The organism is Rathayibacter sp. AY1B8, from assembly GCF_002932775.1.
In the GTDB taxonomy this organism is placed as follows: Bacteria; Actinomycetota; Actinomycetes; order Actinomycetales; family Microbacteriaceae; genus Rathayibacter.
On sequence record NZ_PSWJ01000026.1, the window covers coordinates 1 to 51964 of the forward strand.

Below are 51964 nucleotides of genomic sequence, written 5' to 3' on the forward strand. Positions count from 1 at the left end.
GAGCTGATCCGCCGGCGCCTGGCCGAGGCGCGTCCGGACGACGGCTTCCTCGGCGAGGAGTCGGGGTCGGGGGGCGGGACGAGCGGGCCTCCAGGGAGAGGCACCGCTCGGTTACGTGAGCGCAGCCTGTGCGAACATCACGAATTCATAAAGGATAACCACGGCCGGCGGGATCCGGCCAGAGGCCGCCGCGCACAGGCGCGATCGGGGCACGACGCGCGGCGAGCCCCGGCGGGATCCTGCGCCGATCCGCCTCTCGGCGCACGGAATCCTTGTCGGCCCGGCCTGGGAGAGCGGTTACACCTCGTCCGCGCGCAGGCGGCGCAGCAGATCCTCCAGCTCGGCGAAGAGAGGATCCGGTGCCGCGATGAGCAGGCCGGAGCCGAAGGGCGCGCCGTCGAGTCCCGCGACCCGCGCACCCGCCTCCTCGGCGATGAGGGCGCCCGCAGCGAGGTCCCACGGATTCAAGCCCCGCTCGTAGTACGCGTTCAGCTGCCCGGTGGCCACCGAGCACAGGTCGAGCGCCGCCGAGCCGATGCGGCGGATGTCGCGGACCGAGCCCAGGAGCTCCTGCACCACGGCGCCCTGGCGCATCCGGCGGCCCGCGTCGTAGCCGAAGCCGGTGCCCACCAGCGCGAGCGAGAGGGAGGAGGGAGCCGAGACCTGCAGCGCGACTCCGTCCCGCTCGGCTCCCCCGCCTCGGCTGGCCGTGGTCACCTCGCCCGTCGCTCCGTTCACGACCGCGCCGGCGAGCGCGGTCCAGGTCGCGGGATCCGGCTCCCCCTCCACCACAGCGATGCTGACCGCGTAGGAGGGGATGCCGTAGAGGTAGTTGACGGTCCCGTCGATCGGATCGACGACCCAGGTCAGCCCGCTCGTGCCGCCCCCCGACCCCGACTCCTCGCCGAGGAAGCCGTCGTCCGGACGCGCCTCGGCCAGGCGCCGGCGGATCAGCTCCTCGACCTCCCGGTCCGCGGCCGTCACCACGTCCTCCGGAGACGACTTCGACGCGGCGATCTCGACACCGTCCTCCCGCCGCTGGCGGGCGAGGTGCGCCGCCTCGACGGCGATCGAGCGGGCGATGGCGAGGAGGGGGGCGTTGTCGCTCATGGCCCCAGCCTAGGGATCGGGCCCATCATGAGGGGATGAGCACCCCTATCGCCCTCACCGGAGCCACCGGAGCCGTCGGCGGCCGCGTCGCGCGCGAGCTCGCCGACGCCGGTCACGCCCTCCGCCTGCTGGTCCGCGACCCGTTCCGCGCGCCCGAGCTCCCCGGGGCCGAGGTGGTGCGCTCCTCCTTCGCCGACGCGGGCGACTCGCTCGAGGGCGTGCGCCTCCTCCTGATGGTCTCCGCCTCCGAGAACGAGGAGCGCCGCGCCGAGCACCTCGCATTCGTCGACGCAGCCGCCGCCGCGGGTGTCGAGCACGTCGTCTACACCTCCTTCGCCGGAGCCGCACCCGACGCGGTCTTCACCCTCGCCCGAGACCACGCGGCCACCGAGGACGCGATCCGCCGCTCCGGCATGGGCTGGACGTTCCTCCGCGACAACCTCTACCTCGACTTCCTGCCCGCGATGCTCGGCGAGGACGGCGCGATCCGCGGACCCGCGGGAACGGGCCGGGCCGCCGTCGTCGCGCGCGAGGACGTGGCCCGCGCCGCCGCCGCGGTCCTCCGTTCCCCCTCCGAGCACCGCGGAGCCGCCTACGAGCTGACCGGGCCCGAGGCCCTCACCCTCGACGAGGTCGCCGCGACACTGACGGCGGCCGGCCGCCCCGCCGTGTTCGTCGACGAGACCCTCGAGGAGGCGTACGCGTCACGCCGCCGCTGGAACGCACAGGACTGGCAGCTGGACGCCTGGGTCAGCACCTACTCCGCGATCGCCGCCGGACAGCTGGAGCACGTCTCGTCCGACGTCGAGCGGCTCACCGGACGGCCGCCGCTCTCCCTCGCGGGGTTCCTGGAGCAGGAGGCGCGGGGCTGAGGCGACGGCGCGGGCCGGGCCGACAGCGCGGGCCGGGCGACCGCGGAGGCCGGGCCGACGGCGTGCGGGGTGCGACGGGACGAAGACGCCGGGCCCGGCGATCCGCCGGACCTGTGCTCCCCCGGAAAGGCACTCCGCCGGAACGGCGATATCCCGACATGCGGAACGCCCCGCGCATCTCATGATGCCGGGGCGTCTGCTGGGTGTTCCTGCTCGGTGGCGAGTGAGGGATTCGAACCCCCGAAGGCTACGCCGTCTGATTTACAGTCAGATCCCTTTGGCCGCTAGGGTAACTCGCCGTGACGCACCCGACCGCGTGTTCACAACCGGAGGCGCTCAGCAAGGATACCCACGCGACCGGCGGATCGGAAATCGGTGCCGCGAGGCCTCAGTCCGCCTCCGCCGCGTAGCGGGACGCCGCCTCCGCGACCTTCCCCGCGTAGCTCCCGGCCGGGTTGTAGGCCGCGATCGCCGCCCGCCATCCCGACTCCGTCGAGAGGTCGCCGCCGGCGTCGCAGAGGTACCGGGCGGCGGTCACCGCCTGCTGGTCCACGTTCTGCGGATCCCATCCGCTCGACGCCCACGCCATCCACGTCGCCGGGATGATCTGCAGCGGACCCATCGCCCGGTCGACCTCGGCGTCGCCGTCCAGAGCCCCGCCGTCGTTGTCGGGGACCCGGTCGAAGCGCGTTCCGTCCAGGCGCGGACCGTAGATCGGCTCCGTCGGCCGCCCGTCCTCGCCCAGCTCGCCGCCGTCGATCGTGCCGTGCCTGCTCTCGACGTAGCCGATGCCGGCCAGGGTCGCCCAGTCCAACCGGCAGTCGGGGTCGACCGACGCCGTGAGGAGGGCCGTGCCCGCGTAGGCGGTGAGCGCACGCAGCGGGATGCCGCTCCCCTCGGACGCCGTGCCCAGCCACGCCTCGTCGGCGAGCAGTCGCACCGGCGTCGCCGCGGCCTGCTCGGGATCCTCCAGCACGACGAGGTCGGCCGCGACGGGAGCGGTCGCCGCGGGAGGGACGGTGGACAGGCCCTCCTCGACCGTCAGCGCGGGCGGCCGCTGGCCGCAGCCGGCCAGGAGGAGCCCGGCGAGCGGGACGAGGACGAGAACGGGGACGCGGCGCACTCCTCAGAAGTACCAGCCGCGCCTGGGGCCGGGCTCCGCCACGCCTGAAAGCTAAACTCGGAGCCATGGCAGATTCAACGTTCGACGTCGTCAGCAAGATCGACAAGATGGAGGCGGACAACGCCCTGAACCAGGCCCACAAGGAGGTCGAGCAGCGCTACGACTTCAAGAACGTCGGCGCCTCGATCGCCTGGAGCGGCGAGAAGATCCTGATCAAGGCCAACACCGAGGAGCGGGCGAACGCCATCCTCGACGTCTTCCAGTCGAAGCTGATCAAGCGCGGCATCAGCCTCAAGAGCCTCGACGCGGGCGAGCCCTTCGCGTCCGGCAAGGAGTACCGGATCGAGGCCACCCTCAAGGAGGGCATCGACCAGGAGCACGCGAAGAAGATCAACAAGCTCATCCGCGACGAGGCGCCGAAGTCGGTCAAGTCGCAGATCCAGGGCGACGAGCTCCGCGTCTCCTCGAAGAGCCGCGACGACCTCCAGGCGACCATGGCGCTCCTGCGCGGAGCCGACCTCGAGCTCGACCTCCAGTTCGTCAACTTCCGCTGAGGAATGACGCACACGGGAGCACGCGCGTGACCGCCGGAATCGACGACCCCGACCGGCGGGGCCGCACCGGACTCGACAGGGACGGGCTCGACCTCGTCGGGAACCCCGACGTGGTCGTGAAGGAGGTCACCCTCCTCTCGAGCGACTGGTACGTCCTCCGCACCACCCGCTTCGACTACCGGCACCGCGACGGCAGCTGGACGAGCGAGCAGCGCGAGACCTACGACCGGGGGAACGGCGCGGCGGTCCTGCTCTACGACGCCGACGCGCGCACCGTCGTCCTGATCCGGCAGTTCCGCTACCCCGCGTACGTGAACGGCGACCTCGACGGGATGCTCCTCGAAGTGCCCGCCGGTCTCCTGGACGAGGACGGGCCCGAGGAGGGCGCCCGCCGCGAGGCGTCCGAGGAGACCGGACTCGAGGTCGGCCGGCTCGAGCACGTGTTCGACGCGTTCATGAGCCCCGGCTCGGTCACCGAGAAGCTGCACTTCTACGCCGGGCGCTACCGCGCGGGGACCCGCAACGGAGCGTTCGCGGGACTCGCCGACGAGGGCGAGGACATCGAGGTCCTCGAGCTCTCGTTCGACGAGGCGCTGACCCAGATCGGCGTGCAGATCGTCGACGCGAAGACGATCATGCTCCTGCAGTGGGCGGCCCTGTCCGGCCCGTTCTCGCGCTGACCCGCGGACGTCGCGGCTCCGTGCGCCTCAGCGCGCGTACTCGGCGAGGGCGCGTCCGGTCAGCGTGTCCGCCGCCGCGAGCCCGACCGGAGTCCCCTCGAAGACGATCGTCCCTCCGTCGTGCCCGGCTCCGGGCCCCACGTCGATGATCCAGTCCGCGTGCGCCATCAGGGCGCGGTGGTGCTCGATCACCACGACCGAGTTCCCGGAGTCGACCAGCCGGTCGAGCAGTCCGAGCAGTGTGTCGACGTCCGCGAGGTGCAGGCCCGTGGTCGGCTCGTCGAGCAGGTAGACGGATCCGGACGAGGCCATGTTGATCGCGAGCTTGAGGCGCTGGCGCTCGCCCCCGGACAGCGTGTTCAACGGCTGTCCGAGCGTGAGGTAGCCGAGACCGACGTCGACGAGACGGGCGAGCACCGTGTGCGCCGGTCCGCTCGCGAAGAACTCCGCGGCGTCGACGATCGGCATCGAGAGCACCTCGTGGATGTTCCTCCCGCGCAGGCGGTACTCGAGCACCTCAGCGGTGAACCGCTTGCCGTCGCACTCCTCGCAGACCGACGAGACCGTCGCGGCGGGGCCCAGCTCGGTGAAGATCATCCCGGCCCCCTTGCAGACGGGGCAGGCGCCTGCCGAGTTCGCGCTGAAGAGCGCCGGTCTCACACCGTTCGCCTTCGCGAAGGCCGCCCGGATCGCGTCGAGGACCCCGGTGTAGGTCGCCGGATTGCTGCGCCGCGAGCCGCGGATCGGCGACTGGTCGGCCACCACCACGCCCGGCCGACCCGCGAGCGAGCCGTGCAGAAGCGACGACTTGCCCGAGCCGGCGACTCCGGTGACGACGGTCAGCACGCCCAGCGGGACGTCCACGTCGACGCCGCGGAGGTTGTGCGTGGAGGCCCCGCGGATCTCCACCGCCCCGGTCGGACGGCGCACGGCCTCCTTCAGCGGGACGCGGTGACCGAGATGACGGCCCGTCAGGGTGTCCGACGTGCGCAGCTGCGCCACCGTCCCCTCGAACCGCAGCTCGCCGCCGTGCGCGCCGGCCCTCGGACCGAGGTCGACCACGTGATCGGCGATCTCGATGATCTCCGGCTTGTGCTCGACCACCAGGACGGTGTTGCCCTTGTCCCGCAGGCGGCGCAACAGCTCGATCATCCGCGAGACGTCGTGCGGATGCAGACCCGCCGTCGGCTCGTCGAAGACGTAGGTGACGTCCGTGAGGCTCGACCCCAGATGCCGCACCATCTTGACCCGCTGCGCCTCACCGCCCGAGAGCGTGCCCGACTCCCGATCGAGCGACAGGTAGCCGAGGCCGACCTGGACGAGGGCGTCGAGCGTCCCGAGGAGGGTCTCGACGATCGGAGCGACGGACGGCGCCTGCAGTCCGCGGAGCCACGCGGCGAGGTCGGTCGCCTGCAGCGCGGCGCACTCGGCGATGTTCCGGCCCCCGATGCGCGACTCCAGCGCCGCCCGGGTGAGCCGGCCGCCTCCGCACTCGGGACAGGCGGCGAAGGTGGCCACCCGCTCGGCGAAGGCGCGGATGTGCGGCTGCGCCGCCTCCTTGGCCAGGTAGAGGCGGGTGACCTTCACCAGGAGGCCCTCGTAGGTCATCGTCATCCCGGCGATGGCCATCTTCGTGGCCGGACGGTGGAGGAACGCGTCCATCTGCTCGGGCGTGAAATCGGCGATCGGCACATCGGCCGGATAGAGGCCCGACTCGGCGAGGCCCTTCCAGTACCAGCCGCCGACGACGAAGTTCGGGATCGCGTCGAGAGCGCCGCCCTCGAGCGACTTCGAGCGGTCGATCAGCGCGTCGAGGTCGATGCTCGACACCCGGCCCGTCCCCTCGCACCGCGGGCACATCCCCTCCGGCAGGTTGAAGGAGAACGCACCGCTCGTGCCCGCGTGCGGATCGCCGATCCGGCTGAAGAGGATCCGCAGCATCGTGTACGCGTCGGTCGCCGTGCCGACCGTGGACCGGCCGTTCGACCCCATCCGCTCCTGATCGACGACGATCGTGGCCGACAGTCCGTCGAGCGACTCCACGTCCGGGCGAGCCGGCGACCCCATGAACTGCTGCACGAAGGCGGAGTAGGTCTCGTTGATGAGGCGCTGGGACTCGGCCGCGATGGTGCCGAAGACCAGCGACGACTTGCCGGAGCCCGAGACCCCGGTGAACACGGTGATCCTCCGCTTCGGGATATCGACGTCGATCCCCCGGAGGTTGTTCTGGCGCGCACCGCGCACCCGGATGACGTCGTGGGGCGCGGCCGTGGTCATGCTGTCTCCGTCCAGAGCGGTGCCCGAATCCTAGAGGAGGCGCAAGGCGTCCACGCCGGAACGACGAACGGCCCTCCGGACTGCACCGGAGGGCCGTTCGGAGACCACGCGTCAGAGCGCTACCGGCTCCGCCCGCGAGATCGCGATCATGTCCTCGCGGGGAACGACCTTCACCCGCGCACGGCCCTCGGGCTCGCCGAGCGCCATCTCGTGCTCGTCCAGCCGGTGCCAGCCGTCGAGATCCGTGTAGGCGATCTCCCGCTCCTCGAGCAGGGCGACCACGGCTGCCTCCTCGGGGTGCTCGGGCGTCCACCAGGACGCCTGGTCGTTGAGCACGTGCGCGACGGTCTCCATGGCGTCGGACTTGGTGTGCCCGATGAGGCCCACCGGTCCGCGCTTGATCCAGCCGGTCGCGTAGACGCCGTGGACCTGCTGGTCCTCGTCGTCCAGGACCTGGCCCTCGCGGTTCGGGATCACGCCGCGCATCTCGTCGAACGGGAGGCCGTCGAGCGGCGAGCCGAAGTAGCCGACCGCGCGGTACACGGCCTGCACGGGGACCTCGCGGATCTCACCCGTGCCGCGCACTCCGCCCTCGCCGTCCGGCTCGGTGCGCTCGTACCGGATCGCGCCGACCCGACCCGATCCGTCGTCCACGAACTCGAGCGGCTTCGCCCAGAAGTGCAGGTGGAGACGACGCGAGGCGCTCCCGACCTCGCGGGTGCGCCACTGGTTGAGCACCCGGTTGATGACCATGACCTGCTTGTTGGTCGCGATGGCGGCCTCCGAAGCGGGATCGAGGTCGAAGTCCTCGTCGGCGACGATCATGTCGACGTCGCGCAGCTCGCCCAGCTCGCGCAGCTCCAGCGGCGTGAACTTCACCTGAGCGGGACCGCGGCGCCCGAAGACGTGCACGTCGGTGACGGGAGAAGCCTTCAGCCCCTCGTAGACGTTCGGCGGGACCTCGGTGGGCAGGAGGTCCTCGGCGTGCTTCGCCAGCATCCGCGAGACGTCGAGCGCCACGTTGCCGTTGCCGATGACGGCGACGGAGGACGCCTCCAGCGGCCAGGTGCGCGACACGTCGGGGTGGCCGTCGAACCAGCTGACGAAGTCGGCCGCACCGTAGGAGCCCTCGAGCTCGACACCCGGGACGTCGAGCGGAGCGTCCCGGACGGCGCCGGTCGCGAAGATCACGGCGTGGTAGTGCCGCTTGAGATCCTCGAGCGTGATGTCGGTCCCGAAGTGCACGTTGCCGAAGATGCGGATGTCGCCCCGGTCGAGCACCTCCCGCAGCGCGGTGATGATCCCCTTGATGCGCGGGTGATCGGGCGCCACGCCGTAGCGGACCAGGCCGTAGGGCGCGGGCAGGTGCTCGAACAGATCGATCGAGACGTCGTACTTCTTCTCGGCCTTGATCATGAGGTCGGCGGCGTAGATGCCCGCGGGACCCGCGCCGACGATGGCCAGCCTGAGCTTGGTCATTGCGTTCCTCCTGCCGGGGCGCCGCAGCGCACAACCGGTCTCATTCCTGCGGCGCAGGGCGCGCCGCGACGATCGGGGTCAGCCGTTGCGCTCGACGACGGTGTCGGCGAAGCGCGTCAGCGCCTTGCGGACGGAGCCGTCGGGCAGCGGAGCGAGGGCGGCGACGGCCTCGTCGGCCCACCGGTGGGCCTCGGCGAGGGTCTGCGCGGTGACGTCGTGATCGCGCAGCTGAGCGATGGCGTCCGAGATGTCGGCGCTCTGCTCCTCCGTGTGCGCGATGGCGTCGTTCGAGCGGCTCACATAGCTCTCGATGCGGGCGAGGAGAGCCGCGGCCTCCCTATCGGAGGAGGCGCGCTCGCGCAGGCGCAGGATCGGCAGCGTCGACACGCCGGCGCGGATGTCCGTGCCGGGGTTCTTCCCGGTCTCCTCCGGCTGGGGAGAGAGGTCGATGACGTCGTCGACGATCTGGAAGGCGACGCCGATCTTCTCGCCGAAGACGCGCATGGCCTCCTCGTACTCCTCCGGAGCCTCCGAGAACGCGACTCCCGTGCGGCCCGCCGCGGCGATCAGGGACCCGGTCTTGTCGGCCAGGACGGACAGGTAGTGCTCGACCGGGTCCTCGCCGTCGGTCGGGCCGACCGTCTCGTGCAGCTGCCCGAGGACGAGCCGCTCGAACGTGTCGGCCTGGAGCCGGATCGCCTTGTCTCCGAGCTCGACCATCAGCTGGTTCGCGCGGGCGAAGAGCAGATCGCCCGTCAGGATGGCCACGTTGTTGCCCCACACGGTCTGCGCCGACGGGACTCCGCGGCGCTTCTCCGCCTCGTCCATGACGTCGTCGTGGTAGAGCGATGCGAGATGCGTGATCTCGATCGCCTGCGCACCGAGCAGGACCTGCGGCGTGTTGCCGCGGCCCAGCGACGCGGCCAGAAGGGTGAGCATCGGGCGCACACGCTTGCCGCCCGCCTCGAGGAGGTACCGGGTGGAGACGTCGGCCACAGCGTCCGCGAAGGACAGCTGCCGGACGAGACCCTCCTCGACCTGCTCCAGACCCGCGTCGATCGTGCGGGCGAGAGCCCGGTCCGACGAGGAGGAGAAGATGCGCTCGGAGAGGCCGAGCTGCGCCGTCAGAGACGGGCTGCGACGGGCGACGGGCGCAGTGGCGTTCACAGGGAAACCCTAACGTCTCGGCCTGTGCGGACCCCGGTCGTCATCGGGTCGCCGCGATCGGCTTGACGCCGCGGTGCAGCGCCACGATGCCAGCGGTCAGATCGCGGTAGGCCACGCGCTCGAAGCCCGCCGCGCGGAGCCAGGCGGCGACGACGCTCTGCTCCGGCCAGGCCCGGATGGAATCGCCGAGATAGTCGTACGCAGGATTGTTCGACGACGCGAGGCGCACGACGGCGGGCATGACCCTCGACAGGTAGAAGTCGTACGCGGCGGCCAGCGGAGCGATCGGCGGAGTCGAGAACTCGCAGATCACGACCCGGCCACCGGGCTTCAGCACACGCAGGAACTCGGCGAGCGCCGTCCTCGGCTCGGCCACGTTGCGCAGACCGAACGAGATGGTCACGGCGTCGAACGACTCGTCCTCGAACGGGAGATCCATCGCGTCGGCCTGGACGAACTCGATCCGGTCGTTGCCCGCCTGACGGCGACGGCCGACGGCGATCATCCCCGGGGAGAAGTCGGCTGCGACGACCTGGGCGCCCGACCGCGCCAGCGACGCGCTCGACGTTCCGGTGCCGGCCGCGATGTCGAGGATGCGCTCACCGGGAGCAGGGTTGACGGCGCGAGTTGTCGCGATCCGCCAGAGCCGGTCGTTCCCCACCGAGAGGAGTCCGTTCACCAGGTCGTAGGCGGGAGCCACGGTGTCGAACATCGAGGCGACCTCGTCGGGCCGTTTGGTGAGGTCTGCCTTCGTCACGATCCGCAAGTCTACGGCGAGACGAGGGACGGCGGCTGTGCATCCGCCGTCCCGCGCCCGGTCGGCGCGCTCCCCCCTGGGGAAGCGCCGGGACCGCCCCGCTCCGCCTCGCGCGGCGGCCCCGGACCGGATCACGGTAGCAACGGAGCCCTGCGCCCCGAGCCCCGCGGCATGGGACGTCCCATCCTCTGGCGCGGGCGTACCCTGCTGAGGTGACGCTCATCGGCGCTGGAACCCCCCTGCTGCGTGCGGAGACGACTCCACTGGACTCTCCGCCGTCGCTCCTCTCCCACTCCGACCCGAGGCGGCCCCTCCTCTGGCAGCGCGACGGCGCCGGGCTCAGCGGACGCGGCGAGGCTCTGCGCCTCGAGTTCTCGGGCCCGGAACGGCTGCGGAAGGCGGCGGCAACCTGGCGTCGGCTCTGCGACGCGGCGACGGTGGAGGACCGGGTCGGACTGCCCGGGACGGGGCTGGTCGCGTTCGGGACCTTCGCTTTCTCGAGCCGATCCGAGGCGACGAGCGTGCTGATCGTGCCGCGCACCGTGATCGGGACGCGCGACGGCCGGTCATGGCTGACGCGGATCACGATCGGCGAGGCGGAGGGACCGGATACGCCGGGCGAGGAGCCGCTGGGGGCGGAGTACCACGTGCCGCTCTCGCCGGGTGCGCTGCCGCCGGACGGGTACCGCGCGGCGGTCGCTGCCGCGGTGGAGACGATCCGGTCGGGCGAGCTGTCCAAGGTCGTGATCGCGCGCGATCTGCAGGGGCGGCTCCCGCCGGGGGCGGACCTGCGTCGGATGCTGGGTGCGCTCACCGAGCGTTACCCGGACTGCTGGGGCTTCGCCGTGGACGGATTCCTCGGCGCCAGTCCGGAGACGCTGGTCGCGGTCGATCGGGGCGAGATCTCGGCGAGGGTGTTGGCCGGCACGGCTGCACGCGGAGCGGACCCCCTCGCCGACGCGGACGTGGAAGCCGCTCTGCTCGAGAGTCCGAAGGACCGCTCAGAGCACGCTTTCGCTCTCGCCAGTCTGGTCCGGGAGCTCGAGCCCCACACACGGGAGCTGACGGCCGGCGCCGCCCCGTTCACGCTCCGCCTGCCGAACCTCTGGCACCTCGCGACGGACGTGCGAGGAATTCTGGACGACTCCTCCAGCGCGCTCGATCTCGTCGATGCTCTTCACCCGACCGCCGCAGTGGCCGGCACTCCGACCGCCGACGCCCTTGCGCTCATCGAGCACCTGGAGCCCTTCGACCGCGGTCGGTACGCAGGACCCGTCGGCTGGATCGACGGCAACGGCGACGGCGAGTGGGCTGTCGGACTCCGCAGCGCCGAGGTCACGGCCGAGGGCGCGGTCACGGCCTGGGCGGGCGCCGGCATCGTGGCCGACAGCGTTCCCGAGTCCGAGCTCGCCGAGACCCGCATGAAGTTCCGCCCGATCACCGACGCGCTGGCCTGACGCACGTCGGGAGTCGTTGAAGCCGTCGGCTACCCGGCGCCTACCCCGCCGGGTCCCCGTCGAGCCGGGGAGCACCCGGCCGTCGTCCTGCGCCCACCGGCGGACGCCCGGGCAGTGCCGGCGGCCGGGTCGTCACGCGACGGCCGGTCGGTGTGGTCCAGTCCGCTGTGCCGTCCGGATGGAGCAGATACGTCCACCGGTCGCCGTGGCGCACGTGGTGGTGGGCGACGCACAGGGAGGCGAGGTTGTCGGGAGTCGTCTCTCCCCCGTTCCGCCATTCGACGCTGTGGTCGGTCTCCGTCGAGGACGCCGGCCGGGTGCAGCCCGGGAAGCGGCAGGTCTGGTCGCGGAGGCGGACCAGCAGCCTCATCCTCGGCGGCGGGAGGCGGTGGCGGCGCCCGACGGAGACGACCGCGCCGGTCTCCTCGTCGGTCAGCACGGGAGTGAAGGCGGCGGCGTCGTCGATGAGCGCTCGCACCGCCTCGGCAGGGATCGGCCCGTAGCCGTCGAGCTCGGCGGCCGCCTCGTCGTCACCCGCGGCGGTGCTCGCCGCCACGGTGACTCTCACCTCGGCCCGCAGCCCGGTCGAGGGCGCCGCGGCTCCCTCCGGAGTGGTCCCCGCCACGTCCCCGTGGCAGAGCAGGTCGGCCCACGCATCGGCGCGGAGCTGCGCCAGCGTCCGCAGATCGCGGTCCCCTTCGGCGCCGTCCCGCAGATCCCTCGCGATGCGATCGAGCCGGGCGAGCGCTCCGACGGCCTCGGGCGCGGGGACGTGCGCGCACACCGTCGCCATGCCGTCGATCCCGGCTGTCATCCACACCCGGCGGTCCTCACGGGCGCGAGCGTGCCGCTCGGCGAGGGGCTCGTCGTGCAGCTCCTCCCGCACCCGCGCGAGGGCGTGGCGCAGCTGCCCCGGGGTCAGCGTCTCCGCGAGGTCGACGGCCCGGTCGTCGTAGGCCGCGCGCGCCGCTGCCGGGAGGGTCGCCGCGACGGAGCAGACGAGCTGGCCGGCCTCCCAGCGCATCCTGGCGTCGGCGAGCGCGGAACGGGTCCGCGGCAGCTCCTCCATCAGGAGCGAGGCGTGCAGCAGCTCCCTGGCGGCGGTGCGCTCGGAGACCCCGAGGGCGACGGCGAACTCCGCTCGGATCGACCGTTCGACGAGGTCCGTCGCATCCTTGCTGTCCGCCGAGGAGCCTCGGGCGAACGCGTCGGGACAGGTCAGCGCCGCGCAGTGTCCCGCGTGCAGCGCCTCCGCCGCGGACAGGAGCACCGGGGAGGCGCTCCTCGCGAGCGCCGCCGCCCGGTCGCCGAGGGCGAGGACCTCTCCTCGCACGGTCTCCGCATCAGCCATTCCTCCAGCGAAGCAGCAGCTGACGAGCTGCGGAGCTCGAACGAGGCGTCCCCGGGAGAACAGCGTCCGACGACGACCTGTGGAGGACCGTCCGACCGGACCCGCGCGGACTCAGCGCTCGAGCCGGATCTCCACGATGCCCGGCCCGTCACCCGGCGAGGTCAGCGCCTGCTCCAGCTCGCCGCGCGTCGCCGCACGACGGTGGCCCCACCCGTAGGCGCGCGCGAGAGCCTCCAGATCGGCGCTCTGCGGGGTGAACTGCACGCGGTCGAACGCACCGGGATGCGAGCTCGACGCGACCTCGAGTCCGTCGAAGATCGTGCCGCCCCCGTCGTTCACGACGACGAGCTGCACGCGCGGGCGTCGCTCTCCGGGCGGGAGGAGGAGGCCGCCGGCCTCGTGGAGCAGAGTGAGATCGCCGAGGACCGCCCGGGTGACTCCGCCGGCTCCCTGCTCGGTCGCCTGCGAAGCCACCGCGATCCCGAGAGCCGTCGAGATCGTGCCGTCGATGCCGGCGAGGCCGCGGTTCGCCAGGACGGATATCCGCTTGCCAGGCAGGGTCCCGTCGGCGACGCGGATCAGCCGCGACGCTCCGAACAGCAGCCGGTCGTGCGGCCAGGTGACCTTCCAGACCGCGGCGACGACGAAGTCGCGGGTGAGCGGTGCCCTGATCGCGGCGAGGGCGTTGCGCGCGTAGCCGCGGCGGTCCTCGACCGACATCGACCCGGCGTCGGGGACCTCGTCCAGCTCGTCGGGGTCGACCGTCAGGGCGCGGCTCGCGGACACCCAGGATCCGGCCCAGGCGCGCTCGCCGCGCTCGGGACGCGGCGACCCCTCGGGTCGGACCACGTCGACGCCTCCGACGCGGCGGGCGCGCCGGCCGGGGTTGTAGAACTGCTCGCGCACGGCGTCCACGACGATGACCTCGACGTCCTCGCGCCGCAGCAGCTCGGGGACCTCGCGGGAGAGCGTCGGGTGTCCGAGCACGATCGCCCGGCGGATGCGTCCGCCGAAGTCGGGCTCGCCGAGCAGGCCCCGCCAGGCGACGACGAGCTGCGGTCCGAAGCGGGCGCCGGAGGAGACCTCGGCCAGCAGCGGCCAGTCGCCGGCGCGAGCGATCTCCTCGGCCGCGGCGCCCGCCTTGTCCCCGGCGATGACGACCGTGAGCGGCTCACCGGGACCGGCGGTCACGACGGCACGCGGGATCCCGGATCCGACGGCGGGCGACGAGACCGGTTCGATCCGCTCCATGTGGGGCAGAGCGGAGGAGAGCGGATCGCGGAAGGAGAGGTTCAAGTGGACCGGCCCGCGTCGCGCCGCGGTGACGGCACGATCGGCGAGCGCCCGCGCGTCCTCGGGCCGGGAGGCGTCGTCCGGAGCAGCGACGTCCTCGAACAGCCGCACGGCACGCCCGTACAGCTCGCGCTGCTCGGCCGTCTGGTTCGATCGGATGCCGCGCAGCTCGTCGGGCCGGTCGGCGGTCAGGACGATCATCGGCACGTCCGAGGCGTCCGCCTCGAGCACGGCCGGGTGCAGGTTCGCGGTCGCCGTGCCGGAGGTCGTGATGACGAGCGCCGGCATCCCGGATTCGAGGGCGAGGCCCAGCGCCAGGAACCCCGCGGAGCGCTCATCGATCCGCACGTGCAGCCGGACGTCGCCGCGGGTCTCGAGCTCGGCCGCCACCAGGGCGAGCGCCTGCGAGCGGGAGCCCGGAGCGACGACGACGTCGCGGACGCCGAGCGCGACGAAGCGGGTGAGGAGGTCGACCGCGAATCGGGTGGAGGGGGCGACCGGCCGGTGCTCAGGCATCCCGGCGGCCGGGGCCGTCGGCCTCGCCCTGCTCGTCCATGTCGGCGAGGTCGCGCTCGAGCTGGGCGATGCGCTCGGCCTGCAGGCGTTCCTCCTCGGGGTCGCGCTCGGTGCGGAGGGTGCCGAGGAAGTCGGGGTCGTCGTCCGGAGCGGTGTAGCGGCGGCCGGCGGCGCGCTGCTTTCGGGGGCGGCCGATCCAGAACCACAGTCCCGCACCGATGACCGGGAGGATCAGCACCACCAGGAGCCAGGACCACTTCGGGATCGCCCGCACGGCGTGACGGTTGCTCATCGCGACGTCGATCACGGTGTAGACCGTGAAGACGGCGAGGGCCACGAGCAGGCCGATGACGAGGCGGATCATGGACACGAGTCTACGTCCGGCACCCCCGTCGGGGAGGGTCCGCACGGACGCTGGACAGGAGGCTCCCACGGTGCTCACGGAAGCGCGTGCAGGGGCCGACGTACACTGTCCCGGTGAAACTGAGCCGCGCGGTCGTCGTCTACTCGCTCCTGCGCCTGGCGATGTTCGCCGGCGTCTTCGTGCTGGTGTACCTGCCGGCGCGCACCTTCGTCGACTCGGAGCTGACGGCCGCGGTCACCGCGGGCTTCGTCGCCGCGATCGCGAGCCTGTCCCTCTCCTACATCCTGCTGAGGAAGCCCCGCGAGCGCATCGCGGAGGCGATCTACGAGCGCCGCAAGGACGTCCCGCGCGCCCCGACCGACGACGACGTCGAGGACGCCGCGGTCGACGCGACCCGCGACGACCGCTGAGCCGGGCGCTCCCGCCGGCGAGGGCTCCCCTCGGACGCGCTGACCCCGCTCGCACCAGGCCCGGCACGCAACAGCCGTTCTCACCCGAATCCGGCCCACCCGAGCCCGCCTCGTGCGAGCCGCCGCTCTAGAACGCCAGCGCCGCCCCGAGGATGACCGCGTAGGCGAGCCCGCCCAGGCTGGTCAGCTGCAGCGCCAGGATGAGCTCCTTCGCCGTCTTCGCCGTCAGGGTGATCAGGATGGCCGGCAGGATCATCAGAAGCACGAAGAGCGTCAGCCATGCCAGCGGGTAGAACAGCGCGAGGATCACCGCGATGCCGAACGGGATCAGCACGAAGCCCGTGTAGATCGCCCGGGACACGGCCGGTCCCGCGAGGACCGCGAGGGTCCGCTTGCCCGAGAGGCGGTCGGTCGGGATGTCGCGGATGTTGTTGACCATGAGCACGGCGCAGGCGAACAGGCCCGCCGCCACGGCGCCGAGCCACGACTCCTGGTTGGTGCGGCCGATCTGCACGAACGTGGTGCCGACGGTGGCGACCAGGCCGAAGAACACGAAGACGAAGAGCTCGCCGAGCCCGAGGTAGCCGTAGGGGCGGCGTCCGCCGGTGTAGAACCAGCCGGCCGCGATCGCCGCCGCGCCGACGATCAGGAACCACCACTGCCCCGAGAGGGCGGTGAGCACGAGGCCGGCGACGGCCGCGATCCCGAAGAAGACCAGGGCGACGGTGAGCACCTGGCGGGGCTTCGCCGCTCCGGAGCCGGTCAGCCGCGAGGGTCCGACGCGGTTGGCGTCGGTGCCGCGCACGCCGTCGGAGTAGTCATTGGCGTAGTTGACGGCGATCTGCAGGGCGAGCGAGACGGCCAGGCAGAGCAGGGCGCGCACCCAGTGCCAGCCCTCGTCGACGACCTGGGTCGCTCCGGTGCCGATGAGCACGGGGGCGACGGCCAGCGGGAGGGTGCGGAGGCGGGCGCCGGCGATCCACTCGCGGGGACCGGCAGGCTTCACGACGACCGCTCGCGGGCTGCCCCCGGGGCGGCCGCTGGAGGACTTCTTCTTGCGACTCGTACTCGACACGGAGGGAATCCTACCCACCGGCCCGTCGACGCTCGGAGCCGGTCAGGCCTGCTCGGCGAGCACCTCGAGGGCGCGGCGGTCGGGCTTCCCGGAGGCGAGGAGGGGGATGCGGCCGACCGGCAGCACGGCCGCGGGAGCGGCGGCGCGCCCGAGGCGGTCGGCGATCAGGGCGCGCAGGTCGGTGAGCGCGGGAGCCTCCTCCGCCGTGACGACGACCGGGACCTCGCCCCACTGCTCGTCCGCCCGCCGCACCACGACCGCGTCGGGGACGGGCCCCTCGCGGAGCACAGCCTCGACGGAGTCGAGCGAGACCTTCTCCCCGCCCGACACGATCACGCGGTCGAGCCGACCGGTCACCCGGAGGCGCCCGTCGACGATCGACCCCGCGTCGCCCGTGCGGTACCAGCGCTCCCCGTCGAGCTCGAGGAAGGCGGAGGCGCTGCGCTCGTGGTCGATCGCGCCGTCGGCGTCGAGGTAGCCCTCCGCGAGGGTCGGGCCGCCGAGCAGCACCTGCCCGTTCTCGACGCGCATCCGCACGTCGTGGAGCGGGACGCCGTCGTAGACGCAGCCGCCGGACGTCTCGCTCGATCCGTAGGTCAGGCGGATGCGCGCACCGAGGGCGGCGGCGCGGTCCCGCAGCGGCTGCGGCGTCGACTGGCCGCCGATCAGGAGCGCGTCGAACGAGCGGAGCGCCTCGGCCGCGGCCGGATCGCGATCGGCGAGGTCCAGCAGCCGCGCGAGCTGCACGGGGACCAGCGAGGAGTACCGCCGCTCCCCCGCCGGCATCGTCCGAGCGAGAGCGAGGAAGGCCGCCGCGTCGAAGCCGCCGGCCGGGAGGACGACCGGGTCGGCCTCCGCGGTCAGCGAGCGGACGAGCACCTGCAGTCCCGCGACGTAGTGGGTCGGCAGGCAGAGCAGCCAGCGTCCCGGCCCGCCCAGCTCGGCGAGGGTCGCGGAGGCGCTGGTGAGCAGGGCCGCTGTCGAGAGCGCGACCCGCTTGGGCGGCCCCGACGAGCCCGAGGTCTCGACGACGACGGCGACGCGCTGCGGCACGACGGCATCCTCGGAGGCGGTCGCAGCGCCGGGGGCGGAGACGCGGATCGCCGGGCCGCTGCCGTCCAGGGCCGCGCGAAGAGCGAGGAGGACGGCCTCGACCGTCGCGTCGACACCGGCGAGCGGGCGGGTCACCTGCGTGCCCTCCGGCTCAGAACTGCCACGGGAACGGCGACCAGTCGGGCTCGCGCTTCTCGAGGAAGGAGTCTCGTCCCTCGACGGCCTCGTCGGTGCCGTAGGCGAGGCGCGTGGTCTCGCCCGCGAAGAGCTGCTGGCCCACGAGGCCGTCGTCCACGGCGTTGAACGCGTACTTCAGCATCCGGATGGCCGTGGGCGACTTGGTGAGGATCGTCTCGGCCCACTCCACCGCGGTCGTCTCGAGCTCGGCGTGCGGGACGACCGCGTTCACGGCGCCCATCTCGTAGGCGCGCTGCGCGGAGTACTCCCGCGCGAGGAAGAACACCTCGCGCGCGGCCTTCTGCCCGATCTGGCGGGCGAAGTACGCCGAGCCGTAGCCCGCGTCGAAGGAGCCGACGTCGGCGTCCGTCTGCTTGAAGCGCCCGTGCTCGGCGGAGGCGAGGGTGAGGTCGCAGACCACGTGCAGCGAGTGCCCGCCTCCCGCGGCCCAGCCGGGGACGGCCGCGATGACGACCTTCGGCATGAAGCGGATGAGGCGCTGCACCTCGAGGATGTGCAGGCGGCCGTTCCGCGCGGAGTCGATGCCCTCGGCGGTCTCGCCGTCGGAGTACCGGTAGCCGTCGCGGCCGCGGATCCGCTGGTCTCCCCCGGAGCAGAACGCCCAGCCTCCGTCGCGCGGGCTCGGGCCGTTGCCGGTGAGGATGACGACGCCGACGCGCGGGTTCGTCCGGGCGTCCTCGAGGGCGCGGAACAGCTCGTCGACCGTGCGCGGCCGGAACGCGTTGCGGACCTCGGGCCGGTCGAACGCGACCCGCGCGATGCGGCCGGAGCGGTCGTGGTGGTAGGTGATGTCCTCGAGTGCGTCGAAGCCGTCGACGGCCGCCCAGCGGTGCGCGTCGAACAGTTCGGAGACCTGCGTGCTCATGCCACGACCCTACTGATCCGGACTGCACGGCGACTCGACACCGCCCGGGCAGACGGAAGGGGACCCCGCTGACGCGGAGTCCCCTTCCGGTGCTCGCCCCTACTTGGCGGCGGAGGTGGTGCGGTTCTCGGCCGACACCATCCAGGCGTACTGCTCGAGGCTCTGGATGATCGCGTGGAGGAGGTCCGCGCTGGTCGGGTCCTCCTCGTCCACCTGGTCGTGGACCTCGCGCATGGTGGCGGCGGTGTTCTCGAGGCGGATCGTGACCAGGTCGACGGTCTCGGCCGTGTCGATCTCGCCGTGCGGGTACTCGGGGAGGGTGGTGGTCGCGGCGACGGTGTCGCTGCGGCCGTCCGGGATCCCGTGGAGGGCGCGCATGCGCTCGGCGATGTCGTCGCTGAACTCGCGCGCGGCCTCGATGATCTCGTCGAGCTGCAGGTGGAGGTCGCGGAAGTTCTTGCCGACGACGTTCCAGTGGGCCTGCTTGCCCTGGACGTGGAGCTCGATCAGGTCGACGAGGACGATCTGGAGGCTGTCGAGCAGCTCCTTGGAGGCCTTGAAGCCCTTCTCCGCGTTCTGGCGGCGGCTGGTCTTGGCACCGGAGCCCGCGGGGGCTTCGACGTGGCGTTCGAGGGTGGTGGTCATGGACCGTTCCTTTCTCTTGCAGTGCCGGGTGCGGTGTCCCGCCCCGAGTCTGGCTTCTTCGGCTGGACGGCGCCCGCACGCGCGGGGTGCGCGCGCTGGGCGGGGCCCGTGGTTGCGGGGATCAGATCGTGGCGACGGATCCGGAGTCGACGCGGTAGTTCGAGCCGTTCACGAACGAGGCGCGGTCGGAGCAGAGGAAGGCGATCACGGCTGCGACCTCCTCGGCCTCGCCCCGGCGCTTCAGCTCCATGTACGGGCGCTCCTCGTCGAGGAAGGACGAGATCGCCTCGTCGACCGAGGTGCCCCTCTGCTCGGCGCGCTTGGACATCATCGCGTCGGTCATCGGAGTGCGGATGAACGCGGGCGAGACCGTGTTCACGAGCAGGCCCTCCTGCGCGTAGGAGCGCGAGAGGCCCTTGGCGAAGGCGAGGACGCCCGCCTTCGCGGCGCAGTAGGGCAGTTCGTCGTCGTAGGGCTGCACGGCGTCCTCGGAGGCGGTGAGCACGAGCCGGCCCCAGCCTCCGGTGCGGAGGTCGGGGAGGAACTCGCGCACGAGCCGCACAGGCCCGAGCAGGTCGACCTCGAGCGTGCTGGTCCAGCCCTCGTCGTCGATCTCGTGGAACAGGCCCTGCGCCCCCGTGACTCCGGCGCACTGCACGAGGATGTCGATCGCGCCGACCGCTCCGGCCACGCGGCGGTGCAGCTCGGCGAGCTGCTCCGTGCTGGTGACGTCGGCGGCGAAGGCGTGCAGGCGGCCCTCCGGAGCGTCGAGCCCGGCCGCGGCCCGGTCCAGCTCCGCCTGGTCCTTGTCGGTGATCACGACGGTCGCGCCCTCGGCGAGGAGGAGCTGCGCCGTGGCTAGGCCGATGCCGGAGTCGCCTCCGGTGACGAGGGCGGTGCGGCCGGTGATCCCGAGATCCATGCTGAGGTGCTCCTTGTGGGTGCGGTGCGAGGGGGTGGTACCGGTCTACGCCCCTCGGAGCCGGCCCTCAACGGGTTGCGCGGACGCCGTCGGCGGGGTTACGCGCGGCCGACCTTCTTCGGCGCCAGCTCCTCGATGGTGATGGCCGCGTTGATCAACGCGAGGTGGCTGAGCCCCTGCGGCAGGTTGCCCCAGAAGGCCAGGTCGTCGACCGCGATCATCTCGGACATGATCCCGACGTCGTTCGGGACCGTGGCGACGAGCTCGTCCATCAGGGCGACCGACTCGTCGTGCCGACCGACGCAGGCCAGGGCGGAGGCGAGCCAGAACGAGCAGGCCACGAACGGGTGCTCCTCGCCCTCCATGCCGGAGTAGCGGAACAGCAGCGCGCCGCGGCCCAGCTCCTTCACCAGGGCGTCGATGGTCGAGATCATCCGCTCGCCGCGCTCGTAGCCGCTGGGCGCGTGCAGGAGCACCGAGGCGTCCAGCTCCTCGCTGCCCGGGTACATCACGTAGGAGCCGAGCTCCTCGGACCAGCAGTGCTCCTCGATCCACTCCCGGATGCGGTCGCGCTCGAAGCGCCAGCGGTCGGGGCTGCCCGCGACCTGGCCGAGCTCCGCCAGGTGCACGGCCGCGTCGAGCGCCTGCCAGCAGCCCATCTTCGAGGAGGTGTAGTGCTGCTCCTCCTCCAGCTCCCACATGCCCGCATCGCGGTTCCGCCACAGGTCGCAGGTGGTGTCGGCGACGCGGGCGAGGAGCCGACCGGTCTGGATGTCGAGGACGTTGCCCTCGTCGACGTAGATGCGGCAGATGTCGAAGAGGTCGCCGAAGACGCCCAGCTGCAGCTGGCTCTGCGCTGCGTTGCCGGCGACGACCGGGCCGATGCCGGCGTAGCCCGGGACGTCGAACTCCTCGAGGACGGTCGGCATGGAGCCGTCGAGTCCGTAGAAGATGTGCAGGTCCGGCCCGTGCTCCTTGATCGTGCGGAGGAGCCAGGACAGCGCGGCGTGCGTCTCCTCGCGCAGGCCGAAGCGCACCAGCGCGTGCATCGTGTACGCGGCGTCGCGCACCCAGGCGAAGCGGTAGTCCCAGTTCTTGCCGCCGTTGGGCGACTCCGGGAGCGACGTGGTCGCGGCCGCGGCGATGGCTCCTGTGGGCGAGTAGATCAGCAGCTTGAGCGCGAGGGCGCTGCGCTGGACGGCCTCGGACCACGGGCCGTCGTAGGAGAACTCCTCCGACCAGTTCTGCCAGCTGCGGATGGTGCGGTCGATGCCGCGGTCGACGTTCTTCGCGACCGGGAAGTGCAGCGGCTCGTCATGCGTGGCCGACACGACCAGGACGTGCCGCACGGCGTCCTTCCCCGCGGTCACGACGAAGGAGCCCGTCAGCTCGTCGCCGGCGCCGGAGGGCGCGTCGTCGCCGTCGGGCCCGTGCTCCTGCCCGGTGACGCCGATGGTGATGTCTCCGGCGCGGATGAGCGAGCGGCCGTCGGCGTTCTGGATCCACGGGGAGAACCGGCCGAGTCCCGTTCCGGGACGCACGGCCCACCGCATCCGCACCTCGCCGTCGACACCGTCCACGCGGCGCGCGAGCTCGGCCCACGGGAGGCGGCCCGCGATCCCGGTGACGAGCGCGTCCGTCACGCGGACGGTGCCCGACTCGGTGGTGAAGGTGGTCTCGAGGACGTTCGTGTCGCGGATGTAGGCGCGCGAGACCTCGGCGGGCTCCTCGGGGGCGAGCTCGACGCAGCCGCCGGACTCGGCGTCGATCAGGGCGGCGAAGGCGGGGGTGGAGCCGAGGTCCGGGACGGGCATCCAGTCGACGCTGCCGTCCTTCGCGATCAGGGCGACCGTGCGACCGTCTCCGATCGCGGCGTAGTCGCGCAGGGGCCTGGTCGAGCGGGGTGCAGCCATCCCCTCACCGTAGGGCGCGGGCGGTGCACCGATTCGGGCTTGCGGGCGGACGGGCTTGCTTGTAGCGCCCGGTCAGGTCGTGGCGACTCCGCCGTACTCCTCGAGGCGGTCGGTGAACTCGCCGCGGTCCTCGTCCTGGAGGACCCCGTTCGCGTACCCCGCCAGGAACGCGCCCTGCGGGTCCGGCGAGAGGCCGACTTCGTCGAGCATGTCGGCGACCAGGCCGGTCGGATCGGCGTCGAGGTCGACGAGGCCCAGCTCGATCGCGGGCACGAGGTCGGCGGATGAGCGCGCGGTGACGATCCAGAGCGCGGCCGAGGCCTCCTCGTCCGAGAGGTCGCCGTCGAGCTCGTAGCCCGCCTCCGACCACTCCTCGGGGGTGTCGGCCACCTCGACGTCGTCGAAGCCGAGGGGCGCGAGCGCTGCGGTGAAGCGGTCGACCGCCGCCTGCCTGTCGGCGTCGGTAGAGACGGCGGCGGCGGCGTACTCGGTCGCCGAGATGTAGTCGTACAGGAGCGAGGGCCCGCCGTAGGCGTTCTGCGACTGCTCGTAGTACTCGTCGTCGGCCGAGGTCCACTCCTCGGGGACGGCGCCCTCGACGGCCGCGACGGCCTGCTCGGCACTCGCGCGCACGTCCTCCGCGGACGGCTGGCCGAGTATCGTCGCGGCGTCGCCGTCCTGGTAGCCGGGGTAGTCGTAGAGCGGATCGGACGGGTCCCCGCTGCCGAACGGGTCGTCCGTCGGGTCGCCGAACGGCTCGGCCGGAGCGCTCGTCGACGCGCTGCCGGCGGCGGAGTCGAGCGCGCCGCCCACTCCGACGGCGACGAGCGTGCCGAGCACGCCGGTGTAGACGACGCCCACGAGGAGGCTCGTGCCCAGCGCGATCCAGGCGCCCCTGCCGAGCGGGCGGTGGGAGGGGACGGAGCCCTGCGTCGGGCCCGGGGCGGGCGCGGGCGGCGGGCTCATCGGCATCTGGCTCATCGCACTCCTCCGGACTCCAACGGCAGCCTCGTCAGTCTGGCACCTCGGCGGGCGCTCGGAGGAGGGACCCCGGGGGCTTGCGCGCGCGTCGCCGACCTCCTGCGCCCGGGTGGCCGCCGCGTCGCCCCGGCCGGTGGACAATGGCCGGATGGACGACGTCGTGCCCGCCTCCCCGCTCCCCTCCCTCGGCGAGATCGACGCGGGACTCCGCGTCGTCGCTCTGCCGCTGCGCACCCGCTTCCGCGGTGTGGACCACCGCGAGATCGCGCTCGTGCGCGGCCCCGAGGGCTGGACCGAGTTCTCGCCCTTCCTCGAGTACGGCGCAGAGGAGTCGGCGGCGTGGCTCCGGGCGGCGATCGACTACGGCTGGAGCGAGCAGCCGGCACCGCTGCGCGACCGCATCCCGGTGAACGCGACCATCCCGGCCGTCGCACCGCACGAGGTCGCCGCCGTGCTCGCGAGCTACCACGGCTGCCGCACGGCGAAGGTGAAGGTCGCCGAGCGCGGCCAGACGCTGGCCGACGACGTGGCCCGGGTCGTCGAGGTCCGCCGCCTGCTCGGTCCGGAGGGCCGGATCCGCGTGGACGCGAACGGCGGCTGGAACCTCGACGAGGCCGAGCACGCCGTCCACGCCCTCGCGGAGTCCGACCTCGAGTACGTCGAGCAGCCGTGCGCGAGCGTCGACGAGCTGGCGGAGCTACGCTACCGGGTGAAGTACATGGGCATCCCGATCGCCGCCGACGAGAGCGTTCGCAAGGCCGCCGATCCGCTCGCCGTCGCCCGGGCCGGAGCCGCGGACCTGCTGGTCGTGAAGGCCCAGCCGCTCGGGGGGACGCGCCGGGCGCTGGCGCTCGTCGCCGAGGCGGGGCTGCCGGCGGTGGTCTCGAGCGCGATCGACAGCTCGGTCGGACTCGCCATGGGCGCCGCCCTGGCCGCGGCGCTCCCCGAGCTGCCCTTCGACTGCGGACTCGGCACCGCGTCCCTCCTCGCCGCGGACGTCACGGAGCGGCCGCTGCGGCCGGTCGACGGCGGCATCCCCGTCGGCCGCGTGGAGGTCTCGGAGGAGCTCCTCTCCCGTCACGCCGTGTCACCGGAGCGGCTCGCCTGGTGGCGGGCGCGGCTCCGCGACTCCTACGCGCTGCTCTGATCGTCGGCGGCGGGCGCCGCGTCGGAGGAGCGGCAGAATGGGAGCGTCGGCCGCCGGTGCCCGACGCGTCCCCCACCCTCGAGCATCGGAGCACCGTGAGCGCATCGACCGTCCCCGTCTTCCTCGACTGCGACACCGGCATCGACGACTCGCTCGCCCTGGCGTACCTCCTCCGCTCGCCCCGGGCCCGCCTCGTCGGGATCAGCACGGTCAGCGGCAACACCGACGCCCGCCGGGCCGCCGTCAACAGCCTCGGCCTGCTCGCGCTGGCCGGCCGCGACGACGTGCCGGTCGCCGTGGGGGCGCACCACTTCCTCGAGGAGGACTACGCCGGCGGATCTCCGCACGTGCACGGCGACGACGGCATCGGCGGGGTCGCGCTGCCCGACGGCGGCGAGCCGGTCGACGAGGATCCGGCCGACCTCCTCCTCCGTCTCGCTCGTGAGCACGAGGGCGAGCTGCGGCTGGTCGCGATCGGCCCGCTGACGAATCTCGCGCTCGCCCTCCGTGCGCACCCGGAGATAGCGTCCCTCGTCCACTCGGTGACCGTGATGGGCGGAGCCGCGCTGGTCCCCGGCAACGTGACCGCCGTGGCGGAGGCCAACATCTGGCACGACCCTGCGGCCGCCGCCGAGGTCGTCGCGGCCGACTGGGATCTGACGCTCGTGCCCCTGGACGTGACCATGCGGCACCTGCTGACGGAGGAGGATCGCGCCGTCCTGCTCGCGTCGCCCGATCCCCTCGCGCAGGCCATCGGGCAGGCGCTCGACTTCTACTTCGACTTCTATGTCGGCCACTTCGGCGAGCGCACCGCTGCCATGCACGACCCGATGGCCGCCGCGATCGCCGTCGACGCCGTCGCCCTCACCTCCGCCCCGCGCGTCCACGTCACTGTCGACGTCACCCACGGCCCCGGCCGCGGCCAGACCGTCGCCGACCTCCGCGGCATCTACCGCGGCGTCCACCCCTTCGACGCCCGCACCCGCATCGTCCTCGCCCTCGACGCCCCTTTCGCCCCCCACCTCATCGACGTCGTCACCGCCGTCTGACCCTTCCGCCGTCGCCCCCGGCGTCCTGTGCCGCCACCCGACAGGCACGGATCCGCCCGCAGCCCGCCCGTGCCCCCTGTGCGCGACACGCCCGCTCCGCGCAATACTCGATCAGCAGGCACCGCCCATGCGCGTCCATCTGCGGGTACTCGACCGACTCGCTCCACGTTCGCGCCATGGGATCTCGATACGCGCGCTGCTCGCTACTCGATCAGCATGACCCGTCGGCCGCCGTCCCCCCGGCCCTCCCGCGAAGCGCAGCCCACCCGGACCCCACCGCGAGGCGGACCCCACCCGGACCCGACCGCGAAGCGGAGCCCACCCGGTACCCGATCGCGAAGCGAAGCCCGGCCAGACCCGACCGCGAAGCGGAGGCCCCCGCGGCGACCGCGAAGCGGAGCCGTCCTCAAAGCGTGTCCTGGTGGGCGGTCGGCGGGGCCTGGTGGGGTCGATCGCAAGGCGGAGGCGTCGGGCGTAGCGGGAGCTACGCTCGTCGCCGACAACGCCGCGAGCGGCCCCGCCAGGCCCCGCCGACCCGATCGCAAGGCGGAGGGGTCGGGCGTAGCGGAGCTACGTTCGTCGCCGACAACGCCGCGAGCGGCCCCGCCAGGCCCCGCCGATCACATGCCGGTGTCGAGGCCGGAGTAGGCGTGGAGTCCCTTGAAGAACACGTTGACGACGCCGAAGTTGAACATGACGGCGGCGAAGCCGACGATGGCGAGCCAGGCGGAGGGGGTGCCGCGCCAGCCGCGGGTGGCGCGGGCGTGGATGTAGCCGGCGTAGATGGTCCAGATGATGAAGGTCCAGACCTCCTTGGTGTCCCAGCCCCAGTAGCGGCCCCAGGCCTTCTCGGCCCAGACGGCGCCGGCGATGAGCGTGAAGGTCCAGAGGATGAAGCCGAGGATCGTGACGCGGTAGGCGAGGTTCTCGAGGGTGAGGGAGCTGGGCAGGGTGCGCAGGAAGCGGAGGACCGAGCGGGGGCTGTCGCCGGAGGATTCGCGGCGGGCCTGGAGGAGCTGGGTGACCGAGAGCGCGAAGCCGAGGGCGAAGAACGCGGTGCCGAGGATCGCGACGAGCACGTGGATGACCAGCCAGTAGGACTGGAGTGCCGGCGGGAGCGGGACGACGGCGACGTAGTAGTTGACGGTCGCGATGCCGAGGAGCACCAGGACGAGGCCGGTGATGAACGCTCCGAGGAAGCGGAGGTCCCAGCGCAGCTGGACGGCGAGGAAGACGCCGATGATGATGAGCGTCCCGGTCATCGAGAACTCGTACATGTTCGCCCAGGGGACGCGGCCGGCGGCGACGCCGCGGAGGACGGTCGCGCCGAGGTGCAGCACGAAGCCGAGGAGCGTGAGCGAGAACCCGATGCGCATGGTCTTCGAGCGGGCGGGGGCGCGGTAGACCTCGTCCTCGACGCGGCTGCCGATGCGGGAGAGAGTCGCGGTGCGTCCGGAGCCTGCGGCGGCGACGGTGGCCTTGCCGCTGGCCGCGCGGTCGGCGGCGGCCGCGGAGGCGACGCGCTCCGCCTCCTGCACGACCTCGATCGACTCGCCGTCGGCCAGGGAGGCGCGGCGGGCGAGGTCGATCGCGAAGAAGACGAACGCCATGGCGTAGATGCCCATGGCGGAGGAGAGGCACAGCACCGAGTACTGCGAGAGGGTCGCGATCACCTCCTCAGGGTAATCGCTCGCCGCCCCGCCCGCCCCTTCGCGCTTGCACAGACTCGGCCCCTGCCCAGCCGGGCGGCGCCTGTGGAGGGACCTCCGGGGCGTCCGGGAGGCGGGTCAGTCGAGCGGGGCGTGCCGGTCGGCGATCGTCCGCACGGCGCGCACCAGCTGGGGGTCCTCGCCGCGGGCGAGTCCTGCGTACTCGAGGAGGAGGCCGCCGTCGTCCTGGGCGGTCGCCTTCACCCACACGCGGCGCCGCGGGACGAACAGCGAGGTGAGGAGTCCGGCGAGCACGAGGATCGCGAAGAGCAGCACCCAGCCCTGGGTCGCGTCGTGGTGGATGTCGAACGAGGCGAAGCGCTTGACGCTGTCGGTGCCGATCCGCGTCGGGTCGGCGCCCGTGTTGTCGAAGGTCACGCTGCCGAGCCCGTTCGGGAGCTCGGCCGTGTCGCCGGGCTTGAGGGTGATCGGCGCGACGCCGGTGGTGCCGCCGGTGAGCCGGGTCAGCGAGTCGGTGTTGAGCACGTAGACGGATGTGGGCACTCCCCCGTCGAGGCCGAGGTCGCCCGAGAAGACGTTCAGCGAGAGCACGGGGTACTGCAGGTCGGGGAAGATCGAGGTCGACGCCCCGGAGGCCAGCGTGTCCTGCGTCGGGTAGAAGAAGCCGGTGAGGCCCAGCTGCTCGGAGAGCCCGTCCGGCACCTTCACGACGCCGACGGAGGTCAGGTTCGCGTCCTGCGGGAGGAACGGCACCGAGTCGGTGAAGATCGCCCGGCCGGAGGGATCCCGGACCGTGATCGTCGGGGCGTAGCCGTTGCCGAGGAGGTAGACGTTCGTGCCGCCGATCGCGAGCGGGTCGTTGACCTTGATCGTGCGGTCCTCGGTGCGCCCGCCGCGCTCGGAGGTCGTGACGTTCGCGGTGAAGTCGACGGGCTGGCCGAGCGCCGACTGGTTCTGCTCCTCGTACTTCACGTCGAGGCTGTCGAGGGTCAGCTGGTACGGGTCGAGCTGGCTGCTGTCGAAGAAGCGACCGGGGTTGAAGGAGTCGTAGGCCGCGAGGTTGTTCGCGAACCCCTGGGAGCCCTCGACCAGCACGCGCTGCCCGCTGTAGCCGAATCCGCCGCCCACTCCGACGGCGACGAGGATGCCGACCAGGGCGGAGTGGAAGACCAGGTTGCCGGTCTCGCGGAGGTAGCCGCGCTCGGCCGAGACGCTCGACCAGCGGCCGCGCGGGTCGTCGTAGCGCTCGACGCGGTAGCCCGCCCGGCGCAGGACGGAGTGGGCGGAGGCGACGGCCTCCTCCTCCGTCGCGCCCTCGACCTCGCGGACGGTGTAGCCGGCGAGGCGCTGCAGGCGTGCCGGGGTGCGCGGCGGCCGCGATCGCATCGCCTGGAAGTGGTGACGCGTGCGCGGGACGATGCAGCCGATCAGGGAGATGAACAGCAGCAGGTAGATGCTCGAGAACCAGGCGGAGGTGTAGGTGTCGAACGCCTGCACCTTGTCGAGCAGGGGCGCGAGGTCGGGGTGGTCGACGAAGTACTGGGTCACGCCGTTGGGGTCGGAGGAGCGCTGCGGCACGAGCGATCCGGGGACCGCCGCGATCGCCAGCATCAGCAGCAGGAACAGCGCCGTGCGCATGCTGGTGAGCTGGCGCCACATCCAGCGGAGCCAGCCGGTGAACCCGAGCGCCGGCTGCGTGACAGCGCCGTCGGAGTCGTAGTGGTCGGCGGGGCGGAAGGAGGCGTCCGTCCTCCGCTGCGCGGCCTCGTCGGGGCGGCGCGTGCTCTCCTCGGGCTCAGATCGCCGGCTGGAAGCCATCGATCACCGCCGAGAGGGATCCGTAGACGAGGGTGTTCCAGATGCCCGTGACCATCAGGACTCCGATCAGGACGAGGGCGGCGCCGCCGAGGATGTTGACCACGCGGATGTGGCGCTTCACGAAGGCGAGCGTGCTGGTCACCCAGCTGAAGCCGAAGGCGACGAGGAGGAAGGGGATGCCGAGTCCGAGGCAGTAGACCAGGGCGAGGAGGGCGCCGCGCCAGGGCGAGCCCACGCCGTAGCTGAGGGCGAGAATCGAGCTCAGCGTCGGGCCGAGGCAGGGCGTCCAGCCGACGCCGAAGACGATGCCGAGCAGCGGCGCTCCGATCAGCCCGGTGGCGGGACGGATCCCGGGTCGGAGCGTGCGCTGGAGGAACGAGAACTGCCCGATGAAGACGAGCCCCATCGCGATCACGACGAGCCCGAGGACGCGGGTGATCAGGTCGGTGTACTGGCGCAGCCAGAAGCCGACCGTGCCCGCCGCCGCCCCGTAGAGGACGAACACCAGCGAGAATCCGAGCACGAAGAGGAGCACCCCCAGCACGACCCGGCGGCGTCCGCGGGCCGCCCGCTCGTCGGCGTCGGTGAATCCGCCGACGTAGGCGAGGTAGCCGGGCACCAGCGGGAGCACGCAGGGCGACGCGAAGGACACGAGCCCGGCCAGGAGCGCGATCGGCACGGCCAGCAGGAGCTGACCGCTGACGACGATGTCGCCCACGCCGCTACTCCCCCTCGGCGAGCGTGTCGCCCACGAGGGTCGACAGGATCGACGCCTCCTGGAGCTGGCCGAGGATGCGCGACGCGACGCGCCCCTCCCTGTCGAGGACGAGCGTCGTGGGCACGGCGTTCGGCGGGACGGTGCCGGTGAAAGCGAGCTGCACCGACGAGTCGGTGTCGACGATGGAGGGGTAGCCGAGCCCGAAGGTCTCGGCGAAGGCGGCCGCGGTGGGGGCCTGATCGCGCACGTTGACGCCGACGAACGACACGCCCTTGTCGGCGAACTCCGTGTTCACCGTCTCGAGGTCAGCGGCCTCGGCGCGGCACGGGGCGCAGCTGGCGTACCAGAAGTTGACGACGACGACCTGCCCGGCGAGGTCGGCGGAGTCGATGGTGGCGCCGGTCTCGTCGGTGCCGGAGAAGACGATGGGGTCGTCCCGGTCGGCGGCGGCGATCTCGGTGACGGTGCCGTCCCCCGAGATGTAGCCCTTGTTGCTGCCGTTGCGGTACTGGTCGGCGAGCGGATCCTCGGAGCAGCCCGTCAGCGCGAGCGCGGCGGCCAGCGCGAGGACGCCCGCGGCGCGGAGCCGCCCCGTCCGGCGCATCAGACCGCTCCCACGTCGGTGGCCAGGCCCTGCAGGCCGGCGGCCGGGTCGGAGTAGCCGACCTCGACGAAGCCGTCCCCGCGCCGCTCGAGGGTCGTGATGCTCGAGAGCGCGCAGCGGCGCTTGCGCGGATCGTGGAAGAGGCGCTCGCCGGCGAGGGCGCGGTGGACCGTCCAGATGGGGAGCTGGTGGCTGACGATCGCGGCGTCGCCCTCCTCCGTGCTCTCCCACGCCGACTCGACCGCCGCGTACATCCGCGCCGAGATGGAGAGGTACGGCTCGCCCCAGCTGGGCTCGAAGGGGTTGCGGAGCCAGGGCCAGTGCTTGGGGTTCCGCAGGGCGGAGCTGCGCGCGGCGAGGGACTTCCCCTCGAAGCGGTTGCTCGGCTCGATCACCCGCTCATCGGTGCGGATCTCGAGCTCGAACGCCTGCGAGATGGGCTGCGCGGACTCCTGCGTGCGCTGGAGCGGCGAGGCGATCAGCGCCGTGACGTGGCGCCGGCGCTCGAGCAGGTCGTCGGCGGCGGAGCGGGCCATGCGGTGGCCCAGATCCGAGAGCCGGAAGTTCGGGAGTCGCCCGTAGAGGACCCGGTCGGGGTTGAACACCTCGCCGTGCCGCACGAGATGGATCTGATCGGCAACCACGAGCGTCAAGTGTACGGAACGCGGCGTGGGGGAACGCCGGGAAAAGGGTCGCCTGAGCCGGACCTGAGCGGAGCCTCAGCGCCGCGCCGAGACCGCCGCCGACAGCCGCCGCACGAGCGGTCCGGGCAGGTGCCGCACCACGGCCATCGGGACTCCGAAGCGCACCGACGGCACCGAGACGACGGAGCCGCGCGCGACGTCGCGGAGGAACTCCTCCACCACCGCGTCCGCATCGAGCCAGAGGAAGGAGGGGATGGAGGAGGTGTCCATCGCCGCCCGCTCGTGGAACTCGGTGCGCACCCAGCCCGGGCAGAGCGCGGCCGAGCGGACGCCGGTGCCGCGCAGCTCGACGGCCAGCGACTGCGCGAAGGCGGTCGCCCACGCCTTCACCGCGGAGTAGGGGCCGAGGTGCACGAAGCCCGCGACGCTCGACACCGTGAGGATCGCGCCGCGGCCGCGGGTGGTCATCGCCTCGGCCGCCGCGCCCGAGAGCACGGCGACCGAACGCACCATCACCTCGAAGGCGTGGTCCTGGGCGGCGACGTCCGGCTCGGCGAAGGTCCCGTCGATCCCGAAGCCGGCGTTGTTGACGAGGACGCGGACCGGTCGGGCCGGATCGACGAGCCGCGCGCGCACGCGCTCGACCTGCTCGCGGTCGCCGAGGTCCGCGGGCAGGACCTCGACCGCCGCGGCGCCGAGGCCGCGCAGTCCGGCCGCCGCCTCCTGGAGGCGCTGCTCGCTGCGGGCGACGAGGACGAGGCTCCAGCCGCGGCGCGCGAACGCCCGGGCGAAGGCGAGGCCGATGCCGGAGGACGCGCCGGTGATCAGTGCGGTGCTCACGCGCGCAGGAGGGCGGCGAGGCCGTCCTCGCTCACGACGGGGATCCCGTAGTCGCGGGCCTTCCTCGCCTTGCCGGACAGGGAGTCGGGATCGGCGGCGACGACCAGCTTGACCTTCTTCGTCACTCCGGGGTGGGCGATCAGCCCGCAGTCCTCGAGGACGGTCGTCCACTCCTGGCGGGTCCGGCGCATCTCCCCGGTCAGGACGACGAGGTCGCCCGGCTCGAGCGAGAAGCGGTCGACGACGGGCGCGGGCTGTTCGACGGCGTCCCGCGGCTCCGTGGCCGCGACGAGCCGCTCGTGATCGATGCCGAGCAGATCGGCGACAGTCGCGAGGTCCATCAGCTCGTCGTCGGCGAGGACGCCGTCCGACCAGGCGACCGCGGTCAGGTCGTCGAAGTAGCGGTCGTGGAGGACGCGCACGACCGCACGACCGATTCCGAGGTCGTCGGCCGCGGTGACCAGTTCGCGCTCCTCGTGCGCCGAGATGACGCGGTCCAGGAGGCAGCGGTCCAGGAGGGCGAGGTACTCGCCGTGCTCCACGGGTCCGGAGTGGTCGGGCATCCGCTGGACGACGCGCTCCAGGAAGGAGGCGGGAGCCACGGCGGTCGCGGGTCGGGGCGTCCACAGTGTGCGCCTCCGCGGAACAGGAGGCCAGCCGTAGGCGAGTGCCTCTCTCAGGTGATCGTCCCAGCGGTCGCGACCACCGGAGACGGCGATGTACTCCGCGAGCAGGCGGCCCGTGGCGGTCGCATCGACGACCGCTCGGTGAGCGTTCTCCAGCGGGATGTCGAACGCGGCGCAGCAGGCGGCGAGCGAGCGCCCCGCACCCGGCAGGAACTCGCGTGCGAGCTGCATCGTGCACAGCAGCATCTCGCTCGAGAGTGCCGTCTCGACGCCGAGTCGGGCCAGTTCCGCTGTCAGGAACCGCCGCTCGAAGCTCGCATTGTGGGCGACGACCACCCGGCCGTCGAGATGTACCAGCAGATCGGAGGCGATCGCGGCGAAGGACGGTGCGTCCAGTATCTCGCGCGCCGAGATGCCGTGGATCCTCTGCGCGCCGAGATCGCGGTCCGGGTTCACGAGCGTCTCGAACGCCGCCTCGAAGCGCCCCTCCGCATCGAGATGGACGACAGCGACCTCGATGACGCGGTCGCCCCGCTCGGGACGGACCCCCGTCGTCTCGAAGTCGATGACCGCGAATCCCGGTCCCGCCATGGCACATCCCCCTCGGATCCTTCGAGCCCGCGCGCTCGCTCCGCGATGCTAGCCCGACGCCGGAGCACGCAGGGGGACCGACTGGACCCCCTTTCGTGCCGCGCCGGAGGCCGCGGGCCGGCGCGTGCTCCTGCTCCGCGCCCGCCCGGCGGCCCCCGAGTAGACTCCCCTACCGTGACCGACGAGACCCGCCTCCCCCGAACCACTGTCAAGAAGCTCGCCGCGCTCGAGGACGGACCCGTCCGCGTGTCCGGCTGGGTCGAGACCGTGCGCGACCAGAAGAAGGTGCAGTTCGTCGTCCTGCGCGACGAGTCGGGTGCCGTGCAGCTGGTGAACCCGGCCGTGCGCGAGGCCGTCGAGGGCGACGACGCGTCGGCTGCGCGCCTCGCGATCACCGAGGAGATCTCCGGCCTCGCCCAGGGCTCCTTCATCACCGTCACCGGTGCGCTCAAGCACGACGAGCGCGTGAAGCTCGGCGGCATCGAGGTCAAGCTCGAGACGCTCGAGGTCGTCGCCGCGTCGATCCCGGAGGCGCCGATCGCGCCCGACTCCGGCATCGACAAGCGCATGGACTGGCGCTTCCTCGACCTGCGCCGTCCCGAGCAGAACCTCATCGCCCGTGTGCAGACCACGTTCGAGCACGCGCTGCGCACGTACTGGATCGAGCACGACTTCATCGAGATCCACACCCCGAAGCTCATGGCGAGCGCCTCGGAGTCGCGGGCCGAGCTCTTCGAGGTCGAGTACTTCGAGACGAAGGCCTACCTGGCGCAGAGCCCCCAGTTCTTCAAGCAGATGGCGCAGCCCGCCGGCTTCGGCAAAGTCTTCGAGGTCGGCCCCGCCTTCCGCGCCGACCCCAGCTTCACCTCGCGTCACGCGACCGAGTTCACGAGCGTCGACGCCGAGGTCTCCTGGATCGACTCGCACGAGGACGTCATGGAGCTGCACGAGCAGCTGATGGTCGCCGGCCTCACCGCCGTCGTCGAGAAGCACGGCGCCGAGGTCAAGGCGCTCTTCGACATCGACCTGACCGTCCCGACCACGCCGTTCCCGCGCATCCCGCTCGCCGAGGCCAAGCGCATCGTCGCCGAGCGCGGCTACGAGGTGCCCCGCGCCGACGACGACATGGACCCCGAGGGCGAGCGCCGCATCGCGGCCTACGTGCAGGAGGAGTTCGGGCACGACTTCGTGTTCCTCACCGACTACGCGTCGAGCATCCGGCCGTTCTACCACATGCGCCGCGAGGGCGACGGGACGATCACCAACAGCTACGACCTCATCTACAACGGCGTCGAGATCTCGACCGGAGCCCAGCGCGAGCACCGCGTCGACGTCCTCGTCGAGCAGGCCCGCGAGAAGGGCCTGGACCCGGAGGAGCTCGAGTTCTACCTCGACTTCTTCCGCTACGGCGTCCCGCCGCACGGCGGCTTCGGCATGGGCCTCTCGCGCGTGATCATGCTGATGCTGAACCAGGCGAACCTCCGCGAGGTCACCTACCTGTTCCGCGGCCCGACCCGCCTGCTGCCCTAGGCGCGCACCACGGTCGCGGGAACCCCGGACCATCGAGACCGCCGCGGACGGCGGGTCCCCTCGACGGGCCGGGATTCCCTCGCGCCAGCGGCTAGGGAGCCGGCAGCACCACGAGGTCGAGGTAGTCGGCCAGGCACGCCACCATGTCCACCGCGTCGCGCTCGAGCAGCCACTGCAGCTGCACGCCGTCCCAGAGCGCGATGATCGACGCCGCCAGCCGCTCCGGATCGGACCCCTCGCGGAGGCGCCCGGCGGCCTGGAGCTCGCGCAGCTCGGCCGTGTACTCGCTGCGGAGCCGGCGGAACCGCGCGGCGAAGAAGTCGCGCCCCGGGTGCTCCTGCGTCGTCGACTCGCCGCAGAGCACGGCGTACAGCTCGATCACTCCGGGCGCCGTCTCGTTGTAGCGGGTCTGCCGCAGGATGCCGGCGACCAGCCCCTCCTCCGGGTCCGGCGGCGAGGAACCGTCGCCCGTGATCAGGTCGCGGTGCTCGAGGACCGCGAAGAGCAGGTCGGTCTTCGACGGGAAGTAGTGCAAGAGGCTCGTCTGGCTGAGCCCGACGCGGTCGGCGACCTCCTGGAGGGAGCCGCGGGCGTAGCCCCGTGCGGCGAAGACCTGGTGGGCGGCCTCGATGATGGCGCGGCGGCGCTCGGCCGACTTCGCGTACGGGCCGCGTCGCCTCGTCGCCTCCGCCATCGACCCCTCCTCAGCACTGGAGGCACCTCGCCGTGCCCCTCGAACGGCCAGCGTAGCGGCGGCGGAGGAGCAGTGCCGCCAATTTCGAGTACCTACTCGAATTCGTGGTAGCGTCCCGATCATCGCCGGGTGAGACTCCCCGGCTCTCCACCACGACGAAGTGAGGGAAGATGCATCCGTTCACCCGGAGACAGCTCATCGCCGCCGGTCTCGGCACCGCGGCACTCGGGAGCCTGACGGCCTGCGCGACACCGGGCACCGTCTCGGTCAACACGGCGCCGACGATCGCCCCGGCCACCGGCCCGGTCCGCCTGCAGTACTGGGGCTGGCTGAAGGACCTGCAGAAGGTCTGCGACGTCTGGAACGCCTCGCACCCCGAGATCCAGGTCGAGGCCGTCTGGATCCCCGGCGGCAACGCGGGCGGGTACCAGAAGCTCTACTCGGCCCTCGCCGCGGGCGGCGGGCCGGACCTCGGCCAGGTCGAGATCCGCTCCGTCCCCGAGTTCATGCTCGTCAACGGCCTGGTCGACCTCACCCGGTACGGCGTCGAGCAGTACCGCGACCTGTACGACCCCACGCTCTGGGGCCAGGTCAGCTACACGGGCGGCGTCTACGGCATCCCTCAGGACAGCGGCCCGATGGCGCTCTTCTACCAGCCCGAGGTGTTCGGGAAGGTGGGTGCGGAGCCGCCGACGACCTGGGACGACTGGGCTGCGGTGGCGACGGAGCTGCGCGGAGCCGGCTCCTACATCGACTGCTTCCCGCTCGCCGACGCCTCGGTCTTCGCCGCGTTCGCGACGCAGGCCGGCGCGCAGTGGCTGCGCCCGGAGGAGGACGGCTGGGTCATCGATATGACCGACGACGCCACGACGCGCGTCGCCTCCTTCTTCGACACGGCCATCGACCAGGACCTGGTGCAGACCGGCTACGGCGCCTACTCCCCCGCGTGGTTCGCGGCCGCGGCGAAGGGCGGCATCGCCTCCTGCGCCACCGGCAGCTGGGGCGACGCCCTGATCGAGGGGGTCAGCGGAGGCGCGGGCAAGTGGCGCGCGGCTCCCATGCCCGTCTGGGGCGACACCGGCTTCGGCTCGAGCTTCCTCGGCGGATCGACCGCGGCGGTGTTCTCGAGCAGCAAGCACCCGGAGGAGGCGATCGAGTTCGCCGTCTGGATGACCACCACGCAGGAGGGCATCGACGCGATGATCGCCAACAGCGGCATCGGCTGGTCTCCCGCGGTCGGCGAGATCGGCACGGCCCGCAAGGGTCCGAGCGACTTCTTCAGCGGGCAGAACTACAACGAGGACGTCCTCGTGCCCGCATCGAAGGAGCAGAACCCCGACTGGTCCTGGTGGCCCGTCACGCAGCAGTCCTTCAACATCCTCAGCGACGGCTTCCGGAAGAAGGCGTCCGGGCTCTCGCTCGTGGACGCGGTCGCCGAGGCGGAGCAGCAGATCATCACGGTCTTCGAGAACAAGGGCCTGAGCATCAGGAGGGCCTCCGCATGACCACCACGACCTCCCCCGCCGCCGCCGCGGTCGCGGCCACCACGCGGACGCCGGGCGCGCCCCGGCGCAGCCGCGCGGTCGCCCGCGCCCCGTGGATCCTCCTCGGACCCTTCCTGGCCCTGTTCGTCCTCACGTTCATCGTCCCGATCGTCGTCGCCGTCGGCTCCAGCTTCACGAAGGTGACGCGCTCCGGCCTCTTCGGCGAGGCCGGGGTCACCAGCGGGTTCGCGGGCTTCGACAACTACGCGCAGGCCCTCGCCGACGGCAACTTCATCGCCTCCATCGGGCGGATGTTCCTCTTCGGCGTCGTCCAGGTGCCGGTGATGATCGCCCTCTGCACCGTCCTCGCGCTGATGCTCGAGTCGGCGTCGGCGAAGTTCCCCGGCTTCTTCCGGGCGGCCTACTTCCTCCCCTACGGAGTGCCCGGAGTGATCGCGACGATCCTGTGGTCGTTCCTCTACGTGCCCGGCCTCAGCCCGCTCATCGACGCGGCGAACGTGGTCGGGCTCCAGCCCGACTTCCTCGGTGCGGACACGGTGCTCTGGTCGATCGCGAACATCTCGCTCTGGAGCTACACCGGCTACAACATGCTGATCATCGTCGCCCAGCTCAAGGCGATCCCGGTCGAGCTCTACGAGGCGGCGAAGGTCGACGGCGCCTCCACCTGGCGCGTCGCCCGCAGCATCCAGCTGCCGCTCATCCGCCCCGCGCTGGTGCTGACGACGATCTTCTCGATCATCGGAACGCTCCAGCTGTTCGCCGAGGCGCAGGTGCTGAAGACGGTCGCTCCGGCGATCGACAGCCAGTACACGCCGAACCTCAGCGCGTACACCACGGCCTTCGCCTACAACGACTACAACGTCGCCGCCGCCCAGGCCGTCCTGATCGCGCTGGTCGCGTTCCTGCTCTCCTTCACGTTCCTCTCGATCTCGAACAGGAGGTCGTCATGAGCCGCACCGAGACCCCGCCGACCACGACCACCGGAGTCGTCACCGCCGATCGCCCCGTGAAGGCCGGACGCGGGCCCGACCGCTCGGCCGGCCGCAACCGCGCCTCGACCATCATCGTCACCGCGATCCTCGTCGTCGTGGCGGTCTACTTCCTCATCCCCGTCTACTGGGTCGTCGTCGCGGCGACCAAGACGACCGAGGACCTCTTCGCCACCTACGGCTTCTGGTTCGCCCCGACGTTCGCGCTCTGGGACAACCTGACGCAGGTGCTGACCTACGGCGACGGCATCTTCGTCCGCTGGTTCCTCAACTCCGTCCTCTACGCCGGAGTGGGCGCCCTGCTCGCGACCTACCTCGCCGCGGCGGGCGGCTACGCGCTGGCCAAGTACGAGTTCCGCGGCAGCAGGCTCGTGTTCGGGACGATCCTCGCGGGCGTCCTGGTGCCGGGCACCGCGACCGCTCTGCCGCTGTTCCTGCTCTTCAGCCAGATGGGCATCGCGAACACCTACTGGAGCGTGCTGATCCCCTCGCTCGTCTCGCCGTTCGGGCTGTTCCTCTGCCGGATCTACGCTCAGGCGACCGTGGACACCGCGATCATCGAGGCGGCGCGCATCGACGGCGCCGGGGAGCTGCGGATCTTCCACACGCTCGGGCTGCGCATCCTGACTCCCGCGCTGGTCACCGTGTTCCTCTTCCAACTGGTCGGGATCTGGAACAACTACTTCCTGCCCCTGGTGATGCTCTCGGACACGAACCTGTTCCCGATCACACTGGGACTGAACAACTGGCTCGGACAGGTCGACCGCCTGCCCGAGTTCTACGAGCTGACGACCGGCGGCGTCCTGCTGTCGATCATCCCGCTCGCCATCGCCATGATCGTGCTGCAGCGCTTCTGGCGCGGCGGCCTGACGGAAGGCTCCGTGAAGTGACGACTCCCCCGACGACCTCCCACTACCTGACGGACACCGGACCGGGCTCCGGCCGCCGCCGGGCCCCCCGCTCGTGGCTGCACACCGACGCCCCGGCGCTCCCGCTGGACGGGGAGTGGCGCTTCCGCCTGCTCCCCGCCGCTCCGGGGACCCCGGGCGGCGCCGGCGTGCTGCCGGAGGGCGAGGGCGTGGACGCCGTCGGGGACGAGTCGTTCGACGACTCCGGCTGGGACCTGATGCCGGTGCCCTCGCACTGGGTGCTGCAGGGCGACGGGCGCTACGGACTGCCGGCCTACACGAACGTGCAGTTCCCGTTCCCGACCGAGCCGCCGTTCGTTCCGGACGCGAACCCGACGGGCGACTACCGCCGCACCGTCGTGGTCCCGGAGGAGTGGGACTCCGCCGAGGCGGTCGTCCTGCGCTTCGACGGGGTCGAGTCGCGCTACCGCGTCTGGGTCAACGGCGTCGAGATCGGCATCGGCTCCGGCAGCCGGCTCGCGCAGGAGTTCGACGTCACCGGCGTCGTCCGCCCGGGCGAGAACCTCGTCGTGGTCCGCGTGCACCAGTGGTCGGCCTCGAGCTACGTGGAGGACCAGGACCAGTGGTGGCTGCCGGGGATCTTCCGCTCGGTGCACCTGCTCGCGCGCCCCGTCGGCGGGATCGAGGACGTGTGGCTGCGCTCCTCCTTCGCCGGCGGCGCGGGCCGCATCGAGGCGGAGGTGACCGCCGCGGCCGACGCGTTCCCGCTGACGCTGCGCGTGCCCGGGCTCGGGATCGAGACGGTCTGGGCCTCAGCGGAGGAGATCGCCGCGATCGAGGTCCCCGAGGTCGAGCCGTGGTCGGCGGAGGCTCCGCGCCTCTACGACGCGACGCTCGCCTCCGCCGGCGAGACGGTCTCGCTGCGGCTCGGCTTCCGCACGGTCGAGATCCGCGGCGACCGCTTCCTGGTCAACGGCGAGCGCGTCGTCTTCCATGGAGTCAACCGCCACGAGACGCACCCCGACCGCGGTCGAGCGTTCGACGAGGACTCCGCCCGCGAGGACCTTGCGATGATGAAGCGCTTCAACGTGAACGCCATCCGCACCAGCCACTACCCGCCGCATCCCCGTCTGCTCGATCTCGCCGACGAGCTCGGCTTCTGGGTGGTCCTCGAGTGCGATCTCGAGACCCACGGCTTCGAGCGGGTCGGCTGGGCGGGCAACCCCAGCGACGACCCCGCCTGGCGAGAGGCCTACCTCGACCGCATCGAGCGGACCGTCGAGCGCGACAAGAACCACCCGAGCATCGTGCTCTGGTCCCTCGGCAACGAGGCGGGCACCGGCGCGAACCTCGCCGCGATGTCCGCCTGGGTGCACGGCCGCGACCCCGAGCGCCCCGTCCACTACGAGGGCGACTACACCGGCGCGTACACCGACGTGTACTCGCGGATGTACTCCTCGATCCCCGAGACCGAGCGGATCGGCACCGACGGCTCGCTCACTCCGCTCCTCGGCTGCTCCCCCGGCGAGTCCGCTCGGCAGCGCTCCAAGCCCTTCCTGCTCTGCGAGTACGTGCACGCGATGGGCAACGGCCCGGGAGCGATCGACCAGTACGAGGACCTCGTCGACCGCTTCCCGCGGCTGCACGGCGGCTTCGTCTGGGAGTGGCGCGACCACGGCCTGCGGGCGCGCACGCCGGAGGGCGTCGAGTACTACGCGTACGGCGGCGACTTCGGCGAGGTGGTGCACGACGGCAACTTCGTGATGGACGGCATGGTGCTCTCCGACGGCACGCCCAGCCCGGGCCTGTTCGAGTGGAAGCAGATCGTCGCTCCGGTGCGCCTCACGGTCCGCGGCGACGGCGTCGTCATCGAGAACCGCCGGCACGACGCCTCCACCGCCGATCTGCGCTTCGCGTGGCGGGTCGAGCGGGACGGGCGGGTCACCGCGGAGGGAGTGCTCGACGCCCCGGTCATCGCGGCCGGCGACGCCGTCCACGTGGAGCTCCCCCCGCTCGAGGTGCGCCCCGGCGGCGAGACCTGGCTCACCGTCGACGCGGTCCTCGACGCCCCGACCGCCTGGGCGGAGGAGGGCCACGTGCTTTCCACCGGTCAGCACCTCCTCGCCGCGCCGTCGGCGGTGCCCGCGTGGACCCGCGCCGTCCGCGCCGCTCCGCCCCTCGAGGGCGGCGCGCTCGGAGTCGCGCGGTTCCGCGACGGCCGGCTCGCCTCCCTCGCCGGCCTGCCCGTCGACGGACCGCGCACCGAGCTCTGGCGCGCCCCGACCGACAACGACGAGGGCGCGGGCTTCCCCGGCTACGTCACCGGCGACCCGTACGACGGCGACGGCCGCGGGATGCCGGCCCCCTCCTCCGCCGCCCGCTGGCGCGAGGCCGGACTCGACCGCCTGGTCGGCCGCGTGCAGGAGGTGGACGCCTCCGCCGGGCTCCGCCGCGTGACCCGCTTCTCGGCCGCGGACCTCGATGCGGGACTCCTGATGGAGGAGCGCTGGAGCGTCGACGGGGAGAGCACGGTCCTCCGCGTCGACCTCGTGCCGACCCGGGGCTGGGACTCCGTCTGGCCGCGGCTGGGCATCCGGATCGACATGCCCGCGTCGATCGACGGCGCGGAGTGGTTCGGCACCGGCCCGCTCGAGTCCTACCCCGACAGCCTCCGGGCCGCGCGGGTGGGGCGCTTCACGGCGGAGATGGACCGGCTGACGACTCCGTACGCCCGCCCGCAGGAGAGCGGTCACCGCAGCAGCGTGCGCGAGCTGACGCTGACGGAGGCGGGCTCGCCCCGGCTCCGCATCGAAGCCGCGCGCGACCTGCACGGGCGCCTCCCCGGCTTCACCCTGGCGAGGCACACGCCGCAGGAGATCACGGCCGCCGCGCACCCGCACGAGCTGCCGGCGTCGGAGCGCGCGGTCCTCGTGATCGACGCCGCCCAGCACGGCCTGGGCTCCCGCGCGTGCGGTCCGGACGTGTGGCCTGACTTCCAGCTGCGGCCGGAGGCGCGGACGATCCTCCTCCGCTTCACCGCGGCCGGCTGAGCGCCGGGAGAGGACGAGGGAAGGCCCGCGGGATCGCGTCCCGCGGGCCTTCCCTCGTCCTCCGGACGCGTCAGTCGCTCTGCGTGCGCGGCAGCGGTCCGCCGATGAAGAGGTCCGTGTTCATGCGCCGGCGGCGCATCACGACCAGGACGGCCGCGCAGGCGACGAGCGACGCGGCGACCGCGCCGCCGCCGATCATCAGCGCGGTGGTCGGCGTGATGCCGGCCGGTCCCGCCGAGGCGGCCGTGCTGAGGAAGGCGGTGCGCGCGGCGCTGATCGCGGTGCCGCAGACCTGCTGCGCCTCCCACGGTGCGGCCGTGGTGTCGCTGTCACGGTAGGAGACGGTCACGGCTGCCGTGCGGTGCGACTCGCGACCGAAGGCGACGACGCAGTAGACGGAGGGGTCGGGGTCGGCGATGACCGCGTCGCCCAGCGCCAGCTCGGCCCAGCCGATGGAGTCGGACTGCACGGCGACGTCGCCGGCGGCCAGGTCGGCGCGGGACCCGGAGGTCTCGAAGGCGCCCACGGCGACCTCCTCGTCGGCGTCGAAGCCCCAGACGGCGCCGCGAGGCGCCTCGGTGCTGCCGTCGCCGAGCTCGCGCGGCTCGAGCAGGAGGCCGTTGCCGGTGGAGGGCGCCAGCCGGAAGACGACCTTGGCGGCGGAGCCCTGGTCGCCCGTGAGGTCGACCGTGAAGGCGCCCGACTTGGTGATCAGCGCGGTCGGCACGGTCGCGGTGCCGCTCCCCGCCTCGAGGGTCAGCGGGGTCTTGGTGCCGTTCGGGTCGCGGAGGACCGCGGAGACGGCCTCGCCGCTCGCGAAGCCGGTGTACGAGAAGCCGACGCCGTAGAAGCGGGCGAGCTCGACGGTGAGCGCCTCCGGCTGCACGGCGAGCTCGCGGGTGAGGAAGACGTCCGCGGTCGCGGCACCGGCCGCCGGCTTCGCGCCCTCGGTCGAGGTGCCGAGCTCGGTGCGTCCGGGGGCCGACGCCGCCGGAGTGACGGCGCCCGCACCGGAGGAGCCGGCGGTGCCGGACGTGGTGGTGCCGGAGGTGGTGCCGCCGCCGGAGGTGCCGCCGGACGTCGCTCCGCCGGTGGTGCCGCCGCCGGAGCCGGAGCCGCCGGAGGACGATCCGCCGCCGGTGGAGGGCTGGCCGCCGCCGGAGCCGCCCTGCTGACCGCCGCCGGAGCCGCCCTGCTGGCCGCCGCCGGTCGAGCCGCCGCCGGTCGATCCACCGCCGGTGGATCCGCCGCCGGTGGAGGGCTGGCTCGGCTGCTGGGGCGCGGGGTCGACCGGTGCCGGATCGACCGGCGCGGGGTCCACGGGCGCGGGGTCGACGGGCGCGGGCTGCTCGGGTTCTGCCGGCTCCTCGGGCACTCCGGGAACGGAGGGCTCCTCGGGGACGCCGGGAACGGGGTCGGAGCCGCCGTCGCCCGGCTGCTCGGGATCCTCCGGCACGCCGGGGATGGTCGTCGCGGCCGGCTGCTCGACCGTGGTCGAGACCGTCGAGGCGGAGGGGGCCGCGACGGCCGCTCCGGGGAGGGCCAGGCCGAGCACGAGCGCCGCGAGAGCGGCGGCGGGCAGGGCGAGTCGGCGGGATGACGGCATGGCGGTTCCTTCCTCCACGGGCGACGATCTGCGTCCGCGCACGGAGGAGCGCACTCCCCCCTCACGAGGGTAAGGGCGAGAGGCGAGCTATCGCGAGCCGTCCTGTCCCCCGTCAGAGGGACGTCGCGGTCGTGCTTCCGTCCGGACGGCCCGGGTCGAGGCTCACCCGCGATCGAGGAGGGCCCGCCGGAGCCGCGCGGGATCGACTCGCCAGAAGGTGTGCACGCGCCCGTCGATCAGCACCACCGGGATCTCCTCGACGAAGCGCTCGTGCAGCTCGGGATCGTCGAGGATCGACACCTCCGAGACGGCGACCGACGCCTCGCCGCCCAGATCGGCGACCACCTGCTCGACCACGGTCCGCGCGTCGTCGCAGAGATGACAGCCCGGCTTGCCCACGAGCGTCAGCTCCACGTCCACCATGCGGTCAGTGTACGGCGGCCCCGGCGCCGGGCGCCGAGACGGCGAGCGCCGCCGGGATGATCCGTGAACGCAGACGAGCGCCCGACCCCGGAAGGGCGGACGCTCGAGTGGGAAGAGGCGCGAGCCTACTTCTTGTTGCGACGCTGGTGGCGAGTCTTGCGAAGCAGCTTGCGGTGCTTCTTCTTCGCCATACGCTTGCGACGCTTCTTGATGACAGAACCCACGAAGACCTCACAACGTTCAGGGGGTCGACCGCCCGACGGGCGGCCGCTTACGAAAAACTGGCTCCCGCGAGCTTACACGACCCGGGGCTCCACCGTTTCCGGCTCCTCGGCGCCCCTCACTTGCGGATGCGCAGCGCCTCCGCGACCTTCGTCGCTCCCTCGCTGACGCCCCGCTGGATGTCCTGCACCACGGTGCTGACCTGGTGGGTGCGCTCGGCGAGCGCCCGGCCCAGCGACTCCGCCCGGGCCGCGGTCGGAGCGTCGAGCAGGGCGCCGGCCGCCTCGTCCTCGGCGAGGAAGGGCAGCAGCCAGTCCTCGACCTCCGCCAGCGGCGCGTACTCGAGCGCGTAGAAGCGGTGCTGTCCGCTCTCGCGCACCGTGACGAGGCCGGTCTCGCGCAGCACCTTGAGGTGCTTGGAGACGGTCGGCTGGCTCAGCTCGAGGCGCGCCACGATCCGCGACACGCTCATGCCCTCGGCCGAGCCGTCCCGCCGCTGCTCGAGCAGCAGGGCGAGGATGTCGCGGCGGGTCCCGTCCGCGATCACCCCGAAGATGTCAGCCATGCGCCCAGGCTAGTCAGCGCCCCGGGGGCCCGGCACCGAGCGGGTAGCATGGCCGCGATCGAGTGGAGGATCCGCCGTGGTGGTTCGGCAGCAGTTCCGCAGCCCCGTGGGCGTCTCGCCCGTCTCCCCCTGGTCGGGGTTCGAGCGGGCCCGCGACCTCATCGACGACTTCGCCGGACGCTCGCCGTCCCGCTTCGCGATCCTCATCTTCTCGGCGCTCGTGCTCGTCTTCACCCTGCTGTTCTCGCTGCCGGTGTCGAGCACCACGGGCACCGTCACTCCGCTGCACGACGCCTTCTTCACCGCGATGTCGGTGATCTGCGTGACCGGCCTCGCGACGGTCGACATGGCGACGCACTGGTCGGCGTTCGGCCACTCGATCATCTTCGTCGGCGTGAACATCGGCGCTCTGGGAGTGCTGACGCTCGCCTCGATCATGGGCCTGGCGATCTCGCGCCGCCTCGGGCTCCGGGCGAAGCTCATGGTCGCCAGTGACTCGAACCCGCTGCGGATCCACTCCGGCCCCGTCGCCGAGGGCCAGGCCGTGCGCCTGGGCGAGATCGGCGGACTGCTCGCCACCGTCGCGATCAGCGCCGCCGCGATCGAGATCATCGTCGCGCTCCTGCTGTTCCCGCGGATGCTGATCGACGGGATCCCGATCGGCGAGGCCGTCTGGCACTCCTTCTACTACTCCGCGATGGCGTTCACGAACACCGGCTTCGCCCCGAACGCCGCGGGACTCACCCCGTTCGAGGACGACTACTGGTTCCTCGGCATCCTGATGCTCGGCGTCTTCCTCGGCTCGATCGGCTTCCCCGTCATCTACGCCTTCTCCCGCGGCTGGCGGCGCCCGCGCAAGTGGTCGGTGCACGTGAAGCTGACGCTGGTCACCTCCGTGATCCTGCTCGTCGCCGGGGCCGTCCTCTACATCGTGCTCGAGTTCGACAATCCGAGGACCTTCGGCAGCCTCGATGCGGGAGACACCGTCTTCCAGTCCTTCTTCCTCTCGACGATGACGCGGTCGGGCGGCTTCTCGACGATCTCGGTCCCCGACCTCAACGGCTCGAGCCTGCTCGTGACGGACATGCTGATGTTCATCGGCGGAGGATCGGCCTCCACGGCCGGCGGGATCAAGGTCACGACCCTCGCGATCCTGTTCCTGGCCGCCTTCGCCGAGGCCCGAGGGAACAACGACATGGAGGCGTTCGGCCGCCGGATCCCGAACGACGTCCTGCGCCTGGCCGTCTCGGTCGTGCTGTGGGGCGCGACGACGGTCGCCGTGTCGAGCGTCCTGATCCTGCACATCACCAAGGCCTCGCTCGACCACGTGCTCTTCGACGTGATCTCGGCCTTCGCGACCTCCGGGCTCTCGACGGGGCTCACCGCGGAGCTGCCGCCGTCCGGGGTCTACATCCTGGCGCTGACGATGTTCATGGGCCGCGTTGGTACCGTGACTCTCGCCGCCGCGCTCGCCGCGAGCCAGCGGAGGCAGTTGTTCAGACGACCGGAAGAGAGGCCCATCGTTGGTTGACCGCATCAGGTACGACGCCCCGGTGCTGGTGATCGGCCTCGGGCGCTTCGGAGCCGCCACGGCCGGCCAGCTCGACCGCCTCGACCGCGAGGTCCTCGCCATCGACGCCGACGCCGGTCTCGTGCAGAAGTGGTCGGAGCGGGTCACCCACGCGGTGCAGGCCGACGCCCGCTCGCTCGACGCCCTCGCGCAGATCGGCGCGCAGGACTTCCAGGTCGCCGTCGTCGCGGTCGGCTCCTCCATCGAGGCGTCCGTGCTGATCACTGCGAACCTCGTCGACCTCAAGATCCCGCAGATCTGGGCGAAGGCGATCTCGCGCTCGCACGGCAAGATCCTCGAGCGGATCGGCGCGAACCACGTGATCTACCCCGAGGCGGAGGCGGGCGAGCGCGTCGCGCACCTGGTCTCGGGCCGCATGCTCGACTTCATCGAGTTCGACGACGACTTCGTGCTCGCGAAGATGTACCCGCCCAAGCCGATCCGGGGGCTGACGCTCACGGAGTCGGGCGTGCGCCGCAAGCACCGCGTGACCGTCGTCGGCGTCAAGAGCCCGGGCAAGCCCTTCACCTACGCGACCGAGCAGACCGTCGTCTCGAACCACGACCTCATCGTGGTCAGCGGCACCCCCAGCGACATCGAGCGCTTCGCGGCCCTCGGCTCCTGACCCGCGCCCCCTTCCTCCTCCTCCTCTGCGAGATGCCGCTCCGTGACGCCCGCTCCGGCGCGTCGCATACCCGAGCGGCGTCTCGCGGAGAGGAGGGCGGAGTCAGGAGGCGGCGAGCTCGCGGGCGCGGGCCAGCGCGGCGTCGGTCGCCCGCGTGAAGAGGGCGGCGAGGTCGGCCTCCTGCAGGACCGCGACGGCCCGCTCGGTGGTGCCCTTCGGGCTCGTGACCCGCCGGCGCAGCTCCGCGGGCTCCTCGCCGGAGTCCGCGAGCAGCTCGGCCGCGCCGCGGAACGTGCCGACCACCATCGTCGACGCCTGCTCCGGAGTGAAGCCCTTCGCGACAGCGGCCGCGACGAGCTCCTCGATCAGCAGGAACACGTAGGCGGGCCCCGAGCCGGAGATCGTCGAGAGCGCGTCGAGCTGCGACTCCGGCACCTCGACCACCTCGCCGACCGTCTCGAACAGGCGGCGCACGAGCGCCAGGTCCTCGTCGCCGGACCGCGTGCCCGCGCTGAGGCCGGTGACGGCGCGGCCCACGACCGCGGGAGTGTTCGGCATCGAGCGGAGCACGGCGACGGACGCGGGCAGGTGCCGCTCGAACGTGGCCGCGGTCACGCCGGCGGCGACGGAGACGACGACCGCGCCCGGGGCGAGCGCGTCGGCGATCTCGTCGAGCAGGTCCGGCACCATGTGCGGCTTGACGGCCACGAGCACGATCGCCGCGCCCTCGACCGCACGCCGGTTGGCCTCCGGGTCGTCCGCGGTGGCGAAGGCGGTGACCACCGGGTGGCCGTCCCACGCGGCGGCCTTCGCGGAGTCGCGGTTGGTCACCCGCACGCCCCCCTCGACGCGCACGCCGGGAGCCAGCAGGCCCTGGAGGATCGCACCCCCCATCGAGCCGAGGCCGAGGACGGCGATGGACGGGAGCAGGACGGGCGCATCGGTCACGCCGCTCATCCTACGAAGAGCCCGCGGCAAGGGGGTCCGGGTGCGGTCCGGCGCCTCGTAGGATGGCCCGACCATCCAGCGGCGAGCCCGAGGAGACCACGTGAGCGCATCCGGAGGCGGCACCGCGATCATCGCGGCGCTCGCGGCCAACCTCGGCATCGCCCTGACGAAGTTCGTCGCCTGGTTCTTCTCCGGATCCGCCTCCATGCTCGCCGAGGGCGTGCACTCGCTCGCCGACTCCGGCAATCAGCTGCTCCTGCTGCTCGGCGGCCGCAAGTCGCGGAAGGCCGCCGACGAGGAGCACCCGTTCGGCTACGGACGGGAGCGCTACGTCTACGCCTTCGTGGTGTCGATCATCCTGTTCTCCGTCGGCGGCGTCTTCTCGCTCTACGAGGGCATCGAGAAGATCGCCGAGCCGCACGAGCTCGAGAACGCCTGGCTGCCGATCCTGGTCCTCGTGATCTCGATCTGCCTCGAGGGCTACTCGCTGCGCACCGGAGTGAAGGAGTCGAACCGGGTCCGCGGCTCGCAGTCCTGGTTGCAGTTCATCCGCCGGGCGAAGGCGCCGGAGCTGCCGGTCGTGCTCCTCGAGGACGTCGCCGCGCTCACCGGTCTGACGTTCGCGCTGCTCGGAGTCGGGCTGACCGTGATCACCGGCGACTCGGTCTACGACGCGATCGGAACGATCATGATCGGCACCCTGCTGATCGTGGTGGCGATCGTGCTGGGCGTCGAGACGAAGAGCCTGCTGGTCGGAGAGGGGGCGACTCCCGCCGACGCCGCCTCGATCCGCGCCGCGCTCGAGGCCGGGCGCGACGTCGAGCGCGTCATCCACATGCGCACGCTCTACCTCGGACCGGACGAGATCCTCGTGGCCGCGAAGCTCGCCTTCCCGGCCGCCGAGACCCTCGAGCACGTGGCCGCCGGGATCGACGCCGCGGAGAAGCGGATCCGCGAGGCCGTCCCGGCCGCCACCACGATCTACCTCGAGCCCGACGTCGACCGTGGACGCGCGGGATCGGTGGCGGCCCGTCCGGCCGTGACGGAGGCGGAAGGGACGGCCGCCGCGGTCGCTCCGGCCGCCGCCGCTCCGCCCGCCGCCTCCCCGCCGGCCGCGCCGCACGGGAGCGCCTGAGATGCGCCGGGCCCTGGCGATCGTCAACGAGCGCGGTGCCGGGCTCGGCGCGCTCGAGCCGATGCTGACCGAGCGGGGGTTCGCCGTCGACGCCGTCGCAGGGACGGACCTCGACGCGATCGACATCCTCGCCCCCGACCTCGTCGTCACGCTCGGCTCCAGCGCCGGCGTCTACGAGACCTCGCGGCACCCCTTCATCAGCCCCGAGATCGCGCTCCTGCAGGACCGGATGCACCACCGCCGTCCCACGCTCGGCGTCTGCTTCGGAGCGCAGCTGATCGCGACCGCCCTGGGCGAGTCCGTCCATCCCGGATCGGCCCGCGAGGTCGGCTTCCGCCCGGTCGTGCTCACGGAGGAGGGCGCCGGCTCCCCGCTCCGGCACCTCGCCGGCGTCCACGTGATGCAGTGGCACGGCGACACCTTCGCGCTGCCCAGCGGAGCGGCGCTGCTGGCGTCGTCGCCGGCGGGCGAGGTGCAGGCGTTCGCCGTGGAGGACTGGCTCCTCGGCGTGCAGTTCCACCCCGAGCTGACCGGCACGATGGCCGCGCAGTGGCTCGAGGGCGACGGGGAGTGGGCAGGAGCGGCGGGCTACGACGCCGCCGCGCTCGCCGACGACGTCGCGGCGGAGCGCTTCGAGCGGATGCACGCGGCGACGCGGCTCGCGCTGACGGAGTGGCTGGGCGCTCCGAGCTGAGGGGTTCGGCGGCGCTCGGCGTCAGCGGCGGTCGGCGAAGAAGTCGAGCAGGAGCCGCGAGCTCTCCGCGGCGCGGACCCCGGGGTACACCTCGACCACGTGGTTGTGCCGGCGGTCGCGGAGGAGGTCGTGCACGGATCCGGAGGCGCCCGCCTTCTCGTCCCACGCGCCGAAGACGACGCGGTCGATCCGCGCCGCCAGGATCGCTCCGGCGCAGAGCACGCACGGCTCGAGCGTGACCACCAGCGTGCAGCCCTCGAGATGCCAGTCGCCGCGGGCCTCGGCCGCCGCGCGGATCGCGACCACCTCGGCGTGCGCCGTCGGATCCCGCCGCAGCTCGCGCTCGTTGCGCCCGAGCCCGAGCACCGCACCCTCCGAGTCGAGCACCACCGCGCCCACGGGGACGTCGCCCCAGCCCGCGGCCCGCCGCGCCTCGTCGAGCGCCAGGCCCATCCACTCCTCGGAGCGGCGGGGGACGCGGAGATCGCTGTCGCGCATCGCTCCCCCTCCTGCGGCGGCCCGCTGCGGCCGGTGGGGCGCCGCTCCGGCCAGTAGATTGAGCTTATGCGCGTCCACGTAGCCGACCACCCGCTGATCACCCACAAGCTCACCGTGCTGCGTGACAAGCGCACCCCCTCCCCCACCTTCCGTCAGCTCGCCGAGGAGCTGATGACGCTCCTCGCCTACGAGGCCACCCGCGGCGTCCGCACCCGCACCGTCACCATCGAGACCCCCGTGACGCAGACCACCGGCCTCGCGCTCAGCGACCCGCAGCCGCTGGTCGTCCCGATCCTCCGGGCCGGCCTCGGGATGCTCGAGGGCATGGTCAAGCTCATCCCGACCGCCGAGGTCGGCTTCCTGGGCATGGCGCGCAACGAGGAGACGCTCGAGCCGACCACGTACGCGGAGCGCCTGCCCGACGACCTGTCGAACCGCCAGTGCTTCGTCCTCGACCCGATGCTCGCGACCGGCGGCTCGCTCGTCGCGGCCATCCAGTTCCTCTTCGACCGGGGAGCGGTCGACGTCACCGCCGTCTGCCTGCTCGCCGCCCCCGAGGGCCTGGCCGCCGTCGAGAAGGCCTTCGGCGACCGCGACGTGACCATCGTCCTCGGCTCCCTCGACGAGAAGCTCAACGAGCTCGGCTACATCGTCCCCGGCCTCGGCGACGCGGGCGACCGCCTCTACGGCCTCGCGGGCTGAGCCCGCCGGCCCCCGGACGAGCGGGCCTTCCGTCGCGCCCCGGAACAGGGAGCCCCGCTGAGCCGTGCCGGTCGGCCGGCGCAGCGAGGGTCTCGACACCCCACCGCGACCGTCCGGCAAAGCCCGTCCTGCTGATCGAGCAGCGGGCGCAGCGGGATCCCCCGACACGGCTCGCGCCTCCTCCCGAGCACCGGAACCACCCGCGACGCGCCGTCCATCCCCACGGAAGTGTTGACGCACCGCACCGGCCTCCGCTTTACTGACGGACATGACTGACACCCTGCACGCCCTGACCTCCCTCGAGGCCACCGGGAATGCCGGCATGATGATGGCCGGTGGCCCCGTCATGTGCTGTCGAATGTGTGCATGAGGAACTGACCTCGCCGGATCCCCGCACCGCCTCCGCCCGCTGATCGTCACGATCGGCTGAGCGTCCGAGGCGCGGACGATCCCCTGGATGCCCCGCATCCGTCTCTGCCGCCACCGCGCACCGCGGGCCGGCTCGATCGCGCACACCCGGATCCGCTCCCTCGGACACTCGTCCCGGATCCGACCAGCCAAGGACTCGTCATGACCCTCCTCCACACCCGCACCGTCCCCGCCGCCACCTCCACCGAGGCGCCCCGCCTCCAGCCGGTCGCCGACGCCGCGCCCGCAGCACCCCGCCTCCGCGCCGTCCCCCAGGGCACCGAGGCCCGCGGCTTCGCCCTGTACGTCGGCATCGACGAGGCCAAGGCCCGCGCCGCCGGAGTCGACCTCGGCCGCCTGGTCGAGGAGCTCAAGCGCGTCACGGCGCAGCTCGCCCCCGACGCCGAGACCTACGCCTCCGTCGCCCTCGCCCCGCAGGGCGCCGGCGGCCGCGACGTGGACGTGGTCCGCCTCGCGCTGCAGGACCCGGCCGCCGTCGCCAAGCGCCGCTCCGACGCCGAGCCCGACCCCGACCGCGCACCCGGCGGCGTCGTCATCGACATCTCCCGCAAGCGCGTCATCCTCGACGAGGAGACCACCCCCCTCACCTACAAGGAGTTCGAGCTCCTCCAGTACCTCGTGCTCCGCGAGGGCCGCACCATCGAGCGCGCCGAGCTCATCGCCTCGCTCTGGGGCGCCGCGGACGACGACGCGCCGAACGAGCGCACCATCGACGTCCACGTCCGCCGCCTCCGCGCCAAGCTCGGCCGCTACGAGGAGATCGTGCGCACCGTCCGCGGAGTCGGCTACCGCTTCGACCGCCACGCCGACGTCGCCATCCGCTACGCGTCGACGCCGTCGCCGGATCTGTTCTGAACTGTGAGGAGAGCGCTTGCGCTCTCCTCACCGCGGTCGGCTTCGCGAGGGGTCGCGATTCGGAGAGCGGGTCGCGACCGGCTAGCGGGAAACGCTGACACGCGTTTCCCGCGTTCGCCTCGAGGGCGGAACGTCCTCCCGACCTCCGGGGATGTGCGCGCACCGCCCCTACCCTGGAAAGGGCTGCTCGGCCACACAGCATGCCGCCGAGCCGCCCTTTCCAGGGTAAGGGGTGTACGCGCACCTCCCCGGAGGTCGGAGAGACGCGCCCCCATCGAGACGACCG

The 51964-nt window shown here is 72.4% G+C and carries 48 protein-coding genes and 1 tRNA gene; 18 read left to right on the forward strand and 31 right to left on the reverse strand.

The genetic code is table 11. The features are described 5' to 3' along the window. Nucleotides 1-297: 297 nt before the first annotated feature. Nucleotides 298-1110, reverse strand: a complete 813-nt coding sequence (locus C5C63_RS13735) for an inositol monophosphatase family protein (protein ID WP_104233409.1) — start codon at nt 1108-1110, stop codon at nt 298-300. A 35-nt stretch (nt 1111-1145) separates the two neighbouring features. Here C5C63_RS13735 and C5C63_RS13740 point away from each other — a divergent pair, with 35 nt between their 5' ends. Beyond that, nucleotides 1146-1982: an SDR family oxidoreductase gene (locus C5C63_RS13740; RefSeq protein ID WP_104326251.1), complete on the forward strand. Its 837-nt coding sequence runs from the start codon at nt 1146-1148 to the stop codon at nt 1980-1982. A 217-nt stretch (nt 1983-2199) separates the two neighbouring features. Here the strand turns inward: C5C63_RS13740 and C5C63_RS13745 are convergent. After that, nucleotides 2200-2281, reverse strand: a tRNA-Tyr gene (locus C5C63_RS13745). Between the two features lie 89 nt (nt 2282-2370). Further along, nucleotides 2371-3105, reverse strand: coding sequence for a hypothetical protein (locus C5C63_RS13750; protein ID WP_104326252.1), 735 nt, complete (start codon nt 3103-3105; stop codon nt 2371-2373). 65 nt (nt 3106-3170) lie between these two features. Between C5C63_RS13750 and C5C63_RS13755 the strand changes: the two genes are divergently transcribed. Both C5C63_RS13755 and C5C63_RS13760 read left to right on the forward strand, forming a co-directional pair. Beyond that, the gene (locus C5C63_RS13755) at nt 3171-3659 is read left to right on the forward strand and encodes a YajQ family cyclic di-GMP-binding protein (RefSeq protein WP_104223606.1); all 489 of its coding nucleotides are present in this window, start codon (nt 3171-3173) and stop codon (nt 3657-3659) included. A 26-nt stretch (nt 3660-3685) separates the two neighbouring features. Beyond that, nucleotides 3686-4339, forward strand: a complete 654-nt coding sequence (locus C5C63_RS13760) for an NUDIX domain-containing protein (protein WP_104326253.1) — start codon at nt 3686-3688, stop codon at nt 4337-4339. A gap of 27 nt (nt 4340-4366) precedes the next feature. Here C5C63_RS13760 and C5C63_RS13765 read toward each other — a convergent pair whose 3' ends face one another. The 4 genes from C5C63_RS13765 to ubiE all read right to left on the reverse strand — a co-directional run bounded on the left by C5C63_RS13765 (nt 4367) and on the right by ubiE (nt 10019). Beyond that, nucleotides 4367-6616, reverse strand: a complete 2250-nt coding sequence (locus tag C5C63_RS13765) for an excinuclease ABC subunit UvrA (RefSeq protein WP_104326254.1) — start codon at nt 6614-6616, stop codon at nt 4367-4369. 111 nt (nt 6617-6727) lie between these two features. Further along, on the reverse strand, nt 6728-8095 hold the full coding sequence (locus tag C5C63_RS13770; protein WP_104223603.1) for an FAD-dependent oxidoreductase: 1368 nt from the start codon (nt 8093-8095) through the stop codon (nt 6728-6730). 78 nt (nt 8096-8173) lie between these two features. Then, on the reverse strand, nt 8174-9262 hold the full coding sequence (locus tag C5C63_RS13775) for a polyprenyl synthetase family protein (RefSeq protein ID WP_104249782.1): 1089 nt from the start codon (nt 9260-9262) through the stop codon (nt 8174-8176). 40 nt (nt 9263-9302) lie between these two features. Further along, complete coding sequence (ubiE, locus tag C5C63_RS13780; RefSeq protein ID WP_104326264.1) at nt 9303-10019, reverse strand: bifunctional demethylmenaquinone methyltransferase/2-methoxy-6-polyprenyl-1,4-benzoquinol methylase UbiE; 717 nt, start codon at nt 10017-10019, stop codon at nt 9303-9305. A 212-nt stretch (nt 10020-10231) separates the two neighbouring features. On the opposite strand from ubiE, the gene C5C63_RS13785 reads away from it, so the two are divergent. After that, nucleotides 10232-11476: an isochorismate synthase MenF gene (locus C5C63_RS13785; protein WP_374954102.1), complete on the forward strand. Its 1245-nt coding sequence runs from the start codon at nt 10232-10234 to the stop codon at nt 11474-11476. Nucleotides 11477-11516: 40 nt separating this feature from the next. Here the strand turns inward: C5C63_RS13785 and C5C63_RS13790 are convergent, their stop codons facing one another. The 3 genes from C5C63_RS13790 to C5C63_RS13800 form a co-directional block, all read right to left on the reverse strand. Then, nucleotides 11517-12827 (reverse strand): HNH endonuclease signature motif containing protein, encoded by a 1311-nt coding sequence (locus C5C63_RS13790; RefSeq protein WP_104233416.1) that lies wholly within the window; start codon nt 12825-12827, stop codon nt 11517-11519. Nucleotides 12828-12938: 111 nt separating this feature from the next. Continuing rightward, nucleotides 12939-14636, reverse strand: a complete 1698-nt coding sequence (gene menD / locus C5C63_RS13795; protein ID WP_104326255.1) for a 2-succinyl-5-enolpyruvyl-6-hydroxy-3-cyclohexene-1-carboxylic-acid synthase — start codon at nt 14634-14636, stop codon at nt 12939-12941. Next, nucleotides 14629-15000: a PLD nuclease N-terminal domain-containing protein gene (locus C5C63_RS13800; RefSeq protein WP_104225908.1), complete on the reverse strand. Its 372-nt coding sequence runs from the start codon at nt 14998-15000 to the stop codon at nt 14629-14631. Before C5C63_RS13800 ends, menD begins: the two co-directional genes overlap by 8 nt. Before the next feature lie 113 nt (nt 15001-15113). Here C5C63_RS13800 and C5C63_RS13805 point away from each other — a divergent pair, with 113 nt between their 5' ends. Next, nucleotides 15114-15410 carry a DUF4229 domain-containing protein gene (locus C5C63_RS13805; RefSeq protein ID WP_104239140.1) on the forward strand — a complete coding sequence of 99 codons (297 nt, stop codon included), beginning with the start codon at nt 15114-15116 and terminating at the stop codon, nt 15408-15410. Nucleotides 15411-15537: 127 nt separating this feature from the next. Here the strand turns inward: C5C63_RS13805 and C5C63_RS13810 are convergent, their stop codons facing one another. The 7 genes from C5C63_RS13810 to C5C63_RS13840 all read right to left on the reverse strand — a co-directional run bounded on the left by C5C63_RS13810 (nt 15538) and on the right by C5C63_RS13840 (nt 23062). After that, complete coding sequence (locus C5C63_RS13810; RefSeq protein ID WP_374953116.1) at nt 15538-16485, reverse strand: 1,4-dihydroxy-2-naphthoate polyprenyltransferase; 948 nt, start codon at nt 16483-16485, stop codon at nt 15538-15540. A 42-nt stretch (nt 16486-16527) separates the two neighbouring features. Then, the gene (locus C5C63_RS13815) at nt 16528-17673 is read right to left on the reverse strand and encodes an AMP-binding protein (RefSeq protein WP_104326256.1); all 1146 of its coding nucleotides are present in this window, start codon (nt 17671-17673) and stop codon (nt 16528-16530) included. Between the two features lie 16 nt (nt 17674-17689). Next, on the reverse strand, nt 17690-18601 hold the full coding sequence (locus tag C5C63_RS13820) for a 1,4-dihydroxy-2-naphthoyl-CoA synthase (protein WP_104249778.1): 912 nt from the start codon (nt 18599-18601) through the stop codon (nt 17690-17692). A gap of 99 nt (nt 18602-18700) precedes the next feature. Continuing rightward, nucleotides 18701-19246, reverse strand: coding sequence for a Dps family protein (locus C5C63_RS13825; RefSeq protein ID WP_104223596.1), 546 nt, complete (start codon nt 19244-19246; stop codon nt 18701-18703). A 121-nt stretch (nt 19247-19367) separates the two neighbouring features. Further along, on the reverse strand, nt 19368-20168 hold the full coding sequence (locus tag C5C63_RS13830; protein WP_104266734.1) for an SDR family NAD(P)-dependent oxidoreductase: 801 nt from the start codon (nt 20166-20168) through the stop codon (nt 19368-19370). 98 nt (nt 20169-20266) lie between these two features. Further along, nucleotides 20267-22081, reverse strand: a complete 1815-nt coding sequence (locus C5C63_RS13835) for a glycoside hydrolase family 15 protein (RefSeq protein WP_104233419.1) — start codon at nt 22079-22081, stop codon at nt 20267-20269. Between the two features lie 72 nt (nt 22082-22153). Further along, nucleotides 22154-23062 carry a hypothetical protein gene (locus C5C63_RS13840; protein WP_104326257.1) on the reverse strand — a complete coding sequence of 303 codons (909 nt, stop codon included), beginning with the start codon at nt 23060-23062 and terminating at the stop codon, nt 22154-22156. Between the two features lie 148 nt (nt 23063-23210). Between C5C63_RS13840 and C5C63_RS13845 the strand changes: the two genes are divergently transcribed. After that, nucleotides 23211-24209 carry an o-succinylbenzoate synthase gene (locus C5C63_RS13845; protein ID WP_104247928.1) on the forward strand — a complete coding sequence of 333 codons (999 nt, stop codon included), beginning with the start codon at nt 23211-23213 and terminating at the stop codon, nt 24207-24209. A 95-nt stretch (nt 24210-24304) separates the two neighbouring features. After that, nucleotides 24305-25258 carry a nucleoside hydrolase gene (locus C5C63_RS13850; RefSeq protein WP_104326266.1) on the forward strand — a complete coding sequence of 318 codons (954 nt, stop codon included), beginning with the start codon at nt 24305-24307 and terminating at the stop codon, nt 25256-25258. 620 nt (nt 25259-25878) lie between these two features. On the opposite strand, the gene ccsB is transcribed toward C5C63_RS13850, so the two are convergent. The 7 genes from ccsB to C5C63_RS13885 all read right to left on the reverse strand — a co-directional run bounded on the left by ccsB (nt 25879) and on the right by C5C63_RS13885 (nt 32769). Then, the gene (gene ccsB / locus C5C63_RS13855; RefSeq protein WP_104224871.1) at nt 25879-26883 is read right to left on the reverse strand and encodes a c-type cytochrome biogenesis protein CcsB; all 1005 of its coding nucleotides are present in this window, start codon (nt 26881-26883) and stop codon (nt 25879-25881) included. A gap of 162 nt (nt 26884-27045) precedes the next feature. Next, a complete protein-coding gene (locus C5C63_RS13860) occupies nt 27046-28746 on the reverse strand; it encodes a cytochrome c biogenesis protein ResB (RefSeq protein WP_104326258.1) in 1701 nt (566 codons plus the stop codon). Beyond that, complete coding sequence (locus tag C5C63_RS13865) at nt 28724-29464, reverse strand: cytochrome c biogenesis CcdA family protein (RefSeq protein ID WP_244230512.1); 741 nt, start codon at nt 29462-29464, stop codon at nt 28724-28726. The genes C5C63_RS13860 and C5C63_RS13865 overlap by 23 nt, the downstream gene beginning before the upstream one ends. Nucleotides 29465-29468: 4 nt before the next feature. Further along, nucleotides 29469-30068: a TlpA disulfide reductase family protein gene (locus C5C63_RS13870; protein ID WP_104249773.1), complete on the reverse strand. Its 600-nt coding sequence runs from the start codon at nt 30066-30068 to the stop codon at nt 29469-29471. Beyond that, entirely contained in the window at nt 30068-30712 is a 645-nt protein-coding gene (locus tag C5C63_RS13875) for a histidine phosphatase family protein (protein WP_104266731.1), read from the reverse strand. The genes C5C63_RS13870 and C5C63_RS13875 overlap by 1 nt, the downstream gene beginning before the upstream one ends. A gap of 75 nt (nt 30713-30787) precedes the next feature. Continuing rightward, nucleotides 30788-31552 carry an SDR family oxidoreductase gene (locus C5C63_RS13880; protein WP_104224863.1) on the reverse strand — a complete coding sequence of 255 codons (765 nt, stop codon included), beginning with the start codon at nt 31550-31552 and terminating at the stop codon, nt 30788-30790. Next, nucleotides 31549-32769 (reverse strand): exonuclease domain-containing protein, encoded by a 1221-nt coding sequence (locus C5C63_RS13885; RefSeq protein ID WP_104326259.1) that lies wholly within the window; start codon nt 32767-32769, stop codon nt 31549-31551. The genes C5C63_RS13880 and C5C63_RS13885 overlap by 4 nt, the downstream gene beginning before the upstream one ends. 174 nt (nt 32770-32943) lie before the next feature. Between C5C63_RS13885 and aspS the strand changes: the two genes are divergently transcribed. Then, complete coding sequence (gene aspS, locus C5C63_RS13890; RefSeq protein WP_244229585.1) at nt 32944-34299, forward strand: aspartate--tRNA(Asn) ligase; 1356 nt, start codon at nt 32944-32946, stop codon at nt 34297-34299. Between the two features lie 91 nt (nt 34300-34390). On the opposite strand, the gene C5C63_RS13895 is transcribed toward aspS, so the two are convergent. Further along, entirely contained in the window at nt 34391-34993 is a 603-nt protein-coding gene (locus C5C63_RS13895; RefSeq protein ID WP_258065465.1) for a TetR/AcrR family transcriptional regulator, read from the reverse strand. A 170-nt stretch (nt 34994-35163) separates the two neighbouring features. Here C5C63_RS13895 and C5C63_RS13900 point away from each other — a divergent pair, with 170 nt between their 5' ends. Genes C5C63_RS13900 through C5C63_RS13915 form a run of 4 tightly spaced genes read left to right on the forward strand, consistent with a single transcriptional unit; the run spans nt 35164 to nt 41406 of the window. Next, entirely contained in the window at nt 35164-36498 is a 1335-nt protein-coding gene (locus tag C5C63_RS13900) for an ABC transporter substrate-binding protein (RefSeq protein WP_104224859.1), read from the forward strand. Beyond that, entirely contained in the window at nt 36495-37448 is a 954-nt protein-coding gene (locus tag C5C63_RS13905) for a carbohydrate ABC transporter permease (RefSeq protein ID WP_104266728.1), read from the forward strand. The genes C5C63_RS13900 and C5C63_RS13905 overlap by 4 nt, the downstream gene beginning before the upstream one ends. Continuing rightward, nucleotides 37445-38377, forward strand: a complete 933-nt coding sequence (locus tag C5C63_RS13910; protein ID WP_104225919.1) for a carbohydrate ABC transporter permease — start codon at nt 37445-37447, stop codon at nt 38375-38377. Before C5C63_RS13905 ends, C5C63_RS13910 begins: the two co-directional genes overlap by 4 nt. Continuing rightward, on the forward strand, nt 38374-41406 hold the full coding sequence (locus C5C63_RS13915; protein WP_219815303.1) for a glycoside hydrolase family 2 TIM barrel-domain containing protein: 3033 nt from the start codon (nt 38374-38376) through the stop codon (nt 41404-41406). The genes C5C63_RS13910 and C5C63_RS13915 overlap by 4 nt, the downstream gene beginning before the upstream one ends. Before the next feature lie 70 nt (nt 41407-41476). Here C5C63_RS13915 and C5C63_RS13920 read toward each other — a convergent pair whose 3' ends face one another. The 4 genes from C5C63_RS13920 to C5C63_RS13935 form a co-directional block, all read right to left on the reverse strand. Continuing rightward, a complete protein-coding gene (locus tag C5C63_RS13920; RefSeq protein ID WP_104326262.1) occupies nt 41477-43012 on the reverse strand; it encodes a hypothetical protein in 1536 nt (511 codons plus the stop codon). A gap of 162 nt (nt 43013-43174) precedes the next feature. After that, a complete protein-coding gene (locus C5C63_RS13925; protein WP_104224855.1) occupies nt 43175-43435 on the reverse strand; it encodes a glutaredoxin family protein in 261 nt (86 codons plus the stop codon). A gap of 125 nt (nt 43436-43560) precedes the next feature. Then, on the reverse strand, nt 43561-43659 hold the full coding sequence (locus tag C5C63_RS13930; protein ID WP_003792170.1) for a 30S ribosomal protein bS22: 99 nt from the start codon (nt 43657-43659) through the stop codon (nt 43561-43563). A gap of 116 nt (nt 43660-43775) precedes the next feature. Next, nucleotides 43776-44222 (reverse strand): helix-turn-helix transcriptional regulator, encoded by a 447-nt coding sequence (locus tag C5C63_RS13935; RefSeq protein WP_104224854.1) that lies wholly within the window; start codon nt 44220-44222, stop codon nt 43776-43778. Nucleotides 44223-44382: 160 nt separating this feature from the next. On the opposite strand from C5C63_RS13935, the gene C5C63_RS13940 reads away from it, so the two are divergent. Continuing rightward, the gene (locus tag C5C63_RS13940; RefSeq protein WP_244229642.1) at nt 44383-45753 is read left to right on the forward strand and encodes a TrkH family potassium uptake protein; all 1371 of its coding nucleotides are present in this window, start codon (nt 44383-44385) and stop codon (nt 45751-45753) included. Further along, nucleotides 45746-46417: a TrkA family potassium uptake protein gene (locus tag C5C63_RS13945; RefSeq protein ID WP_068255410.1), complete on the forward strand. Its 672-nt coding sequence runs from the start codon at nt 45746-45748 to the stop codon at nt 46415-46417. The genes C5C63_RS13940 and C5C63_RS13945 overlap by 8 nt, the downstream gene beginning before the upstream one ends. Nucleotides 46418-46519: 102 nt before the next feature. Here the strand turns inward: C5C63_RS13945 and proC are convergent, their stop codons facing one another. Next, nucleotides 46520-47311 carry a pyrroline-5-carboxylate reductase gene (gene proC, locus C5C63_RS13950; RefSeq protein ID WP_374953849.1) on the reverse strand — a complete coding sequence of 264 codons (792 nt, stop codon included), beginning with the start codon at nt 47309-47311 and terminating at the stop codon, nt 46520-46522. A gap of 154 nt (nt 47312-47465) precedes the next feature. On the opposite strand from proC, the gene C5C63_RS13955 reads away from it, so the two are divergent. Together C5C63_RS13955 and C5C63_RS13960 are read left to right on the forward strand one after the other, a co-directional pair. Beyond that, a complete protein-coding gene (locus C5C63_RS13955; RefSeq protein WP_104326263.1) occupies nt 47466-48500 on the forward strand; it encodes a cation diffusion facilitator family transporter in 1035 nt (344 codons plus the stop codon). A 1-nt stretch (nt 48501) separates the two neighbouring features. Next, complete coding sequence (locus C5C63_RS13960; protein ID WP_104292395.1) at nt 48502-49194, forward strand: gamma-glutamyl-gamma-aminobutyrate hydrolase family protein; 693 nt, start codon at nt 48502-48504, stop codon at nt 49192-49194. 21 nt (nt 49195-49215) lie between these two features. On the opposite strand, the gene C5C63_RS13965 is transcribed toward C5C63_RS13960, so the two are convergent. After that, nucleotides 49216-49692 carry a nucleoside deaminase gene (locus tag C5C63_RS13965; protein ID WP_104254860.1) on the reverse strand — a complete coding sequence of 159 codons (477 nt, stop codon included), beginning with the start codon at nt 49690-49692 and terminating at the stop codon, nt 49216-49218. Between the two features lie 66 nt (nt 49693-49758). On the opposite strand from C5C63_RS13965, the gene upp reads away from it, so the two are divergent. Next, the gene (gene upp, locus C5C63_RS13970; protein ID WP_104224850.1) at nt 49759-50394 is read left to right on the forward strand and encodes a uracil phosphoribosyltransferase; all 636 of its coding nucleotides are present in this window, start codon (nt 49759-49761) and stop codon (nt 50392-50394) included. 570 nt (nt 50395-50964) lie between these two features. Continuing rightward, nucleotides 50965-51678, forward strand: coding sequence for a winged helix-turn-helix domain-containing protein (locus C5C63_RS13975; RefSeq protein ID WP_104233433.1), 714 nt, complete (start codon nt 50965-50967; stop codon nt 51676-51678). The last annotated feature ends 286 nt before the right edge of the window (nt 51679-51964 follow it).

Bases quoted from the DNA above. Each gene is read 5' to 3' on its own strand.
- C5C63_RS13885 (WP_104326259.1), bottom strand. From the start codon at position 32,769: ATGGCGGGACCGGGATTCGCGGTCATCGACTTCGAGACGACGGGGGTC.
- C5C63_RS13765 (WP_104326254.1), bottom strand. From the start codon at position 6,616: ATGACCACGGCCGCGCCCCACGACGTCATCCGGGTGCGCGGTGCGCGC.
- C5C63_RS13835 (WP_104233419.1), bottom strand. From the start codon at position 22,081: ATGGCTGCACCCCGCTCGACCAGGCCCCTGCGCGACTACGCCGCGATC.
- C5C63_RS13870 (WP_104249773.1), bottom strand. From the start codon at position 30,068: ATGCGCCGGACGGGGCGGCTCCGCGCCGCGGGCGTCCTCGCGCTGGCC.
- ccsB (WP_104224871.1), bottom strand. From the start codon at position 26,883: ATGGGCATCTACGCCATGGCGTTCGTCTTCTTCGCGATCGACCTCGCC.
- C5C63_RS13920 (WP_104326262.1), bottom strand. From the start codon at position 43,012: ATGCCGTCATCCCGCCGACTCGCCCTGCCCGCCGCCGCTCTCGCGGCG.
- C5C63_RS13825 (WP_104223596.1), bottom strand. From the start codon at position 19,246: ATGACCACCACCCTCGAACGCCACGTCGAAGCCCCCGCGGGCTCCGGT.
- C5C63_RS13895 (WP_258065465.1), bottom strand. From the start codon at position 34,993: ATGGCGGAGGCGACGAGGCGACGCGGCCCGTACGCGAAGTCGGCCGAG.
- C5C63_RS13960 (WP_104292395.1), top strand. From the start codon at position 48,502: ATGCGCCGGGCCCTGGCGATCGTCAACGAGCGCGGTGCCGGGCTCGGC.
- C5C63_RS13905 (WP_104266728.1), top strand. From the start codon at position 36,495: ATGACCACCACGACCTCCCCCGCCGCCGCCGCGGTCGCGGCCACCACG.
- C5C63_RS13910 (WP_104225919.1), top strand. From the start codon at position 37,445: ATGAGCCGCACCGAGACCCCGCCGACCACGACCACCGGAGTCGTCACC.
- C5C63_RS13790 (WP_104233416.1), bottom strand. From the start codon at position 12,827: ATGGCTGATGCGGAGACCGTGCGAGGAGAGGTCCTCGCCCTCGGCGAC.
- C5C63_RS13770 (WP_104223603.1), bottom strand. From the start codon at position 8,095: ATGACCAAGCTCAGGCTGGCCATCGTCGGCGCGGGTCCCGCGGGCATC.
- C5C63_RS13840 (WP_104326257.1), bottom strand. From the start codon at position 23,062: ATGAGCCAGATGCCGATGAGCCCGCCGCCCGCGCCCGCCCCGGGCCCG.
- C5C63_RS13935 (WP_104224854.1), bottom strand. From the start codon at position 44,222: ATGGCTGACATCTTCGGGGTGATCGCGGACGGGACCCGCCGCGACATC.
- C5C63_RS13975 (WP_104233433.1), top strand. From the start codon at position 50,965: ATGACCCTCCTCCACACCCGCACCGTCCCCGCCGCCACCTCCACCGAG.
- C5C63_RS13965 (WP_104254860.1), bottom strand. From the start codon at position 49,692: ATGCGCGACAGCGATCTCCGCGTCCCCCGCCGCTCCGAGGAGTGGATG.
- C5C63_RS13845 (WP_104247928.1), top strand. From the start codon at position 23,211: ATGGACGACGTCGTGCCCGCCTCCCCGCTCCCCTCCCTCGGCGAGATC.
- C5C63_RS13925 (WP_104224855.1), bottom strand. From the start codon at position 43,435: ATGGTGGACGTGGAGCTGACGCTCGTGGGCAAGCCGGGCTGTCATCTC.
- C5C63_RS13800 (WP_104225908.1), bottom strand. From the start codon at position 15,000: ATGATCCGCCTCGTCATCGGCCTGCTCGTGGCCCTCGCCGTCTTCACG.
- upp (WP_104224850.1), top strand. From the start codon at position 49,759: ATGCGCGTCCACGTAGCCGACCACCCGCTGATCACCCACAAGCTCACC.
- C5C63_RS13735 (WP_104233409.1), bottom strand. From the start codon at position 1,110: ATGAGCGACAACGCCCCCCTCCTCGCCATCGCCCGCTCGATCGCCGTC.
- proC (WP_374953849.1), bottom strand. From the start codon at position 47,311: ATGGGGGGTGCGATCCTCCAGGGCCTGCTGGCTCCCGGCGTGCGCGTC.
- menD (WP_104326255.1), bottom strand. From the start codon at position 14,636: ATGCCTGAGCACCGGCCGGTCGCCCCCTCCACCCGATTCGCGGTCGAC.
- C5C63_RS13830 (WP_104266734.1), bottom strand. From the start codon at position 20,168: ATGGATCTCGGGATCACCGGCCGCACCGCCCTCGTCACCGGAGGCGAC.
- C5C63_RS13755 (WP_104223606.1), top strand. From the start codon at position 3,171: ATGGCAGATTCAACGTTCGACGTCGTCAGCAAGATCGACAAGATGGAG.
- C5C63_RS13820 (WP_104249778.1), bottom strand. From the start codon at position 18,601: ATGAGCACGCAGGTCTCCGAACTGTTCGACGCGCACCGCTGGGCGGCC.
- C5C63_RS13900 (WP_104224859.1), top strand. From the start codon at position 35,164: ATGCATCCGTTCACCCGGAGACAGCTCATCGCCGCCGGTCTCGGCACC.
- C5C63_RS13740 (WP_104326251.1), top strand. From the start codon at position 1,146: ATGAGCACCCCTATCGCCCTCACCGGAGCCACCGGAGCCGTCGGCGGC.
- C5C63_RS13860 (WP_104326258.1), bottom strand. From the start codon at position 28,746: ATGGCTTCCAGCCGGCGATCTGAGCCCGAGGAGAGCACGCGCCGCCCC.